Genomic DNA, 57,671 nt, shown 5'->3' on the forward strand with positions numbered 1-57,671 from the left:
TCCTCTCGTACTAGGAGCAGCCCCCTTCAATCTTCCAACGCCCACGGCAGATAGGGACCGAACTGTCTCACGACGTTCTAAACCCAGCTCGCGTACCACTTTAAATGGCGAACAGCCATACCCTTGGGACCGACTTCAGCCCCAGGATGTGATGAGCCGACATCGAGGTGCCAAACACCGCCGTCGATATGAACTCTTGGGCGGTATCAGCCTGTTATCCCCGGAGTACCTTTTATCCGTTGAGCGATGGCCCTTCCATACAGAACCACCGGATCACTATGACCTGCTTTCGCACCTGCTCGAATTGTCATTCTCGCAGTCAAGCGGGCTTATGCCATTGCACTAACCACACGATGTCCAACCGTGTTTAGCCCACCTTCGTGCTCCTCCGTTACTCTTTGGGAGGAGACCGCCCCAGTCAAACTACCCACCAGGCACTGTCCACAACCCCGATTCAGGGGTCAATGTTAGAACATCAACACTACAAGGGTGGTATTTCAAGGACGGCTCCAACGATACTGGCGTACCGTCTTCAAAGCCTCCCACCTATCCTACACATGTAGGGTCAATGTTCAGTGCCAAGCTGTAGTAAAGGTTCACGGGGTCTTTCCGTCTAGCCGCGGGTACACTGCATCTTCACAGCGATTTCAATTTCACTGAGTCTCGGGTGGAGACAGCGTGGCCATCATTACGCCATTCGTGCAGGTCGGAACTTACCCGACAAGGAATTTCGCTACCTTAGGACCGTTATAGTTACGGCCGCCGTTTACCGGGGCTTCGATCAAGAGCTTCGACCGAAGTCTAACCCCATCAATTAACCTTCCGGCACCGGGCAGGCGTCACACCGTATACGTCATCTTACGATTTTGCACAGTGCTGTGTTTTTAATAAACAGTTGCAGCCACCTGGTATCTGCGACTCTCGTTAGCTCCATCCGCAAGGGACTTCACCGACAAGAGCGTACCTTCTCCCGAAGTTACGGTACCATTTTGCCTAGTTCCTTCACCCGAGTTCTCTCAAGCGCCTTGGTATTCTCTACCCGACCACCTGTGTCGGTTTGGGGTACGATTCCTTATAATCTGAAGCTTAGAGGCTTTTCCTGGAAGCATGGCATCAATGACTTCACACCCGTAGGTGCTCGACGTCGTGTCTCAGCCTTAGAAAGAGCCGGATTTACCTAACTCTTAAGCCTACGCACTTGAACCTGGACAACCGTCGCCAGGCCCACCTAGCCTTCTCCGTCCCCCCATCGCAATTATAAGAAGTACGGGAATATTAACCCGTTTCCCATCGACTACGCCTTTCGGCCTCGCCTTAGGGGTCGACTTACCCTGCCCCGATTAACGTTGGACAGGAACCCTTGGTCTTCCGGCGAGGGGGTTTTTCACCCCCTTTATCGTTACTCATGTCAGCATTCGCACTTCTGATACCTCCAGCATGCTTTACAACTCACCTTCAACGGCTTACAGAACGCTCCCCTACCCAATGTAGTAAACTACATTGCCGCAGCTTCGGTTTATTACTTAGCCCCGTTACATCTTCCGCGCAGGCCGACTCGACTAGTGAGCTATTACGCTTTCTTTAAATGATGGCTGCTTCTAAGCCAACATCCTAGCTGTCTAAGCCTTCCCACATCGTTTCCCACTTAGTAATAATTTGGGACCTTAGCTGGCGGTCTGGGTTGTTTCCCTCTCCACGACGGACGTTAGCACCCGCCGTGTGTCTCCCGGATAGTACTTACTGGTATTCGGAGTTTGCAAAGGGTTGGTAAGTCGGGATGACCCCCTAGCCTTAACAGTGCTCTACCCCCAGTAGTATTCGTCCGAGGCTCTACCTAAATAGATTTCGGGGAGAACCAGCTATCTCCAGGTTTGATTGGCCTTTCACCCCTAGCCACAAGTCATCCGCTAATTTTTCAACATTAGTCGGTTCGGTCCTCCAGTTGATGTTACTCAACCTTCAACCTGCCCATGGCTAGATCACCTGGTTTCGGGTCTATATCCAGCAACTCGACGCCCAGTTAAGACTCGATTTCTCTACGGCTCCCCTAGATGGTTAACCTTGCTACTGAATATAAGTCGCTGACCCATTATACAAAAGGTACGCAGTCACACCACGAAGGTGCTCCTACTGCTTGTACGTACACGGTTTCAGGTTCTATTTCACTCCCCTCACAGGGGTTCTTTTCGCCTTTCCCTCACGGTACTGGTTCACTATCGGTCAGTCAGTAGTATTTAGCCTTGGAGGATGGTCCCCCCATATTCAGACAGGATATCACGTGTCCCGCCCTACTCGATTTCACTGAATGTGCGTTGTCGACTACGGGGCTATCACCCTGTATCGCCGGACTTTCCAGACCGTTCGTCTAACGCATATAAAGCTTAAGGGCTAGTCCAATTTCGCTCGCCGCTACTTTCGGAATCTCGGTTGATTTCTTTTCCTCGGGGTACTTAGATGTTTCAGTTCCCCCGGTTCGCCTCATTAACCTATGTATTCAGTTAATGATACATGCTTATGCACGTGGGTTTCCCCATTCGGAAATCCCAGACTCAAGTGGTTTTTACTACCTAATCTGGGCTTATCGCAAGTTAATACGTCCTTCATCGCCTCTGACTGCCAAGGCATCCACCGTGTACGCTTAGTCACTTAACCATACAACCCCAAAGAGTTTCGCGAAGCGAATCTTGAGGATGTTGTTAAACAACCAAAGTTGTCTGCATTTTTATACATGTGCAGACTCGATTTTGCCGGACTCAATTTTGAATAGTCACTAAAAGTGACATTCCCAAGAACACTTGAATGTGTTGTATTGGTGTTTGTCTTAAAGACAAACATTGAGAACTTTACAATCAACAAATAAATTGTTGATTTGTCAGCTTTCCAAATTGTTAAAGAGCTAGATTTCTAATGAAACCATTTTTAAAGATTCTTTTTCAAGAACACTTAAAGATGGTGGAGCTATGCGGGATCGAACCGCAGACCTCCTGCGTGCAAGGCAGGCGCTCTCCCAGCTGAGCTATAGCCCCATCAGGTGTTGATACTGTGTGCCAATCTCACAAGGGAAATTGGTGGGTCTGAGTGGACTTGAACCACCGACCTCTCGCTTATCAGGCGAACGCTCTAACCACCTGAGCTACAGACCCAGTATCGTCTCTTAAACTACATAAACCATCAATCTGTGTGGACACTCATCGTGAGTAATCATCGTATAAGGAGGTGATCCAGCCCCAGGTTCCCCTAGGGCTACCTTGTTACGACTTCACCCCAGTCATGAACCACAAAGTGGTAAGCGTTCTCCCGAAGGTTAAACTACCTACTTCTTTTGCAGCCCACTCCCATGGTGTGACGGGCGGTGTGTACAAGGCCCGGGAACGTATTCACCGTGGCATTCTGATCCACGATTACTAGCGATTCCGACTTCATGGAGTCGAGTTGCAGACTCCAATCCGGACTACGACGCACTTTTTGGGATTCGCTCACTCTCGCAAGTTGGCTGCCCTCTGTATGCGCCATTGTAGCACGTGTGTAGCCCTACTCGTAAGGGCCATGATGACTTGACGTCGTCCCCACCTTCCTCCGGTTTATCACCGGCAGTCTCCCTGGAGTTCCCGACATTACTCGCTGGCAAACAAGGATAAGGGTTGCGCTCGTTGCGGGACTTAACCCAACATTTCACAACACGAGCTGACGACAGCCATGCAGCACCTGTCTCAGAGTTCCCGAAGGCACACCAGAATCTCTTCCGGCTTCTCTGGATGTCAAGAGTAGGTAAGGTTCTTCGCGTTGCATCGAATTAAACCACATGCTCCACCGCTTGTGCGGGCCCCCGTCAATTCATTTGAGTTTTAATCTTGCGACCGTACTCCCCAGGCGGTCTACTTAACGCGTTAGCTCCGAAAGCCACGGCTCAAGGCCACAACCTCCAAGTAGACATCGTTTACGGCGTGGACTACCAGGGTATCTAATCCTGTTTGCTCCCCACGCTTTCGCATCTGAGTGTCAGTATCTGTCCAGGGGGCCGCCTTCGCCACCGGTATTCCTTCAGATCTCTACGCATTTCACCGCTACACCTGAAATTCTACCCCCCTCTACAGTACTCTAGTCCACCAGTTTCAAATGCAATTCCGAGGTTGAGCCCCGGGCTTTCACATCTGACTTAATGAACCACCTGCATGCGCTTTACGCCCAGTAATTCCGATTAACGCTCGCACCCTCCGTATTACCGCGGCTGCTGGCACGGAGTTAGCCGGTGCTTCTTCTGCAGCTAACGTCAAGTGAGGCCGCTATTAACGACTCCACCTTCCTCACTGCTGAAAGTACTTTACAACCCGAAGGCCTTCTTCATACACGCGGCATGGCTGCATCAGGCTTGCGCCCATTGTGCAATATTCCCCACTGCTGCCTCCCGTAGGAGTCTGGACCGTGTCTCAGTTCCAGTGTGGCTGATCATCCTCTCAGACCAGCTAGGGATCGTCGCCTTGGTGAGCCCTTACCTCACCAACTAGCTAATCCCACCTGGGCATATCCTGACGCGAGAGGCCCGAAGGTCCCCCTCTTTGGCCCGAAGGCATTATGCGGTATTAGCCATCGTTTCCAATGGTTATCCCCCACATCAGGGCAATTTCCCAGGCATTACTCACCCGTCCGCCGCTCGACGCCCTTAACGTTCCCCGAAGGTTCAGTTAAGTCGTTTCCGCTCGACTTGCATGTGTTAGGCCTGCCGCCAGCGTTCAATCTGAGCCATGATCAAACTCTTCAATTTAAGATTTTGTTCGGCTCAATGAATACTGACTTCAAAACTACTAATGTAATTTTAAAGCTATTATCGTTCCAACAGAACGATAATGAATTGACTGTGCCAAGTCCGAAGACTCGTTTGGTCACTTCGTTTCATTGAAACCTAATTTGATACCGAGGTATCTAATTGGATTATCATCAACGAGTGCCCACACAGATTGATAGGTTTATATTGTTAAAGAGCTTTTCTTTAAGAAGTCAGCGTTAGCGCTTTCTCTCAAAGTGGACGTGCATTTTAGCGATTCAGACTTCAGTGTCAAACACTTTTTTGAAGTTTTTCTTAAAATCTTTTTTGAAGAAGTTAAGTAGCTAAATTGTCTTATTCATCCTACCGACTTGTCGCTGAAGCCTTGTGGCGTCTGCCGTGTCAGTGGATGCGCATTATAGGGAGTTCAGACTTTATCGCAACCCCTTTTTCAAAAAAAAATGAAAAAAATGAGCGTTCGTTGAATTTATATTCAAAACCAAACAAAAAGGGAGCAAAACGCTCCCTTTTTCACCAGATTCATTAGGTTTTAAATAAACGCGTACGCATCTGCAAACATTCTTTCTGCTTGCGCCTGCTTATTTAAAGTGAACTGTTCTCTTGCCGCACCCGCCATTTCAAAACGACCCGCTATATAGATATCAAATTCAGCCAGTGAGTCAAAATCTTGCTCGACAGCTTGAAGTACGTTGCCTGTTTTACCAGCCCACTCACTTGGTGCTTCTTCTACTACAGGCACAAAGTGCACATTGTTATGCTTTGCGGCAATTTCTTCTAATTCAGATTTCGCATACAGCTGGCATTCATCACGACCACCCCAATATAGGTGAATGTCGTTTTTTAGCTCTTGTGCCACACAGTGGTCCAAAATTGAACGTACGTAACTAAAGCCAGTGCCACCAGCAATTAGTAATAGAGGACGCTCACTCTCTTCTTGCACCCAAGCATCACCATGAGGAGCATCAATGGTGATCTCTCCATCTTGTTCAAGAGCCGCTTTCATTGCTTCAACGACTTCTAGTGCGTAAGCATTTTGCTCTGCTGCACCGATATGTAGCTCCAGTTCACCCTCATGGCGACATGGGCTGCTCGCGATAGAGAAAGGTCTTTTATCCTTCTCCCCCATTACAACCATTAAGTACTGGCCCGCTTTAAAGTCTACTGGGCTTTCCGGATGTAATAAGATTTGGTAAGTATTGCAAGCCAACGGCTGAATTGACTTTACTTTGCATTGAATAGTCATTTTGTTCCTCTTACTTACTCTTCAAAAGTAAGCACTAATTTACTTTCTGCGAAGGCTTGGCAAGCAAATATCCATCCTTGTTGTTGCTCTTTATCAGTGAGCATTGGTTCAAGGTGATAAGAGACTGTTCCTTCTAGTTTACGACACAAACAGGCTGCACATGCACCAACCTGGCAACGGTGTGGAAAATTAATATTATTGTTGAGCGCGGCTTCCAACACCGTTTGTCCATCCTGCACTTCAAATTCTAGGTTATCGGGCTGCAAGATGACGGTATGCTTCATAGGATACCCAACTTATCCCAGAACGCATCGATTTTTGCTACAAGTTGGCGATCTTTCTTGATAGGTGTGCCCCATTCTCGAACAACTTCTTCACCTTCAACCTTGTTCGTCGCGTCTAGTACTAAACGTGAACTGTTTTTTTCGAAAGCCAATATTTGTTTCGTATCTCGAGAGGGATCCATTCGAGTGGTAATCGCCCAGATAATGTCATTCCAGTCTGTGGCATTAACGTCATCATCACACACAACAATAAACTTGGGCGCTCCTCGCTCTTGAAGAAACAGCTCAATTTTTTCGGCTAGTTGTTGTGATTGCCCTGCGCACTCTTTCTTCATCGTCACAATAGCAAAGCTGTTATTCACTGCAGTCGATGGAATATAAATATCAACGACTTCTTGGTTCTGGTCGATAAAGACATCAAGCTCGGTTCGTGTTAACTGAAAGCTTTGTTCCTCAACCTGCTTTGAACCCACCAACTCTGCTTCCCACTTAATCGTTGCATCTAAGCCCATCTTAGATCCAAGCCCAACCACTGGTGAGGCAAAATCAAGAGAATCAATCGGTGTATTTTCAATGAACAATGTGTCTCGCACCGGGTCCATGTGCTCTGTCATCGCTTTAACGACATCATCCCAGTTACGAGCATCGACTTTTTCATCACAGACAATGACAAATTTGGTATACATAAATTGGCGTAGGAAAGACCATACCCCCATCATCACGCGCTTAGCATGACCTGGGTATTGTTTTTTCATCGTCACAACGGCCATTCGATACGAACAACCTTCCGGAGGAAGATAGAAATCTTCAATCTCTGGGAATTGCTTTTGCAGGATAGGTACAAACACTTCGTTAAGCGCAACCCCCAATACCGCTGGTTCATCTGGCGGACGGCCCGTGTAGGTGCTGTGGTAGATAGGGTCTTTACGCATGGTGATGTGAGTAATGGTAAACACATGGTGCTTTTCTTTCTCATTGTAATAGCCAGTATGGTCACCATACGGGCCTTCATCAGCGAACTCATTGGGATCGATATAGCCTTCCATTACAATCTCAGCACTTGCTGGGACTTCGAGATCATTACTAACAGATTTAACTACTTCTGTTTTGCTCCCACGCAGTAAACCCGCAAAGGCATATTCTGAAAGCGTATCTGGTACTGGCGTTACAGCGCCGAGAATGGTTGCGGGGTCGGCACCAAATGCGACCGAAACAGGGAAAGGTTCACCCGGATTGGTTTCCATCCAATCACGCAGATCCAGCGCACCTCCTCGGTGAGCTAACCAACGCATGATAATCTTGTTCTTGCCGATTTTCTGCTGACGGTAGATACCCAGATTTTGGCGTTTTTTATTTGGACCTTTTGTCACGGTTAGGCCCCAAGTAAGAAGTGGTGCAACATCTCCTGACCAGCAACTCATTACCGGGACTTTATCAAGATCGACTTCATCACCTTGCCATACGATCTCTTGACAAGGTGCTTTGCGCAGTCGCTTAGCTGGCATATTCAATACCTGCTTAAACACCGGCAGTTTATCCAGCGCATCTTTAAAGCCTTTTGGTGGCTCCGGCTCTTTTAAGTAAGCCAGTAGTTTTCCCACCTCTCGCAATTGCTTAACGTCTTGACGCCCCATTCCGATCGCAACACGTTCTGGTGTGCCAAACAGGTTGGTCAACACAGGCATGTCATAACCAATCGGGTTTTCAAATAGGAGCGCGGGCCCTCCGGCACGAAGCGTACGATCACTGATTTCTGTCATTTCGTAATCAGGGTCAACAGGGTGAGAGATGCGTTTAAGCTTCCCTTGTTTTTCTAGATGAGCGATAAAATCGCGTAAGTCCTTAAAACTCATAGGCCTATCAGTGAACTGGTTAATCTGCAGGCAGTATAACAAAAAAGAGGAATCGACCGATCCCTCTTTTTATTGTGGTTATATCTCAAAATACTACTGACTGAGTACACTCAAAATAGCGCGGCTATTAACCCGCTGATTGCTATTGGCAAGCTCCTCCAACCAAGAGGAGTAGCCTTGGCTAGCGAGTTCTCCAGCAATAAATTTTGCATCATCAGAGGTGGTCATTCTAGCAACTAAGAAGTTCTGAACTTCAGGAGACATCGGGCGCACTTTAGTTAATTCGGTAATTGCCCGTTCTTTAAGGCTTGGGTTACTTGCCGCTTGCATGACTTGGTTAAGAGAGAACTCATTACCCACGCGCGCTAAACGCACTAACTCACGCTCACTATTAAAGTCGGCTTTCATTAACCACAGTAGTTTATATACCTCGGCACTCTCACTCACTTGTGCCAACCTAACCATCACTTCCGATGAAGGTAACCAACTGGTGACAGCCTCTTGGGTTAACTGATCAGTTAAGCCTTTGACAGCCTCTAGCGATAAACTGTCTAGTTCACGTATCAACAGCGCTTCACGAGCCTGAACCTGATATTCGCTGCCCTTGAGCCAATCCTTAAGAACCAATTCCCCTCGTTCAGCTTCAAGGACAAAAGCGAGAGTGGATTGATCTTGCTGCCACTGTTTCAGTAAACGATGAGCGATAACTGGATAATTAAAGGCTGGAACGGAAAACTCATAGCCATCGCCTCTTTCCAATACTTGATAAGTAGGAACCATAGATTTTTGCTGCTCGACAAACAGCGCCATCTTAGGCGTTAAGATGAGATTCTGATCTTCAATCTTTTTGAGTAGTAAGTAGCGGGAAACTTCTTGGACAGGCAAAGCAAGCCTTTGCAGAGCAAAGTTGAGTCCATCAATATCATCTTCGACCACAAACTGAAGCAGTTCTGCGATCTTGTCATGAACTTGTGGTTCTTGAAGCCATTGCTCAACTCGCTGGGGCTGCATTTCCGTTGCAGTAGCGACTGGTACACCAATGAGAAGCGTTGCTGATAGGAGTACCGACGACAACATTCCTTGTTGCATGTTAACCTCCTTGTAACATTTATCTCATTGTGCTCGTTCTACTGAGATAATGCAAACAAAAACGCCACCGATAACGGTGGCGTTCTATAAAATAGCTTTTTCAGAAATTACTGACGACGCATTGCATCGAAGAACTCATCATTGGTCTTCGTCATTGCTAGCTTATCAATCAGGAATTCCATTGCATCGATCTCGCCCATTGGGTGAACAATCTTACGTAGAATCCACATCTTCTGCAGTTCTTCGTTCTTAGTTAGTAGCTCTTCACGACGAGTACCACTACGGTTGAAGTCAATTGCTGGGAATACACGCTTCTCTGCAATCTTACGGTTCAGGTGAATTTCCATGTTACCTGTACCTTTAAACTCTTCGTAAATAACTTCATCCATCTTAGAACCAGTATCTACTAGTGCTGTTGCCAGAATAGTTAAGCTGCCGCCTTCTTCTACGTTACGAGCCGCACCGAAGAAACGCTTAGGACGGTGAAGTGCATTTGCATCTACACCACCAGTAAGAACTTTACCTGATGAAGGAACTACCGTGTTGTAGGCACGAGCTAGACGAGTAATAGAGTCAAGCAGGATAACCACGTCTTTCTTGTGTTCAACAAGGCGCTTCGCTTTCTCGATTACCATTTCTGCCACTTGAACGTGACGAGATGCTGGTTCATCGAACGTTGATGCAATAACTTCACCCTTAACAAGGCGCTGCATCTCAGTTACTTCTTCTGGACGTTCATCGATAAGAAGAACCATTAACTCACACTCTGGGTGATTGTAAGCAATACTTTGAGCAATGTTCTGTAGCAACATTGTCTTACCCGCTTTTGGCGGCGCTACAATCAGACCACGCTGACCTTTACCAATTGGTGAAGCTAAATCTAGAACACGAGCAGTAATATCTTCTGTCGAACCATTACCACGCTCCATCACCATACGCTCGTTTGCGTGTAGCGGCGTCAAGTTTTCAAATAGGATCTTGTTACGCGCGTTATCTGGCTTGTCAGCGTTGACAGTATTCACTTTAAGTAGAGCAAAGTAACGCTCACCATCTTTTGGTGGGCGAATCTTACCGGCAATGGAATCGCCTGTACGCAAGTTAAAGCGACGAATCTGACTTGGTGAAACGTAAATATCGTCTGGACCAGCAAGGTATGAGCTGTCCGCACTACGTAAGAAACCAAAACCATCTTGAAGTATTTCTAGAACACCATCACCAAAGATATCTTCGCCGCTCTTAGCGTGAGCTTTTAGGATAGCAAAGATAATGTCTTGCTTTCTTAGACGAGCTAGGTTTTCTAAACCTAAGCTTTCGCCAAGTTTAACAAGGTCAGACACAGGTCTGTTTTTAAGTTCGGTGAGGTTCATGGTGGTTGATGCTTGTTTAGTCAAAATAAGGATCTATTTTCTAGTTAAGAAGGATTTGGTCTCAGGATCGACCAAGAAGAGAACTTGTTTAATTAACGTGCGATAAATTAGCACTAAATAGTAGACTAGTCTAGATTTTGTTGGTATTCAAAAAACAAAACCGTGCACTATTCGATGCACGGTCTTATCTAACTATTATAGGTTAGCGTCTAGGAACTCTTTAAGTTGAGTTTTAGACAGCGCGCCTACTTTAGTTGCTGCTACGCTACCATCTTTGAATAGAAGTAACGTTGGAATACCACGAATACCAAACTTAGGTGGAGTACCTGCGTTTTGGTCGATATTTAGTTTACCGATAGTGAGTTTGCCTTCGTACTCGTCTGCGATTTCGTCCAAAATAGGCGCAATCATCTTACAAGGACCACACCATTCTGCCCAAAAATCAACAAGAACTGGGCCTGCAGCGTTAATTACGTCGGCGTCAAAACCGTCATCAGTTAGCTGCAAAATCTTATCACTCATCTTCCACTCCAATGTGTTTTTTCGGAACTGGTTGGATGATAACCAGTATTTAGATGCCCTATTGGAATGTATTTACTTTCGTATTGCAAGCTTAAGCTGATATTCTATAGCAATGAAAAAGACGCATATCACAGAGCAAAAGTTCGCCGATTTGGGCTTACACCCTCAAATTACTGAAGGTCTGGAGAAAAAAGGGTTCGAATTTTGTACCCCTATCCAAGCCTTGGCGTTGCCGGTACTGCTCACCGGCCAAGACATCGCAGGTCAAGCCCAAACGGGTACAGGTAAGACATTAGCCTTCCTGACTGCTACTTTTAACCACTTACTGACCACTTCTGAACATGAAGGTCGTAAGCCAAACCAGCCACGTGCAATTATTATGGCACCGACGCGTGAGTTGGCGATTCAAATCTATAATGATGCTGAATCGCTGATCGCAAGCACTGGTATCAAAGCGGCACTTGCTTACGGCGGCGAAAGCTATGATAAGCAATTGTCTAAACTAGAAGACGGTGTTGATGTACTGATTGGTACAACAGGTCGTATTATCGACTTCTACAAGCAAAAGGTATTTAACCTTAACCATATTCAAGCAGTCGTGCTTGATGAAGCCGACCGTATGTTCGATCTTGGCTTTATTAAAGACATCCGCTTCTTATTCCGTCGTATGCCTGAACCAAAAGAGCGTTTGAACATGCTGTTCTCAGCAACGCTTTCTTACCGCGTACAAGAATTGGCATTCGAACACATGCACAACCCTGAGCATGTTGTGGTTGAGCCAGAAGTGAAAACGGGTCACCGCATTCAAGAAGAACTGTTCTACCCTTCAAATGAACATAAAATGGCTTTACTTCAGACGCTTATCGAAGAAGAGTGGCCAGATCGCGCAATCATTTTTGCCAACACTAAGCATAAATGTGAATCTGTTTGGGGATACCTAGCAGCAGATGGCCATCGTGTTGGTCTATTGACTGGTGATGTTCCACAGAAAAAACGTGAGCGTATCCTTGAGCAATTCACTAAAGGTGACGTCGATCTATTAGTTGCAACCGACGTTGCTGCGCGTGGTCTACACATTCCTCAAGTAACACACGTATTTAACTTTGATCTACCGGATGACTGTGAAGATTATGTACACCGCATTGGTCGTACTGGTCGCGCAGGCGCAAGTGGTCATTCAATCAGCTTTGCTTGTGAAGATTACGCAATCAACCTTCCGCCGATTGAAGAGTACATTGAGCACACTATCCCAGTCTCTGACTACGACCCAAGTGCCTTGATAGAAGATCTACCTGCACCGATCCGCATGCGTTCTAATCGTCCGCAGCAACGTCGTACCAATACTGGCGGTTCACGTTCAGGCAATCGTCGTTCGAACCATCGCTCTCGTCCACGTCAACAAAAGGATTCTTAAGTCGTCTATGAGCCAAGCAGTTTCATCTCCGCTTTATGCAGCCATCGACCTCGGGTCGAACAGTTTTCATATGCTCGTTGTGCGTCACATTGATGGCAGCATTCAAACAATGGCTAAAATTAAACGCAAAGTTCGCCTTGCCGCAGGTTTAGACGACAGTAACGCGCTAAGCCAAGAAGCCATGCAACGCGGATGGGACTGCTTGAGTCTATTTGCAGAACGACTGCAAGATATTCCAACCGAAAACATCCGCATTGTTGGTACCGCGACATTACGTACCGCGACCAATGTGGATGTCTTTCTGGACAAAGCCAATCAGATCCTCGGTCATAAAATTGAAGTGATTGATGGTGAAGAGGAAGCTGCGACTATTTATAAAGGTGTCGCACACACTTCTGGTGGTAGTGGGCGTCGCTTGGTGGTTGATATTGGTGGGGCCAGTACAGAACTGATCATCGGTGAAGGTTTCGAAGCTAAAGCACTAACGAGTCTAAAGATGGGTTGTGTGACTTGGTTAGAGCGCCACTTTAAAGATCGCCAACTGACAGCAACCAACTTCAACAACGCGATTCAAGCGGCAAAAGAGACACTTCAACCAATTCTAGAGCAGTACACAGAAATTGGCTGGGATGTGTGTGTTGGCGCTTCTGGCACCGTGCAAGCACTGCAAGAGATCATGTTGGCACAAGGTATGGATGAGGTCATCACTCACGCCAAACTAAAACGCCTCCAAAAACAGGCGATGCGTGCCGATCATCTTGAAGAGCTTGAAATTGAAGGTCTGACACTGGAGCGTGCTTTAGTGTTCCCAAGTGGTTTGTCGATTCTGATTGCTATCTTTGAACTGCTAGAGATTGACTCGATGACCTTAGCAGGCGGAGCACTGCGTGAAGGCTTGGTTTATGAGATGGTTGATGAGCTAAAGCAAGACGATATCCGTGCTCGTACTATCGCCAGCGTGCAGAGTCGTTATCAGATTGATGCGATTTACGCTAAGCAAGTGGCAAAGATGGCCGCTAAATTGTTGTCTGAGTGTCAAGACGATTGGATTGCCGAATCTCAAGGTGACGTACTACTTGAAACTGCCGCCAAACTGCACGAGATTGGCTTGACCATCGACTTTAAGCAAGGTGGTGCGCACAGTGCTTACCTGCTGCAGCATCTCGATCTACCAGGCTATACTCGCGCACAAAAACATCTACTCGGTGAACTGGCTCGTCGTTATAGAGAGCAACTCACATCACTTCCAGAGCAACACGCCCTTTCGAGTACCAGTGCCAAACGTGTGCTACGTCTGTTGCGTTTAGCGGTATTACTGACTCACCGTCGTAACCCTGATCTCGAACCTAATATCAGTTTGAGTTCTGCGGATGACAAGCTCACCCTGACCATTAAGTCACAGTGGTTGCAAGCTAATCCACTAACCGCGGCTGAGCTTGAAACCGAAGCCAATCGACAAAGTGATATCGGCTGGCCGCTTTCCGTCGTAGAGTACTAATTAATACGTACACCGCAAATACAAAAAAAGCCCGAGAGACTCAGTCCTCGGGCTTTTTCTTGCTAGTCACTTCAATTAAGACTTAGCGCCAACCATTTTAAAATCTGGGTTAACCGCCGTCATCTTACGCACTAGGTAGTTAAGTAATACACCGTACATTGGCACAAACAAGCCTAAGCTAATCACCAATTTGAAGCCGTAATCGACCAAAGCGATTTCGGTCCAGTGTTCAGCCATAAACGGATCTGGGCTTTGGTAGAAAGCAATCGCGAAGAAAGCGATGGTATCCAAAGCATTACCAAATAGCGTCGAACAGGTTGGTGCTACCCACCACTGCTTTAGCTGACGCAGACGGTTAAACACATGCACATCAAGAATCTGACCTAATAGATAAGCCATAAAACTCGCAATCGCAATACGTGCAACAAACAGGTTGAACTCACCTAGCTGACCAAAACCTTGGAATGCACCTTCGTAGAACAAGACAGATAGACCATAAGAGACCGCTAACGCAGGCAGCATCACTAAAAAGATAATGCGACGCGCCAACTGAGCACCAAAGATACGTACGGTCAAGTCAGTAGCCAAAAAGATAAAAGGGAACGTAAATGCGCCCCACGTAGTGTGGAAACCAAACACGGTAAAAGGAAGCTGAACCAAGTAATTGCTCGAGGCAATAATGATCAGGTGGAACAGAACTAATAGAAAAAGGGCTTTGCGCTGCTGCGCAGGGGTAAAGTTACTCATGCGATACCTTTTTAGTTTGGTTTGGGGGTGAGGGAACCCAAATCGACTCTTTCCAAGCCAAGGAAAAAGCCTTACCAACAATGTTAAATGAATTTAGCCGCAATATTTTATGACAAATATCGCGGCGGGCGATTATACATTAACCAATTTCACCTGCAATAGGTGAAATTGAAGCAATCGTTAGCGTCAATGTTCTCTTTAGAAACCACGCTGAAAAAGAGAAGCGAGGAAATCGAGCTCTTCTTTTGAATCATCAATAGCCAACGCTTCAAACCAAACGCTTTCACTATAATGTTCGGATTTAAGAAACAGTTGGTAGCCTTCAAAATCAATTAGCCATGAGTGAATATCAGCATCCCATTGCTTTTCAATTACTGAAGCGGATAACAACTGAACCAACTTTTCTGCCAGTTGTGGAAAACTATCAAAATCAAAACGAGGCGTTCGAATAATAATACGTCCCTCTTGTGCCTGATAATCAACAAGCCCAAATTCCGTTTGTTGCATTGAATCACCCATGATTAGTTAAATGCTCCTGAATCAAATCTAAGAAAGGATCGGCGTACTTCTCTAGCTTACGTTGCCCCACGCCACTCACTGCTAACATTTCCCCATAAGAGGTTGGCAGGATTTCAGCCATATCAATCAAGGTGGCATCACTGAACACCACGTATGGTGGTAAACCATCTTCATCGGCAATCGATTTACGCAGCTTGCGTAGTTTAGCAAACAGCTTTTTATCGTAGTTTTTGCTCGATAGCTTGTCTGACTTGGCGGCACGTGCAGCGGTATCTAAACGCGGCACAGCAAGTTCTAAGCTCATCTCGCCACGCAAAAGTGGACGCGCTTCCTCGGTCAGCTGCAATGTCGAGTTGCGGGTGATATTTTGAAACAACAAGCCTTTATGAATCAGTTGGCGAAACACACTCACCCAATAGTCGTGACTGTTTTCTCGGCCGATACCATAGGTCGATAACTTATCGTGGCCGTTTTCACGCACACGGATATTTTGCATGCCACGCAACACCTCAACCACGTAACCCATACCAAAGCTTTGGTTAACTCGATAGACACAAGACAGAGCTTTTTGCGCTTGCTCAGTGGCATCAAAATGCTTAGGTGGATCTAGACAAATATCGCAGTTACCACACGGCTTTTCTCGATATTCACCAAAGTAGTTCAGTAGCACCTGACGTCGACAGGTTTGTGCTTCAGCAAACGCGCTCATCGCATTGAGCTTATGTGCTTCGACTTGCTTCTGCGGGCCGTCGTCTTTCTCATCGAGCATACGTCGTAGCCAGCTAATATCCGCAGGGTCGTAAAGCATCATTGCCTCTGCGGGTAAGCCATCTCGCCCTGCTCGACCCGTTTCCTGATAGTAAGACTCAATGTTGCGTGGAATATCAAAGTGAACCACAAAGCGCACATTAGGCTTGTTAATCCCCATGCCAAACGCGACTGTCGCAACAACAATCTGAATATCATCCCGTTGAAACGCTTCTTGAACGTAAGCACGCTCATCCGCTTCAAGTCCTGCATGATAACTGGCCGCGCGAAGACCGTTGTTACACAGCTTCTCGGTCACCATTTCGACTTTCTTACGACTACCGCAATAGATGATGCCGCAGCTACCGCGCTGGTTTTCAAGGAAACGCACTACCTGAGAAACCGGCTTATGCTTTTCAACCAAGGTATAGCGGATATTCGGCCGATCGAAACTACCGAGATAGGTATGCGGCTCATTAAGTTGCAGGCGCTGCATAATATCTTTGCGGGTTGCATCATCAGCGGTAGCAGTTAGCGCCATGACAGGCACATGAGGAAAGTACTGCTTTAGCTGACCCAGTGACGCATATTCTGGTCTAAAATCATGCCCCCACTGCGAAATACAGTGCGCTTCATCAACGGCAATCATTGATAAAGGCAAACTTTCCAAGCGCTCGATAAAGTCACGCATCAACACTCGTTCCGGTGACACATAGACTAGCTTAAGCGCCCCTGAATGCATGCGATTGTAGACAGAGATAAGCTCTTCACGTGACATGGTTGAGTTGATGCACTCAGCCGCAACCCCATTCGCTTTGAGCTGATCTACTTGGTCTTTCATTAAAGAGATAAGCGGAGAGATCACCAAGGTTAAACCGCTACGCACCAAGGCGGGAATCTGATAGCAAAGCGATTTGCCACCACCCGTCGGCATGATGACTAAACTGTCTTGCCCAGCGACCGCTGACTCTATTACTTCTTGCTGACCATCACGGAAGATCTGGTAGCCAAAAACATTTTCGAGAATGCTTTGTGGCGTCGGCAATTCTTCCATAGGTTGTGGTGCTAAAAGTGTCGAGGTCATGAATTATCTCAGTAGGATTGCAGGTCGAGTGCGTGACAAACGCAAGGGGCACATTGTAGAGGGGTTTAGAGGTGAATAAAACCGCAAATTGTTAGGTGATTCTACCTGTCGTTCGTATACTGCATGTTTCAATTTGTTAATTTATTTCAACCTGAGCGCACAACTATGACTCCAGACGAACAACAGCGAGCCAAGCAAGGTGTCTTCCTCGCGATTGGTGCCTATACCATGTGGGGCATTGCGCCAATCTACTTTAAAGCGCTCGGTGATGTCTCCCCGCTAGAAATTCTAAGTCACCGCGTCGTCTGGTCGTTCTTCCTACTGGCCGCTCTACTTCACTTCGGTCGTCGCTGGCGCAATGTACGAGACGTGATCAAGTCAAAACAGAAGCTGATGTACCTAGTTACGACTGCGGTATTGGTTGGGGCAAACTGGTTGATCTTCATTTGGGCGGTCAATTCTGATCACATGCTCGATGCCAGCTTGGGCTACTACATCAACCCTCTGATAAATGTACTACTCGGGATGCTCTTTTTGGGCGAACGGCTACGTAAACTGCAGTGGTTTGCTGTCGCTCTTGCCACTTGTGGCGTGCTGGTGCAGTTATTTGTGTTTGGTTCTATTCCGACTGTCGCTATCGCTTTAGCCTTTAGTTTTGGCTTTTATGGCCTTCTGCGTAAAAAAGTCAGCCTTGAAGCGCAAACAGGCTTATTCGTTGAGACCTTAGTACTGCTGCCTGCGGCTGCAATTTACTTAATGTGGATTGCCGATACTCCGACGTCAAATTTCACGGAGAATCCGCTGAATCTAAACTTGCTACTGATTTCCGCGGGTATCATCACTACCTTACCGCTACTTTGCTTTACCGGCGCAGCGACGCGACTCAAGCTATCTACACTGGGCTTCTTCCAATATATTGGCCCAAGTTTAATGTTCCTGCTTGCTGTACTGATTTACGGCGAAGCCTTCACCATGGATAAGACGATCACCTTTGCCTTTATTTGGGGAGCGTTGGTGGTATTTAGCTTTGATGGGCTGCGAGCCAATAAAAAGTCAAAGAAGGCGTCTCAAACACACTGATCGTTTTTTACAAGACATTCAAGATAACTAACGCTAAGCTTGGTGAAATATTCACCAAGCTTTTTTTGTTTTTATGGATAAGGTTCAATACCAAACAGTGCCCAATCAAGAGATAGGTTTGATCGACGCAAACTACCAGACGTTTGCCTTTCAACGTCACTATCATCTTGATTTTCACATTGGCCTTATCACCCAAGGGGAACAAAAATTCCATTATCAGGGTGAATCTCATCATGCCGGTCAAGGGCAAATAGTGTTGATGCCACCGGATGAAATGCACGATGGCCAATCCAAACTCGACTCTGGCTACAAGGTAAAAGTGTTTTCTCTTGATCCTCAATGGCTAAGCGATCTTTCCGATCTAAAACGATCTTCTGACATCATAGGTTTTAACCAACTTGTGATTGATGACTCTTATGTTTTCAATACCTTATCTCAACTACACCACAACCTAACCAACACTCACCAAAGTCAGCTTGCTCAAGACTGCCTACCTTATGAAGGGTTTAGCCAGCTATTCGAGCGCTACGGTGCAAAAGAGCAAAGAAGTATCGTGCCGCTTGGTAATCAGTCCGTTGCGACACTAAAAGAGTATTTGATGGCGAACCTCGATCAACCAGTCAAACTCGAACAACTCTCGGCATTGTGTCAGCTGAGTCCAACTCAGTTTCAGCGCCACTTCAAAGCCAAAATCGGCTTAACTCCCTACGCATGGCTAAGTCGGTTGCGTATGGAGCAAGGGATGAAATTATTGAAAGCGGGTGTGAAAGGTACTGAGGTCGCCCATCAAGTCGGCTTTTACGACCAAGCGCACTTCAGTAAAGCGTTTAAAGCCGTGTATGGCGTCAGCCCATCTCAAATCAACTAGTGTCGATTATTTACAATCTTTTGCTTAGCGCTGCTGGCACAATTGCGTGATACATCATTAATCACTATTGCTATGAACGAATTAACCATCCTAACCACTCTTGCCGTTGTCCACTTTGTTGCATTGATGAGCCCAGGGCCTGATTTTGCTCTGGTGGTGCAAAATGCCACTCGTTACGGACGCCAAACTGGCCTTTATATTGCGCTAGGTTTGTCTTGCGGCATCTTGCTTCATTCATTATTAAGCCTTACTGGTGTCAGCTACTTAGTCCACCAGCAGCCGACCTTATTTGCCTTGTTGCAGTTGGCCGGCGGAAGCTACCTGTTCTATTTAGGTTACGGTGCCTTAAAAAGCACCTGGGCCAAAGTAAAACACTCAGCAGAGAGCGAGCAAGCAAGCGAGCAAACCAGTTTGCTATTGAGCAATAAACGCCAAGCCTTTTCCCGTGGCTTTGCCACCAATATCCTCAACCCGAAAGCCCTCGTGTTTTTTGTCAGCTTAATGTCGAGTTTAGTCCCAGCAGGCATGTCCTTAGCTGGTAAAGGAGGAGCGTTAATCATCTTGTGGGGCATTTCTCTGGCTTGGTTTTCATTCTTAGCATGGGCATTGTCTACTTCACGTATGCAGAAAAAAATAACTTCTTTAGCCATATATGTTGACGGCCTGTGTGGGGTACTGTTCAGCGTTATTGGAGCGGGCATTTTGTGGCAATCAACCACTGCTCTGGCGGCTCAGTTCTGAGTCGTAAAAATTATTAAGTTTGATTCAAGGTTAAATTTTGAACAAAAACTTTTAGACCTACGCCCTTTCCACTGCCACTCTACTCTTCGCATAACAACAAGGAGAATAAGATGCAGTGGAAAATGAAATGCCTCACCGCCTATTTATTGCTGACGTCAGCCAGTACCTTCGCTAATCAAGCCGCCGACTCCGTCGCTCCAGAGCGCAGCAGTGGTTTAGAACAAAAACAGCTGGTGACCGCCAAAGATTGGATGGTTACCGCAGCCAACCCACTTGCCACTCAAGCAGGAGCCGACATTCTTGCCCAAGGTGGCAATGCCATTGATGCCATGGTTACCACTCAATTGATGCTCGGCTTGGTTGAGCCACAATCTTCCGGTATCGGTGGCGGTGCATTCCTTGTTTACTGGGATGCAAAAAGCCAACAGTTGACCACTTATGATGGCCGAGAAACTGCGCCACTCGATGCGACACCACGGTTGTTTCAAGATGAAAATGGCGAGCCACTCAAGTTCTATGATGCCGTTGTCGGCGGGCGATCTGTCGGCACACCGGGTACGGTTAAGTTGATGTGGGATACCCATCAAAAATATGGTCAACTTGAATGGCAGAAGTTGATTGAACCTGTCATTGAGGTTGCAACTAAAGGATTTAAGGTCAGCCCACGCCTTGCTACCTTAATTGAAAACGATGCCGAGCGCTTAAGTCGCTTTGCCACAACCAAAGCTTACTTCTTCAATCCAGATGGCTCACCAAAACCAGCCGGAACGCTACTTAAGAACCCTGAATACGCTGAAACCTTAACTGCCATTGCTAAACAAGGGGCAAAAGCCTTCTACCAAGGCCCTATTGCTGACAGCATTATTGAAACGGTACAAAACGCATCAGGTAACCCTGGGGTATTAGCGCAAAAAGATTTCGACGCATATTCAATCAAACAGCGCCAACCTGTCTGCTCAGCCTATCAAAGTTATGACATCTGCGGCATGGGGCCACCGAGCTCAGGTGCGCTGACCGTCGGTCAAATACTGGCAATAACCGAGCAATTTGATTTAAAAGTCTGGGGAGCCAATGACGCCAGATCTTGGCAAGTGATTGCAGACGCATCACGACTGGCGTTTGCCGATCGCGGTATGTATATGGCAGATGAGGACTTTGTGCCGATGCCGACTCAAGGCTTACTTGATAAAGAGTACCTCAAACAGCGCGCACAACTGATCAAGCCGGGTAAAGCTTTAGCGACGGTGAGTGCGGGCTCTCCTCCATGGAGCTACGCACAGCGTCAAAGCAGCGATGAATCAATTGAACTGCCTTCCACAAGCCATTTTAATGTCGTGGATAAGCAAGGAAATATCGTCTCTATCACCACCACGATTGAAAATGCGTTTGGCTCTCGTCTAATGACCAATGGCTTCCTCCTCAATAATGAGCTCACCGACTTCTCGTTCAGAACTCACCAAGAAGGCAAACCGATCGCTAACCGCTTGGAACCAGGTAAACGCCCGCGTTCATCAATGGCGCCAACCATTATCATGCAAGATGATAAACCATATATGGCCATTGGCTCTCCCGGTGGTAGCCGCATCATAGGTTATGTCGCTCAAGCCATCATTGCCCATACCCAATGGGGAATGGATATCCAGCAAGCGGTCAATCAACCACACCTACTTAACCGCTTTGGCACATTAGATATCGAGCAAGGAACACAAGCCGAAACACTTAAGCCTGAGCTAGAAAAAATGGGCTTTAAGGTCAACGTACGTGACTTGAACTCGGGTCTGCACGCTATCTTAGTCCAAGACGGTCAACTACAAGGCGCTGCTGACCCAAGACGAGAAGGAGCCGCGATAGGAAAATAACGCCGATCGCCTCACTTGCTTGTGCGAGATCTCTCACAAGCAAGTGAGTAAATATAGCTTTTTCGCTGAGAGAAATGTAAACAATAAATCATAAATTACTGAAAAATAAGAATACGTACATTTTTGGAGCGAATTTTTATGTAGAAATACGTTTGCGTCATATTGCTGAAAATCGTCAAAAGCGTAATATTAATCCTGTCGGAAGGATACTGACACGGAACAGGAAATTACCACGGATTAGGTAATCTTCAGGAAGAAGATACGGTTATTCAGGATGAATAGTCGGCATGGAAAGCGAATAGGACATTGAACGGACGCAATAGTAACTAGGATGGTTGCTACTAAGGATGGGAAATGGACACCTCTGGACGAGGAAAGGACTTATCATCAGGATGATGAAAAGGACACCGCTCAAGGAACAAGCGACGTGAGCTAACGAGGATTGTTAGCAGACCAGGATAGGGTCACCAACGGACACCGCTAGGATGGCGAGTAAAGGATTGAGCTGAAGGACATCAGCATACTATCAAGGATTAGATGCATGGAGCACCTATAGTAGCCGGATTGCTGCGAGTAAGACTATAACCCCGATGGGCTCGCGCCCTCGGGGTTTTTCTTTATCTTTTTATCTGCATAATTGAACTCGCTGCTACGTTAACTTCGCTTGTTCACCCCATCACATAGGTTCCCTATGCTCAGGGGCTTCACTCACTTGTTGCCTTGCAGCAAGCCCAATTCTTTTGATAAAAACACCCCCAATAGAGACTGAAAATTTATAACGTTTCTAACTTAGCGTAAGCAGTCACCAACCACTTAATTCCTTCACCGTTAAAAGCAACTTGAACACGACTTTGTGGGCCGCTGCCTTCAAAGTTGATGATGGTGCCCTCTCCGAATTTAGGGTGCATAACGCGTGAACCTAGACTAAAGCCAGTTTCGTTAAAACTCTCTTTCACGACAGTTTGGCTAAAGCGGCCAGAGCTTGCTGGGCGGCTAACTTGTGCTTTCATACGTACTTCATCAAGACACTTTTCTGGCAGTTCGCGAATAAAGCGTGATGGTTTATGGTACTTATCTTGACCATACAAACGACGCATCTCTGCGTAGGTAATGTAGAGTTTCTCCATCGCACGAGTCATGCCCACGTAGCAAAGTCGGCGCTCTTCTTCCAAACGGCCTGCTTCTTCCGCAGACATTTGGCTTGGGAACATGCCCTCTTCGACACCGACCATAAATACCAGTGGGAATTCCAAACCTTTCGCACTGTGCAGGGTCATGAGCTGAACCGCATCATCAAATTCGTCCGCTTGGCCTTCCCCTGCCTCTAGCGCAGCGTGAGTCAAAAACGCCGTCAGCAGCGTCATATCTTCGGCTTCTTCTGGCTTTTCAAACTGACGTGTTGCCGTAACAAGCTCTTCCAAGTTCTCAATACGTGCTTTCGACTTCTCGCCTTTCTCTTGTTCATACATCGCGAACAGGCCAGAATATTTGATCACATGGTCGGTTTGCTCATGCAGCGACAATTCACAGGTGTCATCTTCAAGTGCATTAACCAATTCAATAAAGCGGCTGAGTGCACCAGCTGCTCGCCCTGCTAATACTTGGTTTTCAAGCAAATGCAGACTCGCTTGCCACATGGTGCTGCCTTGGTCGCGCGCGGCAAAGCGAATTGTCTCAAGGGTTTTATCGCCTAAACCACGAGTTGGCGTATTCACCACACGTTCAAACGCCGCATCATCATTTCGGTTCGACATCAGACGCAAATAGCTTAAGGCATCTTTGATCTCTTGGCGTTCGAAGAATCGCATACCACCATAAATACGATATGGCAGACCTGCTTGGATCAAGGCCTCTTCAAGCACACGTGATTGGGCGTTATTGCGGTACAGCATCGCGGCATCATTGAGTACGCCGCCTTTATCCTGCCACTCTTTAATTTTGTTGACCGCGAAACGCGCTTCATCAAGCTCGTTATAGGCCGAGTAAACGGAAATCGGCTCACCTTCCGCGCCATCAGTCCAAAGCTCTTTGCCCATACGCTCAGTATTATTAGCAATCAGAGTGTTGGACGCTTCTAGAATGGTCTTGGTTGAGCGATAGTTCTGCTCAAGGCGAATGGTGTTCACGCTTGGGAACTCTTGAGTAAACTTCTCAATGTTCTCAATCTTAGCGCCGCGCCAACCGTAGATAGACTGGTCATCATCACCAACAATCATCACATGTGAGTCAGGGCCTGCCATCATGCGTAGCCAAGCATATTGGATATTGTTGGTGTCTTGGAATTCGTCGACAAGAATATGTTTAAAGCGAGCTTGGTAATGTTCACGGATATGTTTCTTATCACGCAGGAGCTCATGGGCACGGAGTAAGATTTCCGCAAAGTCGACTAATCCTGCACGGTCACAAGCTTCTTGGTAAGCACTGTATAGCTGAAGATATGTCTTAGTGATCGGATCGCCGTAGGCATCAATGTGATTCGGGCGCAGACCTTCATCTTTTTTGCCATTGATCCACCACGCAACTTGTTTTGCTGGCCACTGCTTTTCATCTAAGTTCTGCGCTTTAATCAAGCGACGCAATAGACGCACCTGATCATCGGTATCAATGATCTGGAAATCTTCAGGCAGCGTAGCATCAAGGTAGTGAGCACGGAGAATTCGGTGACAGATACCATGGAAAGTACCATTCCACATTCCCGAAGCACTGCCCATCATTATCTCTTCAATACGGCCACGCATTTCCGCTGCCGCTTTGTTGGTGAAGGTCACTGACATAATTGAAAATGGTGAGGCTTGCTCAACCGACATCAACCACGCAATACGATGCACCAGCACGCGCGTTTTACCACTGCCTGCTCCAGCTAAGACAAGTGCATTTTCTAGTGGGGCGGCAACAGCTTCACGCTGCTTGTCATTCAGGCCATCGAGAAGTAATGAAGGATCCATTCGGGGCTCAGCTACTGTTTATCTATACATGAAAAGGCATTATACCCGAGTGACCCTAAGATGCTAGGTGAGAAACACTTCCGTTGCTGGGTAAGACTCTAAAGCCATTGCATCCACGGTGAAAAAACAAAAAAAATCGCATATTTATTCTTTCTATAAAACAACACCTTAGATAAATAAGACAAATAAAACCCAATGGAAAGATAATTTTTTTGAAAGTTTTCCGCTCCCTTCTCTATCCTTTTAACTAAGCAAGTTGATGAATTCACACATGATTCACTTGCCTACATAAGTAAAGGAATTAAGTCTGAGGAAATGAATATGAAAAAGTCTAATCTTGCTGTTACTGCTGCTGTTACAAGTCTCATTGCGTTTGGTGGTACCGTCCTTACTGCAGCGCCAGCAGTCGCGGCTGAAAAAGAAAAATGCTACGGCGTAGCTAAAGCCGGCAAAAATGACTGTGCAACAAAAACCAGCTCTTGTGCAGGTACAGCAAAAGAAGATAACCAAACTGACGCATTTGTTGTCGTACCTAAAGGCCTATGTGGCAAATTGGCAGGCGGTAGCACTCAATCATCATAATTTCTACCGATGACTACAGGCGGTCTAGGCTCAACTGACCGCCTTGTCTCATCCCATAAGTTTTCAAGGATGGCGTTTGTGAAATCAACCACTTTTCATCCCCAAGTTGGCGTAGGGCTACGCTCTCCACATCTAGACTACTTTGTCGAACAAAAACCACCGCTGTCTTGGCTAGAGATCCATAGCGAAAACTATTTCCAACCCTACTCTAAGGCAAGGCAACAACTGCACCTTCTTGCTAACCACTACCAAATCAGTTGCCACGGTATCGGTCTTTCACTGGGTAGTGTTGAGCGAATAAACCAACAGCACCTGACGCAACTTCGCAGTCTAATTAACGATGTTGAACCATTTTTGGTTTCCGATCATCTCAGCTGGAGTCAAACTGGCGGCCATTATTTTAATGACTTGCTACCACTGCCTTATACCGAAGAAGCACTCAAGGTCTTTTGTCGTAATGTTGAGGAGGTTCAAGATGCCATTCAGCGACCTCTTCTGATTGAAAACCCTTCCAGCTATCTCAAATTTAATCACTCGACCATTAAAGAGTGGGAGTTCTTGGCGGAAGTGCAAAAGCGTACCGAGTGTCGACTACTGCTCGATTTAAACAATATTCATGTCTCCGCCTTTAACCATGGTTTTGACAGTGTTGAGTACATCAATGCCATCCCCGAGCACGCGGTGGATGAGATTCACTTAGCTGGCTTTACCGTCAAACACCTCGACCAAGGTGAAATCTGGATTGATACCCACAGCCGCCCAGTCAGTGATGAAGTGTGGCAGCTCTATCAATATTGGCTTGAGTCGTATGGTGAGCGCCATACTCTGATTGAATGGGATTTAGATATCCCCGAGCCTGAAGTTTTATTAAACGAAGCAACCAAGGCCTCCCACCAACTGCAACGTTGGCAAGATAAACAAAGGAAGGTCTCATGAGCGCTCTCTCTCTTGCCGAACTCCAGCAGACGTTTGCCGCTGCCTTGCACTATCAAGCGAGCGGTGAAGCCTGCAATATTGCTAGTGATACCTTCACGGCTGATGAGCGAATGCAGATTTATCGCAATAACTTTGTTGTTAGCCTCAGCGAAGTGCTCGCTGCAACCTACCCGATGGTATCAGCTTTAGTTGGTGAGGAGTGCTTTAATCAAATGGCTCGCCAGCATGTACTCAACAACCCATTGGGTTCAGGTGATGTCAGCCACTATGGAGAGCATTTCAATGATTCTATTAGTCACTTCCCTGCCGTAGTCGAAGCGGCCCCCTATGCCGAAGAGGTGGCACGATTTGAATGGTGTATTGATTTAGCTCAGCAGCAACAGGGACAAATATCACTCTCTGGAGAACTGTTGCCGCTCGCCAAACTGGCTGAGATTGAGCCAGCGCAACAAGCTGCTATTCACCTGCATCTATTACCGGGGGTAGTGCTTTTTCGTTCATCTTATGCGGTTTATTCGTTGCAGAGAGCCATTGCTGACAACCAATTTGACGACTTGCAATTACACCAAGCAGAACAAGGTTTCATTTGTTGTTCAGCTCAAGGAGAGGTTTGGACACAAAAGTTAGCAAATAGCGCATTTGACTTGCTGCAGTACCTGCACTCTGGATGCACGCTTGGTGAGATACCACCAGAACAACTACAACATATCAATCTAATTTTTGACAGCAATGTGATTGCTGGATTTACACTTGCGGATTAAGGGGATAGGCATGTCCGATTCAATCAAAAATATGCTCAACACTTACGACAATATTATTAACGCGACTCAGAACGCTTTTGTTCCTTTGCTACTGCTATTTTGTCGACTTTGGGTTGCCTGGGTATTCTTTAATTCAGGACTAACTAAAATTGCCACTTGGGATAGCACCCTCTATCTGTTTGAGTACGAATACCAAGTTCCTGTTTTGCCTTGGCAATTAGCTGCGTATATGGGAACCGCAGCTGAACTAATACTGCCGGTGTTTATCGCTCTAGGCTTGTTGAGCAGACCAATGGCCGCAATCTTATTTGTCTTCAATATTATCGCGGTGGTTTCTTACCCAGTGCTGTGGGCACAAGGTTTCTTTGACCACCAACTGTGGGGGTTAATGATATTAATTGTCATTGTTTGGGGACCAGGGCCATTGTCCGTCGATAAGCTAATTAGAAATAAACTACTCCGCTAATCTTCTGAACTAAGGTCATCCTTCACTGAGTTGACCGCATCACGAGAGGCGTGTCCAATTGCTTTGGTCGTATCACGTGTTGCATGACCAATGGTTCTGCCTGCATCTTTAAGTTCAGCGCACCCAGATGTGCCAAGAACCATCAATGAAGCGAGGGTAAGGGTTGTAAACAGTTTCAGCATATGACCTCCTTGCATGCTAAGCTGATTATCATATCAATAAAAAACGCCCCTGGCTCATAAAGTCAGGGGCGTTTTGTTCATTTCAGCGATAAGAATTTAGGCACTGATTCCAGAGTGACGCAGCAGAGCATCGATTTGTGGCTCACGGCCACGGAAGCGTTTGAACAACTCCATCGGCTCTTCACTGCCACCCATCTCAAGGATGTTGTTTAGGAAGCTCTTACCCGTTTCGGTATTAAAGATGCCCTCTTCTTCAAAGCGAGAGAACGCATCTGATGACAACACTTCAGCCCATAAGTAGCTGTAGTAACCAGCACTGTAACCACCAGCAAAGATATGGCTAAAGCTGTGTGAGAAGCGGTTCCACTCTAGGCTTGGCAATACGGCAACTTTGGATTTCACGTCTGCCAGCGTTTCAAGTACACGAGGGCCCACTTCTGGATCAAACTCAGTGTGTAGTGTGAAGTCAAACAAACCAAATTCTAGCTGACGTAAGATAAACATCGCTGACTGGAAGTTTTTCGCCGCCAGCATTTTCTCTAGCATCTCTTTTGGCAGTGCTTCACCCGTTTCAAAGTGACCAGAAATAAATGCTAGCGCTTGTTCTTCCCAACACCAGTTCTCTAGGAACTGACTTGGTAGCTCAACCGCATCCCATGGCACACCGTTGATGCCCGATACCGCACCCGACTCGACTTGAGTCAACATGTGGTGAATACCATGACCAAATTCGTGGAACAGCGTCACCACTTCATCGTGAGTAAATAGCGCAGGCTTGTCACCCACTGGGCGGTTAAAGTTACAGGTTAGATACGCTACTGGCGATTGCAGCTCACCCGATTCATTAATACGGCGAACTCGACACTCATCCATCCAAGCGCCGCCACGTTTATGTTCACGCGCGTACAAGTCTAGGTAGAAGCTGCCGCGAAGTTTGTCATCCGCATCGAAGATATCAAAGAAGCGTACTGACTCGTGCCAAGTATCGACACCTTCACGCTCTTGAACTGTCATGCCGAAGACACGCTTCAACACTTCAAACAGACCACTTACCGCTTTCGCTTCTGGGAAATAAGGACGTAGCTCTTCGTCTGAAATTTGGAATAGGTGCTGTTTCTGTTTTTCGCTGTAGTAAGCAATATCCCACAGGTTAAGCTCTTCAACGCCAAACTCTGCTTTAGCAAACTGGCGCAGCTCTTCAACTTCACGTTCGCCTTGAGGTTTTGCTTTGCTTGCTAAATCATTCAAGAAACCTAATACCTGAGAAGGGTTCTCGGCCATTTTGGTTGCGAGTGACTTTTCACTGTAAGTGTTGAATCCAAGCATACGAGAGATTTCATAACGCAGTTTTAGCTGCTCGTTGATGATCTCAGTGTTGTCCCACTCACCTGCTTTCGGGCCACGATCGGATGCGCGAGTGACGTACGCTTCATACAACTCTTTACGCAGATCTTGGTTATCACAGTAAGTCATCACTGGCAGGTAAGATGGAATATCCAGCGTTAGCAAGTAGCCGTCGAGCTCTTTAGATTCTGCCGCCGCTTTCGCTGCAGCTAATGCCGACTCAGGCATACCTGCTAAGTCCGCTTCATCTGTCACGTGCTTGTTCCAACCCATGGTGGCATCAAGTACGTTGTTAGAGAATTTAGAGCCTAGCTCTGACATACGCTTACTGATCTCACCATAACGGTGTTGCTCATCCGCAGGTAGACCAATACCAGACAATTCAAAGTCACGCAGCGAATCAGTGATGGATTTCTTTTGCGCTTGAGTGAGTGATGCAAAGCTTTCGTCAGCCTTTAGCGCTTTATACGCTTCAAACAGGCCTTTATGTTGACCAACCCAAGTGCCGTATTCAGACAATAGCGGCAGACAGCTTTCATAAGCGTCACGCAGTTCATCACTATTGACCACAGAGTTCATGTGACTCACTGGCGACCAAATACGACTTAAGCGGTCATCCACCTCTTCGATTGGCGCCACGACACTTTCCCAGCTCGGTGTGATATCACCGGCGAGTACCTGTTCGATTTTAGCTCGACAGTCAGCAATCGCCTGCTCTACCGCTGGTTTAACATGTTCTGGTTTAATCTGAGAAAACGGGGGCAAATCGGTAAAACTAAGAAGTGGATTCGACATAAATCATTCCTTTTGTTAGCCAAAGCGAACTACGGGTTCGTCTATTGAGTATATTCAACGTCTTAAAGATTAAATATAGGTGCGATAAGCATTTTTCAATAGCGGGATGCAGCTAAGTTGTTGCTAAATACGAGCATCACAAAGCCACTGAGTATATAATCAGCGAATCGTTCGTATTAACTTCAGTATGGTTGCAAGACCATTTCGAGAGAGTCATTTTGTTAAGTTATCGCCACAGTTTTCACGCTGGTAACCACGCCGACGTGGTTAAGCATATCGTTCAAAGCCTTATTCTGGATGCGCTCAAGCAGAAAGATAAGCCATTTGTTTACCACGATACCCACTCAGGTGTTGGTCGTTACGACCTGACTCACGAGTGGTCAGAAAAAACTGGCGAGTACAAACAAGGTATCGCTCGTATTTGGGAGCAAACTGATATCCCACAAGATATCCAAAGCTACCTTGAGTCGATTAAAACGCTTAACAACGGGGATGCACTGCGCTACTACCCAGGCTCACCTCGTGTTGCTCGTGCTCAACTTCGCCCGCAAGATCGCATGGTACTGACTGAGCTTCACCCAGCTGATCACCCGCTGCTAGAACAAGAGTTCCACCGCGATCGCCAAGTCAGCATCTACAAAGAAGATGGCTTTAAGCGCCTTAAGGCAAGTCTGCCACCACAAGAACGCCGTGGTTTGGTACTGATTGACCCACCTTACGAATTGGCAAAAGAGTACCGTGACGTAGTGGCAGCCATTGCTCAAAGCCATAAGCGCTGGGCAACCGGCATCTACGCAATTTGGTACCCAGTAGTTAACCGCTGTGACATCGAAGATATGATTGAAGGCCTAGAAGGTCTCGGCATTCGCAAGATTTTGCAAATCGAGTTAGGTGTATCTCCGGACACCAATGAGCGTGGTATGACTGCATCAGGCATGATCGTGATTAACCCGCCGTGGAAGCTAGAAAGCCAGATGAAAGAAATTTTGCCATTCCTGCAAGAAGCAATTGCGCCTGCAACCGGTCACTTTAAAGTGGAATGGATAGTACCGGAGTAATCCATATCAAATAAAGCAGAGTCAAAATACTCTGCTTTATCGCTATTTGTCATAACCAACCTCACTTTTTCCCATTGGGAAATCAGTCAGAGTCGATTTATGATAAGCAACAAGGACAGCTCTGAGTAGCGGATTGAGTTTGCTCAAATTCATCCCTATATACTCAGTAGCAATCAAATAAATTAATAAGCTCGGAGAAAGTAATGGCGACTCATTTTGATTACATCTGTATCGGCGGCGGCTCAGGCGGCATCGCATCGGCTAACCGTGCAGCGATGTACGGCGCAAAAGTCGCGCTGATTGAAGCTCAAGACCTAGGCGGTACGTGTGTCAACGTTGGCTGTGTACCGAAGAAGGTTATGTGGCACGGTGCGCAAATTGCGGATGCAATGAATCTATACGCTGAAGACTACGGCTTCGATGTAGATGTAAAAGGCTTTGACTGGAGCAAGCTAGTTGAAAGTCGCCAAGCTTACATTGGTCGTATCCACCAGTCTTACGATCGTGTTCTGGGTAACAACAAAGTAAACGTCATCAAAGGCTTCGCTAAGTTTGTTGATGAGAAAACGGTTGAAGTAAATGGCGAACACTACACAGCGGATCACATCCTAATCGCTGTGGGTGGCCGCCCAACGATTCCAAACATTCCAGGTGCAGAGTACGGCATCGACTCTAACGGTTTCTTCGAACTAAACGAGCAACCTAAGCGCGTTGCGGTTATCGGCGCAGGTTACATCGCGGTTGAAATTGCAGGCGTACTGAATGCACTCGGCACTGAGACTCACCTATTTGTGCGCAAAGAATCGCCACTACGTAGCTTTGACCCAATGATCATTGAAACGCTAGTAGAGGTAATGGACGCAGAAGGTCCTAAGCTGCACACGCAATCTATTCCAAAAGAGATCGTGAAAGAAGCGGATGGCAGCCTGACTCTTCACCTAGAAAACGGCAACACGCAAAACGTTGACCAACTTATCTGGGCAATCGGCCGTCACCCAGCAACTGACGCAATCAACCTTGCATCAACGGGCGTTGAAACTAACGACCGTGGCTACATCAAAGTAGACGAGTACCAAGAAACTAACGTGAAAGGCATCTACTGTGTAGGTGACATCATGGAAGGCGGTATCGAGCTAACTCCAGTTGCGGTTAAAGCAGGTCGCCAGCTTTCTGAGCGTCTGTTCAACGGCAAAACCAATGCAAAAATGGACTACAACCTAGTCCCTACTGTTGTATTTAGCCACCCACCAATCGGCACTATTGGCCTAACGACACAAGAAGCTGAAGAGACGTACGGCAAAGACAACGTTAAGGTATACACCTCTGGCTTTACGGCAATGTACACAGCGGTCACGAAGCACCGTCAGCCATGTAAGATGAAGCTAGTTTGTGCTGGCGAAGAAGAGACTGTCGTTGGTCTGCACGGCATCGGCTTTACGGTAGATGAGATGATTCAAGGCTTCGGCGTAGCAATGAAGATGGGCGCGACCAAAGCAGACTTCGACTCTGTTGTGGCTATCCACCCAACTGGCTCGGAAGAGTTTGTTACTATGCGTTAATCGCTCACTGTCACTTCTTGGCAGATAAGCGTTCTAACTATAACGGGCCGTGCATTCTATGCACGGCCCGTTTTTATTTAGTGATTTCGGTTAACCATGTCTTGGTTGATGCTCTAGTAGCGCGATAAATGCCTCCAAATAGTGCTCAATGGTGAAATCTGCCGAAACTGGAGGAAGCTCCAAAGTAATACAGGGTAAATTCCTTTCAACGCACCAAGTGCCAAATGAACCCGGCGTTTCATAATCAACATCTTCAACCACGGATAAATCGAACTGCTTAGCCAACCAAGCAGCCAGTTCAGAACCATTCGGATCATCCACACAGGCCAGCGGTTCATGAAACGACACCACAAACTTAGGCTGTCGCTGCTCAATCAATTCAATCAATGCCTTAATTTCGGGCTCTAATTGCTCCTTTTTCCCGGTACTGACTTTGACATCCCGTACTGATGTGTTTGAGCTCCAACGATAGACCGTCCCCTCTTTGACCCAATTTTGAGTAGGAAAAGCGCGGTTAAGATCGACCTGATTGGCATTAGCTCGGGTGCCTAATTGATTACCATCAGGATTAATCGACAAGATGACATCATGATGCAGCCTTTCAGCAGGTAAAGTACGTAGAGCGCAAGACAGACCTGTAATGGAAGCCGTTTCATCACCATGGGTTCCAGCCAAAATCAGACCACGAGACTCACTCTCTACTTGAGCGGGAAAATAAAGTAGCTTCGCCCCGAGTACTGAGTTTCCATATGACAGCGGCGTAACTGAGAATGCCGCTCTTTCCGTTCTTGGAATTAAACTCACCATAATCTCCTGATTTGTCGGGTAGTATTTACATTCATCGAACAGTTAAACACCGTTAACAGTTGTATGGTTATTGTGCTGCTTTGAATAAAAAGACGTGTTAGGAGAACGAAAAAATATGGATTTTAAAAAACATTCCACAGCGTTACTGGTTTCCACTTTGTTGACCCCTTTTCTATCAGTTTCTGCTTGGGCTGACTCACTGCCAGACGGCGTACAACTTGCTTCCGACCAACACTTAGTCCGTGCCAACGACGCAGAGGCTGCAACACTTGACCCTGCCAAAGCCGAAGGGCTACCTGAAATGCACATTTTGCGCGATCTGTTCGAAGGTCTAGTCATCCAAGATCGCGACGGTAATATCGTTCCTGGCGTAGCGCAGTCTTGGGAAACCGATGATAACCAGACATTTGTCTTTCACCTGCGTAAAGACGCCAAGTGGTCGAATGGCCAACCTGTGACTGCCGATGACTTTGTCTACGCAATAAGACGAGCGGTTGACCCTAAACTCGCCTCACCGAATGTTTGGTACCTCAAGCTGACCAAGATTAACAACATTGCCGATGTCGCCGATGGTAAAAAGCCACTCGAAGAGCTCGGTGTTAGCGCTATCGACAAACACACGCTGCGCTTTGAACTCGATAGTAAAGTGCCTTACTTTGTTGCGATGACAGGGCATACCTCAATGATGCCAGTGCATCAAGCAACGCTAGAAAGCAGTGATAAACCATGGAGTGATCCTAACCAATTTGTCGGTAATGGTGCCTTTACCCTCGATAAGTGGGTGGTCAATGAACGCATTGAGCTAAAGAAAAATCCTAACTACTGGAATAGCGCTGAAACTCACCTCAATCAAGTGACCTATATTCCATTCGAGAACCAAAACGCTTCAATCAATCGCTATGCCGTTGGTGAAGTCGACATTACCTCAGATGTGCCAACTCATATAGCGCCACAGCTGAAGAAAAAGTATCAACAAGCTTACACCGCTGTGCCGTTACTCTGTACCTACTACTATGCGTTTAATACCACTCGCCCGCCATTTGATGACATTCGAGTGCGACAAGCGGTCTCTTATTCGATCATGCGCGATGTGATCACCAATGGTGTCACTCAAGTGGGTAATCTGCCTGCCTATACCTTTGCCCATCAGTACACCGCAGGATTTGATGCCTCTCAGCCTGAGTATAGTCAATGGACACAAAAGCAACGTGATGAGAAGGCGCGTCAATTGCTAAAAGAGGCAGGATATGGGGAAGATAAGCCACTCGACTTCAAATTACTGTACAACACCAGTGAGTCTAATAAGTCGATTGCTGTCGCCATTGCTTCAATGCTTAAAAACAATCTTAATGCCAAGGTCGAGTTGGAGAATCAAGAGTGGAAGTCTTACCTTGTCTCTCGCAGACAAGGGGACTTTGATGTGATGCGCGCTTCTTGGTGTGGTGACTACAATGAAGCGTCGACGTTCTTAAGCTTACTACGCTCAGACTCTTCTGGTAACTTTGCCCGTTATAGTAGTGAGCAATACGATCAGGCCATGGATAGCGCACTGGCGACCACCAGTGACACTAAGCGCCAAGCCTTCTATGACCAAGCAGAACAGTCGTTAGCGATGGATATGCCGATTGCTCCTATCTATTACTACATGCAGGCTCGGTTAGTACGACCGAGTGTTGGCGGCTTTGCTAAGAACAATGTCGAAGGACGTATCTACTCGAAAGATCTCTACATCAAACAGCAGTAGCTAGGATGAGTTAATCTCGCTGATACAAAAAAAGCAGACCAATTGGCCTGCTTTTTTCATTTATTGGTCACTACTTCACGCACATTACATTGAGCAATGACGTGCCTTTGAGCTGATTGGTCTTGCCACTGGTAAATAAGCCAACTTTGTTGCTGCCCCAGTAAGGTAGATGCATTGGCCACTGCCCCTTCTCCATTTCACCGGATTTAAGCAGTGCTTGCCATTGCTCAACTGTAGCCATTCCCATTCCAAGGCGATAACAGGTCTTATACGCTTCCTCATAATCCATCCGGTTCCATGGCAACGAGTGCTCCATATAGAACTGATCATCGCTAAACATCACGTATGGTACTTTGTACTCAACGCCATTGAGGGTAGTCGCTAAACGAATCGCAATTTCTTGTTGGGCCTTTTTCGGCTCTGGCGTGGCAACAACGGCAGGCTTGGCAGGTTGTTTTATCGGTGCCGGTATCACTGTTGTTGACTGCGCCGCTGGCTTGGATGATTTTTTGGTTTTTACTGGCAGCGGAGCGGCTTTAACCGGTGCCCCCCTTACGACTTCACGAATGAAGGCTTCTTTATAGCCCTTTTCCGTTTTTACCTTAGCAAGATCCTGCTTCACCTCAGCAAAATTGGTATAAGGCCCGATTAGGCAGCGCCAGCCTTTAGCTTCAGGCTTTATCCATACATCGGTGCCGATGTGCTTATACAGAGCCTTAGCTTTCTCCAATGACAGCGGCTTACCAAACACACCACACTGAATCCAAAAGGTCGATTCACTGCCACGCGGCTTAGAATTGCCCCATAGCCCTTTGCCGATCGGACAGGCTTTATCAAGTACCGGCAGTTCATTCGCATAAGCTTGTGTTGCATCACAGAGGAATTCTTGGGCCAGTGCGGGCGTAGGCATAACTGGCAAGGCCAATAGAGCAATAAGGCTCCATCGCTTAGAAAAAAATTGCTTTGGCTTTGCTGCCATATCGATATCCATAAACTTCATTCTTTTATCCACTATGCAGACAAATAGTGTGACATTATTACTTGTTCACTGTTGAGAAAAAGTGAATGCAAAAAAAGAGCCGTAATCAATTACGGCCCTTAGTGTAGTGAGAATCTACCCGCTAAATCCAAGGCTCAGATCACTGTTTAAGCAATTGATATCCTCACAAGTTAACCCGACACGCAGAAAAGATATCTTTCTCCGCCTGATAGGTTTCCGTTTCGACATCCATAATCCCCAACAAGGAATGAAACAAGTTATCTTGCGAATAGTGTCCGCGTATCTTGGCTCCTTGCTTAAGACAATCGTAGTTGATGTTTTTCGCCTGCTGGAAACCTTGCGACATCCAAACAATAAGTGGCACTGTGGTTTGGTAGTCTGGCGCAAACGCATAAGGCGCTCCGTGCAAATACATGCCCCCTTCCCCAAGCGATTCACCATGGTCAGACAGATAGATCACCGCGGTATTGTATTTCGTCTCCAGTGCACGTAACTGCTCAATCACCTTACTCAGTACGTAGTCGGTGTAGCGAATGCTGTTATCGTAGCTATTTACAATCTGTTGCTGAGTGCAATTCTCAATATCGGCTCTCGGGCAATCAGGTTGGAACACCGCCATATCCTTTGGATAACGCTTATAGTAGGTCGGTCCGTGACTGCCGATCAGATGTAAGGCAATCATCTCATTACCTGAGAGACGCTCAATATTCGGCAAGAGATTTTCTAGTAGCACCATGTCATAGCAGGTATTGCCATCACACTCGCTATCTTTACGTGAACGCGGCATCATCTGAACTTCGATATGTCGAGCCACATTTTTGTCCCCACCATCGTCGTCTTCCCAGATCATCGAGACCCCAGCCCGATTGAGAATATCGAGCACATTATCTTGATTATCCGCCCGATCATGGTCGTAGCTATCATGGGTAAAGATCGAGAACATACACGGCAGTGACACCGCAGTAGCCGTGCCACAAGAGCGAACATCCCGAAACGACACCACATCTAAATCACTGGTGTATGGATTAGTCTCACGCGGATAGCCATTAAGTTGATAGTTTTGCGAGCGTGCGGTCTCACCGACCACCAATACGACAAGGTTAGGCTTCTGTTTCGCTTGCTCTAGTGCCTGCTTAGATTGGTGGGCATCAAGCCCCAACTCGATATAAGGCTGAGGTGTGGTGAAATAGGTCTGCTTGATATAGCTGCTGGTCGCATAGACAAACTGAGTTGGCACGATCATTTTCTTTAAATAGCTGTGATTACGACCAAATGAGGCGTAATCCTGATAATAAAGCCCAGCAATAGCTGCCAACATCAAGACCGAGAGCAGTATAGAAAGCAATTTTTTACCAACCAGTTTGAGCCACGATTCGCGCTTAACTGGCAACATAATCAGCAGCGCTGCTGGCACAACACCAAAGCCAATCACCCACAATATCGAGTACAGGCTGAGATAAGAACTCGCTTCACTACCGTCGGTCTGCATAATATTGACGATCATATTGGTGTCAAAGATGGTGCCGTAGTTATAACCGGCATAGCTGACTAGCGCAGAAAAGAGCAGTAAGAGAGTAAAAAAAGGCTTAGTCACAATCGGCCAACTCAACAGGTTGAACAACAAGTTGAGTACAGCAAAAAAGAACAGCGGAATAGAGATGATAAAGCCAAGCTTTACCGAATCCATAGCGGAGAACAGTTGATGTAATTCCTTGTAAATCGGTAGGTTTAACGCCAATGAGAAATAGATCGCCAATAAGGCACTCAGCATCACATAACTGACCTTTATCGAGTGTCGCTTCATCCAAGCTCTCATAAAATCCCCCCGATAATCACTCCCCAAGTTAGCAATGCCAAAGTCAGTGCCATGAATACCGCTGCTGAGGCGATATCTTTTGCTCGACCGCTCAGTTCATGAAATTCACTGCCAATGCGATCAACCACGGCTTCTATTGCCGAGTTAAGCAACTCAACAATCACGACAATAAACAAGCTGCCGATCAACAACACCTTTTCGACCGCGGTCACTGGTAACCACATCGCCAGTAGCAGCATAGCTAAACCGATGATGCTCTCTTGCCTAAATGCCGCTTCATACTGCCATGCCGCCTTTAGCCCTCTCATTGAATACCGCGTTGCATGTAGCACACGAACGATTCCCGTTTTTCCTGGCTTCACTCACTTACCTTCTTCATGACTTAATTATTATGTTTATTTTCAGACCAGCTCAATTGTAAGAAATGGCCGACTAGTTATTTTCATAATCAGACACGAAATCGCCACAAAACGCTCCGTCCAATGCAGTAAACATTGATTACCGAATTGAAATACGCCACAAACAAAAAAGCCGCGAATAATCGCGGCTTTATCGATAAGGATAGAATTACCCTTTGTAAATCTTCGGGTTAAACACATCTCGTAACCAGTCACCCAGTAGGTTGATAACCAACACCAGCGTGACTAGAACGATGCCAGGGAATGCAGTGATCCACCATGCACCAGAGAAGATGTAGTTAAAGCCGATACTGATTAGCGCACCTAGCGATGGCTGATCGACTGGTAGGCCTAAACCAAGGAAAGAGAGTGCCGCTTCCGACATGATCGCGTTTGCCACCTGAACCGTCGAGATAACCAAGATTGGCGACAGACAGTTTGGAAGAATATGGCGGAACATGATACGTGGCGCTTTAAAGCCCATTACACGCGCCGCTTCAACGTACTCTTTCTTCTTCTCGGCCAGCACTGAAGCACGGATAGTACGTGCATACTGAGGCCATTCAGCCACACCGATGATCACCACCAGCATCACCACGGCATACTGACTGTAAAAATCACTGCCAAAGCTGGCTTTGAAGATAGCCGAGACAATAATCGCCACCATCATGGTTGAGAAGGAAAGCTGTACATCAGCAAAGCGCATTAGGAAGCTATCGATACGGCCACCGAAGTAACCCGAAGACAAACCAATCACGATACCTAGGAATAACTGTAGACCAACCGCCAAGAAACCAATCGTTAGTGACAAGCGTGACCCGTAAAGAATGGTCGACAAAATGTCACGGCCTTGTTCATCAGTACCCAGTAGGAATCGCTCATCACCATCTTCCATCCATGATGGCGGAAGCTCTGAATCCATAATATCAATCGATGATAAATCGTATGGATCAGTTGGTGATAAAATCGGAGCTGCTAAGGCCATAAGTAGGAATAGCATGAACACTGTAAAACTTGCCATCGCGACTTTATCGCGCTTGAAGTAATACAAGAAATCCGACTGTTTAAAACGCTCCCAGCGAGAAGGAGCTGCTGCTGTTTGACTCATGATTATGCTCCTTTTCCAGTAATATTGACGGTCGGGTTGATGATGCCGTATAGCAAGTCAACGATCGTATTGGTTACCACGAAAATCAGACCAACGAAGATAACGTAGGCCGTGATAAGCGGTGTATCAACACGGTTGATTGCTTCTAGGAAAAGGAAACCTGTACCAGGCCACTGGAATACCGTTTCAGTCAGAATGGTATAAGCCACCATAGTACCAATCTGTACACCACCGACCGTTAGTACTGGCAGCATGGTGTTTTTCAATGCGTGTTGGTAGTAAATCTTGTTCAGCGCTAAGCCTTTCGCCTTACCAAACTTAATGTACTCAGAGCTAAGAACTTCAAGCATTTCAGAACGTACGAGGCGAATAAAGAGCGGTAGCATGATAGACGCCAGTGCAATACATGGCAGAACAAGGTGAGCTAGACCATCAAGGGTAAAGTAACCAGACTCCCAGCCAAATATATTGGCGGTTTCACCACGGCCATAAGAGGGTAACCAACCTAACTCAATCGAGAACACATACATCAGCATGATGGCGGTTAAGAAAACAGGAATCGAGATACCGATACTACTGCCGGCCATCACTAGCTTAGTAAAAAAGCTTTTGGGATGAATTGCTGAGTAGACACCAAGAGGAATCGAACAGAAAACAATGATAAGCGTGGCACCAAACACCAACTCGAGCGTGGCTACTAACTTATCAAGAATCACTTCAACCGCAGGGCGCTTGAAGAAGTAAGATGTACCTAAGTCACCTTGTAGCGCATTGCCAACAAAGCGAGTGTATTTTGTAATGAAGGGATCATTCAGACCTAGATCATCACGTAGCGCTTGGCGCTCGGCTTCTGAAACCGACTGACCAACCAACTCACGTAACGGGTCGCCTAAGTTATCCTGAATGGCAAACGCCACTAGACTGATCACAAACATCACTATCAGTGCCTGAAACAGGCGCTTGACCAGAAACGAAAACATTCCTTGCCCCTTAAACTTTCCATAGATTTCAGTCTTAAAAATGGTACTTAACCCGACTGAAACAAAGCTAAGCACCAAAAATCGACCAAGTACTCACAACGTTATGAGCACTTGGTCTGGTTCACTCGTGATTATTTAACCACTAGGTCACCGAAGTATGGGAAGTTCATACCGTTGATGATTGGACCAATCTCAACGTTACCTTTCGCTGCCCATGATGGATCTTGCCAGTGTAGAGGTACGAATGCCGCTTCGTTATATAGAATCTCTTCTACTTTCTTAAGCGATGCACTACGTTTCTCAAGATCCGTCATTGTGTTCGTTTCTACAATTAGCTTATCAACTTCAGCATTTGAGTAGTGGCCACAGTTGTACTGACCTTTACCTGTTTCTGCGTCACGCGTCATCGCTAGGAACTCAGTAAAGTTACCTGAATCCTCTGTATCTGGGTGCCAGCCGATCATTAGCATATCTGCCGCACACTTATCGAATTCAGGCCAGTATTGCGCTTTTGGCATTGTTTTCAGGTCAACCTTGATACCGATCTTAGACAGCATTGCTGCAGAAGCTTGAGCAATCTTGTCATCGTTCACGTAACGGTTGTTTGGCGCCATCATAGTTAGCGTGAAGCCTTTCTCGTAACCCGCTTCTTTCATCAGCTGTTTCGCTTTCTTAAGATCGTAGCGAGGTTTAAGATCTGCATTGTGACCAACGAAACCAACTGGGCTCTGTTGACCTGCAGCCGTTGCCGCACCCTTCATTACTTTCTTAGTGATACCTTCGTTGTTGATTGCGTAGGTAATCGCTTGACGAACGCGCACGTCTTTCAGTGCCGGGTTGCTGTTTTGGTTCATTTGGAACGTGATTACACGCGTACCTGGCATAGTGTAAAGGTCAACACTGTCTGCTTTCTTAATACGCTTGTAGTCGTTTGGTGCAACAGGAGCAATCATGTCAACGTCACCAGAAAGAAGGGCTGCAACACGTGTTGCGTCTTCTTTGATTGGTACTAGCGTTAGCTTATCTACGTTACCGTCAGACTCTTTGTCCCAGTAATCGTTGAAACGTTCAAACGTTACTTTTACGCCTTGCTCACGCTGAGTGATAATGAAAGGGCCAGTACCAGAAACATTAGTCGATGCGTAAGAGTTACCGTGCTTAACTAGCTCAGCTTTGTCTTTACCTTCTTCTGTCTTACCTGAGTAGAACTTGCTGTCCATTGGGAACAGGTAAGTCATTACGTTTTCTACTAGCGGGTAAACACCTTCAGTTTTCACTTCAACGGTGTAATCTCCAGTTTTAGTGATTGAAACGATTGGGCCAAAGATACCCTTGAAGTCAGGAGAGCTTTTCAGACGGTCAAATGTCCACACTACGTCGTCTGCAGTTAATGCATTACCAGAGTGGAATTTAACGCCTTGGCGGATATTAAACTGCATCGTTTCGCCATCAAGACGTTCCCAAGATTCAGCTAATCGTGGTTCAAATTCCATCTTCTGGTTAAAACGGATTAGCGGGTCAAATACCATGTGAGACATTTGCAGTGTACCGCCAGACAGTTGCTCATGCGGGTCAAGTGACACTGGGTCTGCATCATAAGCGACGGTAATATCTGCTGCCGCTGCGCCAAAGCTAAGGCCAGCTGCCATTAAAGCCACTGCTAGTTTGCTTTTCATGGTTTTCATTGCATAACTCCTTATGCGGGATTTCTATCCCTAGTTGTTGTATTTGCGTCTGTTTAATACCTGATGCTGCTTGTATCAGGAAAGGTCTACGACTTACGCCGTTTTTATTTCTTCTCTTAAGCCCGTAAATTCAGGCATTAGGGAAATGAGCTGCTTACTGTAGTCATGCTGCGGCGCGGTAAATAGCTGCTCTGTTGGGGCAACTTCTAACAGCGTACCCATCTGCATCACACCCACTCGGTCACACATCTGGCGAATAACCGGTAAGTCGTGGCTGATAAATAGCATGGTGAGGTTTAACTCATCTTGGAGATCTTTCAGTAAGTTAAGAATCTGAGCCTGTACCGATACATCCAGTGCTGAAGTCGGTTCGTCACAGATAAGTAGACGTGGGCGAGTTGCCAATGCACGAGCAATCGAAATACGCTGACGCTGACCACCCGAGAATTCGTGTGGGTACTTCACGCCCGCCATTTGGCCCAAACCAACGTGATCAAGTAGATCGTTAACGATCGTGCGAGTTTCTGCTTCACTATTGGTTAATTTATGGAAACGAATTGGCTCGGCGATGATGTCAAAGATCTTCATACGCGGGTTCATCGAGGTATATGGATTTTGGAATACCATCTGCATTTGACGACGAAGAGGACGACGCTCTTTCTCTGACTTTAATGACGTCAAGTCAATGCCTTCAAACGTCACCTTGCCTGAGTTTGGTTCATACAGACCAGCAATAACACGCGCGATAGTCGACTTACCTGAACCAGATTCACCCACAAGACCAAACGTCTCACCTTCAAACACATCAAAGCTGACGTTGTTCGATGCTTGAACATATTCGCGACGACTTTCAAACAAAGAGTCTTTCGTCACAAAGCGTAAGTTGACGTTTTCAACACTCAGCAGAGAACCCGTATAGTCACGGTGATCTTGGCTCTGACCTAACCAGTGGTTCTTAACATCTAGAGGCTCCATCTCGTGCGCTTCTTCGATGTAGCTAACCAATGGGAAGCGATCGAGCTTCATATCTGAACGCGGAACGGCAGAAATTAGACTGCGAGTGTAGGAATGGTCAGGGTCGCCAAGTACTTTGGCCGTTGGACCAAACTCAACCAAGTCACCACGGAACATAACCGCGACGCGATCAGTCACGTTAGATACCACACCCATATCGTGGGTAACCAACATACAACCGACATTATTCTTAATACACAACTCGCGGATTAAGCTAAGAATTTGGTCTTGGATGGATACATCTAATGCGGTGGTTGGTTCATCGGCGATAATTAGGTCAGGTTCACCTGCCAGTGCAATTGCAATAACTACACGCTGTCGCATGCCGCCAGAGAACTGGTGAGGGTACTGTTTTAAACGGTTTTCTGGCTGTGGGATGCCCACTTGTTCCATCAATGACAGAGCACGTTTGTATGCTTCTTCGTCAGTGACTTTCATATTGGCGTGGATGGTTTCTTTTAACTGCTGCTCAACAGTGAACAGTGGGTTGAGCGATGTCATTGGGTCTTGGAAGATAAAACCAATCTTAGAGCCACGCACACTACGCATTTGCTCTGGAGTCAGACCAGAAATTTGCTCACCATCTAAATAAACGTCGCCACTGGCGATGCGACCTGGAGGGCTAAGTAGATCGATGACGGCATTACCGACGGTTGATTTACCTGCACCTGACTCGCCTACTACGCCGACGATCTCGCCACGCTCAATATTAAAAGAAAGCGATTTAACCGCGGCATGCACACCATGACGCGAAGGGTACTCTATTCGAAGATTTTTAACTTCTAAAAGTGACATTACCAGACCTCTACTGCTTCGGCAGCTTTCTGCCCTGTCTGAAAAGTGAATCCATTCTTACCAGAATATCGTTCTAGTAATTTACAAGCTCATCAATTTGGCAAAAATTTCACAGAAAAGCAACAAACATAGGGGAAAAAGTTGAATTAGTACAAAAACCAAGCAGCTTATGAAAATAAATATGCATTATAGCTAGATCATCGTTTGGTCCAACCTGATGGCAACTAGCAACAAAACACCATAAATACTAAACTTTTAGCTATTTCATAAACTTCTGGCAATAAGAGCGAATGAATAGAAATTCAAACAAATACCACACCAACCAGTTAACAACTTCAAAACAATTAATCGATTGTTAATTATTATTTAGTGAATTAATTTAAATTTAGACCAATAAGTGGAATTTAACCAATACTAGAAATAGATAATGCAGTTCAATTACCTGTGAAAATTATCAATAAATCATTCCACCTGATTGGACATAATGCTTAAGTATGAGGATATAAAGGGCAGCAAAGCCGGAAAGGTTAGATCAAGAAGCGAAGGGGTTGTCTATGAATGAGGAACTAATGATCTGGAGAGTATTTGTACTCGATGGTAAAGGGTAAGAGATTCCCTACTCCCTCATTCTTCGGTCTATGGAATGACGGCGTATTGAGTATGAAGTTAAGAATTATCTAACGCTGGAAAGTAAAAAGCCCCGTCATTTCTGACGAGGCTTTCTAATAGTGGTCGGTGAAGAGGGATTCGAACCCCCGACCCTCTGGTCCCAAACCAGATGCGCTACCAAGCTGCGCTATTCACCGACTTATGTTTTATCTCGCTTTCACAAGAAAGGAAGCAAAGCTACCTGAATAATGGGGTGGCTAACGGGACTTGAACCCGCGACAACTGGAATCACAATCCAGGGCTCTACCAACTGAGCTATAGCCACCGCTAATTTTTGTTGTTTACCGCCATCAGCGTTAAACGAAAGAGTGGTCGGTGAAGAGGGATTCGAACCCCCGACCCTCTGGTCCCAAACCAGATGCGCTACCAAGCTGCGCTATTCACCGACAAGTTATTTTTTTACTTGGTTTACGTTATAGAGGATCACCCTCTGGTCCCGCTTATTCCAAGAGCCGAGATACGCTACAAGAGCGCTATTCACCGACTTATATTTTGTTTCGAATCGAAACTGGAAACCGAAGTTACCGCATTCTACTTTCGAAAGAAGAGAATGGGGTGGCTAACGGGACTTGAACCCGCGACAACTGGAATCACAATCCAGGGCTCTACCAACTGAGCTATAGCCACCACTGATATTTTTTACCGATAAACCTTAAGGCGATTGGCACGCCCGAAAGGATTCGAACCTTCGACCTTTGGCTCCGGAGGCCAACGCTCTATCCAACTGAGCTACGGGCGCATGCCCCATCGGCGGAGTGGAATAATACGTATATCACACTATGTCGTCTAGTACTTTTTCAACTTTTTTTATCGTTTGGCGCCTTTTTCAACAATTAAAGTGTGATAAACCCCTATTTCCGATTAGATAACTGATTACAAGGAGGTAACTTGCTGTTTATTGCAACAAGTTAACAGGATATAATCACCCATTATTTACATTGATTTAACAGCAATTCGCCCTTTCTGTACGAAGTGTGTACTGCCGTTGATCATAATCACACTCTAATAAATGGGTAAGCACGAACTTACCTTCAGGAATGTAAAGTGAGTTTAATGGATATGTCTCGAAAATTATTAACCGCTTTGGTCGCTGCAATCACTTTTTCTAGCGCCTCTTTTGCAGCAAGCGTAAGCCAAGAAGAATATGATGCAATTGCAGAACGTATTAAACCTGTCGGTGATGTTTACCTAGCAGGTGCTGAGCCAGTTAAAGCGGAGCCAACTGGCCCACGCGATGGCGCAGCAGTTTACGGTATGTTCTGTACAGCATGTCACAGCACTGGTATAAGCGGCGCACCTAAGACTGGTGATGCTGGCGACTGGGCACCTCGAATCGCCCAAGGCAAAGACGTCCTAAAAGACCACGCAATTAACGGCTTCAATGCGATGCCTGCGAAAGGTTCTTGTATGGACTGTTCAGACGACGAGATCGTTGCAGCAATTGATCACATGATCAAAGGCCTATAAGCCGGAAAGACGGTAATAGATAAAAGAAAGGCTTGAGTATGTCACTCAAGCCTTTTTTGTTGCTTATATATAGAGGGAGACCTTTATTTCTTAAACATGGCGCGTAAGTTAGCAATGTGCGCCTGACCTTTTTCCATTCGCTCTTCGGCAGAAACAGGCTTTTTCGTCTGTTCCCATTCGACATCATCAAACGGCAGTTCGTCTAAGAAGCGGCTTTGAGTAGGTTTAATCAACTCGCCAAACTGACGACGTTCCTTACACATGGTGAAGGTCAGTTCACGTTGCGCTCGAGTAATACCAACGTACATCAAGCGACGCTCTTCTTCGACATTGTCTTCATCGATACTGGTTTGGTGCGGCAGGATACCTTCTTCACTACCAATTAGGTAAACGTACGGGAACTCGAGGCCTTTAGAAGCATGCAACGTCATAAGCTGTACGGCATCACTATCTTCATCTTCTTCTCCGCGTTCCATCATGTCACGCAAGGTTAAGCGCTGAACCACCTCTTTAATAGTCTTCTCTTCTTGGTCATAGTTGTCACCTTCAAGGTCAGCCACAATCCAAGAGTAGAGATCGGAGACGTTTTTCATCCGCATTTCTGCTGCTTTTGGGCTCGCAGAAGTTTCGTACAGCCAATCTTCGTAGTTGATATCACGCACAAGGGAGCGCACCGCTTCTACCGTATCACCACGTTCAGCTTGGTCGGCAATTTTCACTAGCCAAGCAGTAAAGCGGCGCAGGTTTTCCAGGCCACGGCCAGACAGAGTTTGTTCTAAACCCATTTCAAAGCTGGCTTCAAACAGACTCTTACCACGCATATTGGCATAGCTGCCAAGCTTCTCTAACGTCACAGGACCAATTTCACGACGTGGTGTATTCACAATACGCAGGAAAGCATTGTCATCATCTGGGTTCACCAGTACGCGTAGGTAAGCCATGATGTCTTTAATTTCAGCGCGAGCAAAGAACGATGTACCACCTGACAGCTTGTAAGGCACGCGGTTTTGCATCAGCGACTTTTCAATCAAGCGTGATTGATGGTTACCACGATAGAGCACCGCATAATCTTTATATTCAGTGCGATTAAGGAACTTATGCGCGATAAGCTCACCGGTCACTCGCTCCGCTTCATGTTCTTCATTTTTCGCCAGCAACACCTTAAGCTTTTCACCATCAGGAATTTCCGAAAACAGTGACTTGTCATAGACATGCGGGTTGTTGGCAATCAAGATGTTGGCCGCGCGCAGAATTCGGCTAGTTGAACGGTAGTTCTGCTCTAGCTTAATTAGGCGCAAATTTGGGTAATCTTCACCCAATAGCACTAAGTTTTGCGGTTTAGCACCACGCCATGAGTAGATAGATTGGTCGTCGTCCCCTACTACGGTCAAACGGCCACGCTCACCAACAATCAGCTTCACTAAATCATATTGGCTGGTGTTGGTATCTTGGTACTCATCAACCAATAGGTAGCGAATGCGATTCTGCCAACGCTGACGAACTTCTTCATTAGTACGAAGCAGTAGAACCGGCAGTGAAATCAGGTCATCAAAATCGAGTGCGTTATAGGCTTTCATCTGCTTTTGATACATTTCAAAGCAGAAAGCGAAAAGCTGTTGCTGCTCACCCTTAGCCTGCGCTTTGGCTTGATCGGGTGTCAGCATGTCATTTTTCCAATTGGAAATGGTACTTAACAACTGACGCAGTAGATCCTTGTCACCATCAAGCTGCTTTTCAGTTAACTCTTTCAGCAGCGCCATCTGGTCTTGATCATCAAACAGCGAGAAACCAGACTTAAGTCCAAGTGCTTTGTATTCGCGCTTAATGATATTCAGGCCTAACGTATGAAAGGTCGATACCATTAGGCCCTTCGATTCATTTTTGCCTAATGTCTGGCCAACACGCTCTTTCATTTCACGTGCGGCTTTGTTAGTGAACGTCACGGCAGCAATATTGCGTGCCTTGTAACCACACTGCTGAACCAGGTAAGCGATTTTATTGGTAATAACACGTGTTTTACCCGAGCCAGCTCCAGCAAGCACCAAACATGGGCCTGATACGTACTTGACGGCCGCGTCTTGATTAGGGTTCAGCTTCATAGTTATCTCTGAAGAACAAAAGGTGGCGCATATAATAATAGTGCAACAGTCAGATTGCTATGTTTACTCTTCAAGCTCAACGCTCAACGGCAATTCTAATTAATGAAAATTTTACTGAATTCATGCAATAGTTTGTTGCATATGTGGTGACACTTTAGGCTATAATGAATGAACGTTCATTCACTAACCCACTATGTTAACTGTCTGGTTCTGTTTATATGAAAGATAAAAGACAAAAAATCATAGATGCCGCAGAAGCTCTGATTGCAGAATCAGGCTTTCAAGGCCTCTCGATGCATAAGTTGGCCAAAGAAGCTGGGGTCGCAGCAGGAACGATTTATCGCTACTTCTCTGATAAAGAAGATTTACTGCAACAGGTTCGTTTAGAGGTTGCTCAACGTAACGCTGAAGCAATTCAACGTGACGTCGATGAGTCTATGCCACTAAAAGAACGCTTTCGCAAAATGTGGTTAAACATTTTTGATCTTTCGGTGTCGAACATCGACAACTTAAAGAATCGTGCTCAGTACGATTCTTTACCATGTGTTCGTAGCCACGAGACCAAAGAAATTGAGCGAAAGATGTTCAGTAAAGTCGATCAACTTTTCACTGAAGGGCGTGAGACGGGGGTATTCAAACCCTTAGGTAACCCAGTGTTGGCTGCTCTTAGTTTAGAAGTCAGTGTCACCCTGGCTCGTAAACAATCGCTTGGATATTACCAACTGGATCAAGATGCTATTGAAGCAGCAATTGAAGCCAGTTGGGATGCAATCATTACACATTAACTTGGAGTTCTAATTAGAATGAAAAAGTGGACTTTCTTTATGTTACTTATCGCGGTACTGCTGTTTGGCAGCGTGATAGGTTTCAATCTCTTTAAGCAACAGAAGATCGCTGAATACATGGCGAATCGACCTGAACCTGAGTTCCCGGTAACGGTAACCGAAGTTCAAGCGGTTGATTGGGTACCTGTGATTGATGCGATCGGTTTTATCGAGCCTAACCAAGGTGTTACGGTTGCAAACGAAACTAGCGGTGTGATCGACAAAATTTCATTTGAGTCTGGTACTCAAGTGGAAGAAGGTCAGCCTTTAGTCTTGCTTGACTCAGCAGTTGAGAAAGCAAACCTAAAGAGTGCTCAAGCTAAGCTGCCAGCGGCTCAAGCGAAGTACAAGCGCTACCAAGGTCTATACAAAAAAGGGTCTATTTCTAAAGAAGCTTACGATGAAGCAGAAGCAAACTACTTCTCTCTTCAAGCTGACATTGAGAGCCTAAAAGCATCGATTGACCGCCGCGAAATCAAAGCGCCATTTGCTGGTGTTGTGGGTATTCGTAACGTTTACCTAGGTCAGTACCTACAAGCCGGTACAGACATTGTTCGCTTAGAAGATACTAGCGTAATGCGTCTACGCTTTACGGTACCTCAAACAGACATCTCTCGTATTTCACTAGCTCAAGAAGTCGATATCTTCGTTGACGCATACCCTGAGAAACCATTCAAAGGTTCTATCTCAGCTATTGAGCCTGCGGTAAATATTCAAAGTGGTCTGATTCAAGTTCAGGCAGATATCCCGAACAGCGATGGTCAGCTACGTAGCGGCATGTTTGCACGTGCAAACATCATCCTACCTAAGCTTGAAAACCAAGTAACTCTGCCACAAACCGCGATCACCTTTACTCTATATGGCGACAACGTATACATCATCTCTGATAAAGATGGTGAAAAGCGCGTAACACAGCAAGTAGTTAAAGTGGGTGAACGTACACAAGATATCGCGCACATCCTTGAAGGTGTAAAACCTGGTGACGTTATCGTAACGTCTGGTCAGGTGCGTCTAAGTAACCATGCGAAAGTTCGTGTAGTAGAAAGCGATGCAACTACTCCACCAGCTGAAACACCGATGCTGTAACTGGAGGCTTCATGCGCTTTACTGATGTTTTTATTAAACGTCCAGTTTTAGCGGTATCGATCAGCTTTTTGATTGCTCTGCTTGGTTTACAAGCAATCTTCAAAATGCAGGTCCGTGAATACCCTGAAATGACGAATACTGTTGTGACGGTTTCGACCAGTTACTACGGTGCCAGTGCAGACTTAATCCAAGGCTTTATTACTCAGCCACTGGAACAAGCAGTCGCGCAGGCAGACAATATCGATTACATGACTTCTCAATCGGTTTTGGGTAAATCTACCATTACCGTCAACATGAAGTTAAACACCGACCCGAATGCGGCACTGTCTGACGTTCTGGCTAAGACTAACTCGGTTCGCTCTCAGCTTCCTAAAGAAGCCGAGGACCCAACCGTAACTATGTCTACCGGTTCAACAACCGCGGTACTTTACATCGGCTTTACCAGTGACGAGCTTTCTTCAAGCCAAATCACTGACTACCTTGAGCGTGTAATCAATCCGCAGCTGTTCACCGTTAACGGTGTCTCGAAGGTCGACCTCTACGGTGGTATGAAGTACGCACTGCGTATTTGGTTAGATCCGTCGAAAATGGCGGCGCTAGGTCTGACAGCAACGGATGTTATGGGTGTACTCAACGCCAACAACTACCAGTCAGCGACTGGTCAGGCTGTGGGTGAATTCGTCCTTTACAACGGTAGTGCTGATACGCAGGTATCGAACGTAGCAGAACTAGAAAACTTAGTCGTAAGTTCTGACGAAGGTGATATTACTCGTCTAAGCGATATTGCTAAGGTTTCACTAGAGAAAAGCCACGACATTTACCGTGCAAGTGCTAATGGTCAAGAAGCGGTGGTTGCTGCGATTAACGCCGCACCAAGTGCTAACCCAATCAACATTGCTGCAGATGTACTAGAGCTGCTACCTCAACTAGAGCGTAACCTGCCAAGTACTATCAAGATGAACGTAATGTATGACTCAACGATTGCGATCAACGAGTCTATCAACGAAGTAATCAAGACGATTGTTGAAGCAGCGGTTATTGTACTTATCGTGATTACCCTATTCTTAGGTTCGTTCCGTGCGGTAATCATCCCTATCGTTACTATCCCGCTTTCACTGATTGGTGTTGCGATGGTAATGCAAGGTATGGGCTTCTCGTGGAACCTAATGACACTACTGGCAATGGTACTGGCTATCGGTCTGGTAGTAGATGATGCGATCGTTGTTCTTGAAAACGTCGACCGTCATATCAAGTTGGGTGAATCACCATTCCGTGCCGCGATTATCGGTACTCGTGAAATCGCAATACCTGTTATTGCAATGACACTAACGCTAGGTGCGGTATATGCGCCGATCGCGCTGATGGGTGGTATTACTGGCTCGCTATTTAAAGAGTTCGCCTTAACCCTAGCGGGTTCGGTATTCGTATCGGGTATCGTGGCACTGACGCTATCGCCAATGATGTGTTCAAAAATGCTTAAGGCCAATGAAGAGCCAAGCAAGTTTGAGCAGAAAGTTCACCATGTACTTGATGGCATGACTAACCGCTACGCGAAAATGCTTAAGGCAGTCATGCAGCATCGTCCGGTGGTGATTGGCTTTGCAATCATCGTATTCGCCAGTCTACCTATGCTGTTTAAGTTCATCCCGAGTGAACTTGCACCGTCTGAAGATAAAGGCGTTGTGATGCTAATGGGTACTGCACCGTCTAACGCTAACTTAGACTTTATGCAGAACACCATGAACGACGTAAACAAAATTCTGTCTGATCAGCCAGAAGTGGCATTTGCACAGGTGTTTACTGGTGTGCCTAACTCAAACCAAGCATTTGGTATTGCGTCTATGGTGCCTTGGAGTGAGCGTGAAGCGAGTCAGTCTGAAGTAGCAAACCGCGTGGGTGGTTTAGTGGGCAATGTTCCGGGTATGGCTGTAACAGCATTCCAGATGCCAGAACTACCTGGTGCAGGTTCAGGCCTACCGATTCAGTTCGTTGTTACTACACCAAATGCGTTTGAGAGCCTATTCTCTATCGCAACCGACGTATTGACCGAAGTGAAATCGAGCCCAATGTTCGTGTACTCAGATTTGGATCTGAACTACGACTCGGCAACGATGAAAATCAACATCGATAAAGATAAAGCCGGCGCTTATGGCGTTACCATGCAAGACATCGGTATCACGCTAAGCACAATGATGGCCGACGGTTACGTAAACCGTATCGACCTGAATGGCCGCTCTTATGAGGTTATTCCTCAAGTTGAGCGTAAGTGGCGTCTAAACCCTGAGTCGATGAACAACTACTACGTACGCTCCGCGAACGGCAAAGCAGTACCACTAGGCAGCTTAATCACGATTGATGTTGTGGCAGAGCCTCGTTCTCTACCTCACTTCAACCAGCTCAACTCAGCAACAGTGGGGGCAGTTCCAGCACCGGGCACAGCGATGGGTGATGCAATCAACTGGTTCGAAGGTATTGCAGCAGAGAAGCTACCAAGTGGTTACAACCACGACTACATGGGTGAAGCACGTCAGTACGTGACTGAAGGCAGCGCACTTTACGCAACCTTTGGTCTAGCACTAGCGATCATCTTCTTGGTTCTAGCGATTCAGTTTGAATCACTGAAAGATCCACTGGTTATCATGGTGTCAGTACCACTAGCGATTTGTGGTGCCTTAATTGCCCTTGCTTGGGGCGCGGCAACCATGAATATCTACTCTCAGGTAGGTTTGATTACTCTGGTTGGTCTGATTACTAAGCACGGTATCTTGATCTGTGAAGTAGCCAAAGAAGAGCAGTTGCACAACAAACTGAGTAAAACTGAAGCGGTTATGGAAGCGGCGAAAGTACGTCTACGCCCTATCCTAATGACGACAGCAGCGATGATTGCAGGTCTTATCCCGCTGATGTACGCAAGTGGTGCAGGTGCAGCGCAGCGCTTTAGTATCGGTATCGTAATCGTGGCTGGTCTAGCGATTGGTACTATCTTTACGCTATTCGTACTACCTGTGATTTACAGCTACCTAGCTGAAAAACACAAGCCACTACCAGTGTTTGTTGAAGACAAAGATTTGGAAAAGCTGGCACGCGTTGATGAAGCGAAAGCCGCTCATCGTGAGCTAGCAGACAACAAGTAATCTGCTAAAAATTGAAAGGCCACTTCGGTGGCCTTTTTTATTTGCCTCATTTCGCTGATATGAGCTTCGAATTTTTGCTATCGAGGTAGCGACTTTCCCGTATCAATTACATAGAATGAGAGCAAATCGAAAGGAGTTTTAGTCACATGTTTGACCCAAAGAAACTAGAGCAAATTGCTAAACAAATTCATGACTCTATGCCTGCGCCAGTAAAAGAGCTTGGCTCAGATGTCGACCAAAAGGTTCGCCAAGTGATCCAAGGTCAGCTAAATAAGCTAGACGTGGTTAGCCGCGAAGAGTTCGATGTGCAGACGCAAGTCCTACTACGCACTCGTCAAAAGCTGACTGAGATGGAAAAGAAACTAGCCGATTTAGAACAAAAGCTAGCGGATAAGTAATAAAAAAACGCTTCCAGATTGGAAGCGTTTTTTTATTACTGCTGTTTCGCTTTGAGAGCTTGTAGAGAGGCTTGCTGAAAGCCCTGTGCAGAAACGGTATAGGTATAATCTTCCATCACCGTTTGCTCAGCCTGATTAATACTGCCAATCTTCACTTCTTCCTTACCAATGAAATGACCATTTAAGAAGTTGTTCCCCGCAATGGTGGCTGGGGAGTATTGGGCAAAGCCATCGTGGCAAACCCCGTTCATCTCAATAAACTGACCATCAACGGCAATCTCTCGATTAGGTAAAGGGCGATCATCGGAACCTTGTTCATCCTCACCATTGCAGCGATGCCCGCGGTCAACAAAATGCAAAGTAAAACCACCATCAAAGCGCACCGTCAGGTAGCCGTCGTTGTGTTCATCGGCAGCGATCGTATCAGCGGCCACTTGAGCACCTGAGTCTCCAACAAACCGCCACTGCTGAATATCAAACTGACTCTTATCTAGCTCTGGTAATGGGCGCCCCATCGCGAAGCTCGATACAGATGTAAGACCAAGAACCATCCCGACGATATACTTATTCATTGTTTACTTTACCTTGCTGTTATTACGCTCCTTATCTAAACATACTCACAGATTCATTTGTGCTCGACTTGTAGGACGCCTACAAAATCTTGACCAAGTTTTCACCAACTTTACTTCGCACAAACAAAAAGGCTTGGTCAACGGAGACCAAGCCTTTTAATTAGATGTTGTGTTTTATTTTGTATTTATTGACCCCAGTCTATCTGGAGTTCTTTGCTAACCTACAGTCTAGATTAGCGAATTACGCAGATTAGATATTCAAAGCTAAGAGCTTAAGTTCGCGGAGGTAACACGGAGTTTGCGCTAGCAAATGAGTATTACCGACAAAGAAATTAAGCTCCTTAGCGAAGAAGATTAGCCACCTACCGCGATATTTTTCATATCTGTCATGTAACCACGTAGCTCTTCACCGATGTACTCTACTGGGTGGTTACGAATCGTATCGTTTACTGCGATTAGCGTAGCGTTATCTACTTGGTTAGACGTTTCGCCTAGGCCTTTACCAATCACGTCTGTTGATACTGAAGGCATGAACTTCTCACGTAGTAGCGGCGTTGCTACGTTAGCGAATAGGTAGTTACCGTATTCTGCTGTGTCTGAGATTACTACGTTCATTTCGTATAGACGCTTACGTGCTACTGTGTTTGCGATTAGTGGTAGCTCGTGTAGTGACTCGTAGTACGCAGACTCATCGATGATGCCTGATGCCGTCATTGCTTCGAATGCTAGCTCAACACCGGCACGAACCATTGCGACTAGTAGAATGCCGTTGTCGAAGTACTCTTGCTCAGAGATTTCAACATCACTTGCTGGGTAGTTTTCAAAGGCCGTTTCGCCTGTCTCTTCACGCCAGCCTAGTAGGTTTGCGTCATCGTTAGCCCAGTCAGCCATCATAGTGCGAGAGAACTCACCAGTGATGATGTCATCCATGTGCTTGTTGTAAAGCGGACGCATTAGCTCTTTAAGCTCTTCAGACAGCTCGAATGCTTTGATTTTCGCTGGGTTTGATAGACGGTCCATCATGTGCGTGATGCCACCGAATTTCAGTGCTTCTGTGATAGTTTCCCAACCGTACTGTAGTAACTTACCTGCGTAGCTTGGGTCGATGCCGTCAGCAATCATCTTCTCGTAAGATACGATAGAACCCGCTTGTAGCATGCCACATAGGATAGTTTGCTCACCCATTAGGTCAGATTTAACTTCTGCAACGAATGAAGACTCTAGACAACCTGCGCGGTGGCCACCTGTACCTGCTGCCCATGCTTTCGCGATATCCCAGCCTTCACCTTTAGGGTCATTTTCTGGGTGAACAGCGATCAGTGTAGGAACGCCGAAACCACGCTTGTACTCTTCACGTACTTCTGTACCTGGACACTTAGGTGCAACCATTACAACCGTTAGGTCTTTACGGATTTGCATGCCTTCTTCAACTACGTTGAAACCGTGCGAGTAACCTAGTGCAGCGCCTTGCTTCATTAGCGGCATTACCGTTTCTACAACGTTCGTGTGCTGCTTGTCTGGAGTAAGGTTGATGACTAGGTCTGCTTCAGGGATTAGCGTTTCGTAGCTTGCTACTTCAAAACCGTTTTCTTTTGCGTTCTTGTATGACTGACGCTGCTCGTCAATCGCTGCCTGACGCAGTGCGTACGCTACGTTTAGGCCAGAGTCACGCATGTTTAGACCTTGGTTTAGGCCCTGAGCACCACAACCAACGATAACGACTTTCTTACCTTTCAGGTAATCCGCTTCTGTTGCGAATTCGCTGCGGTCCATGAAACGACAACGACCTAATTGGTCTAGCTGCTCGCGTAGGTTTAAAGTATTGAAATAGTTAGCCATCTGGGCGCTCCTTTAAAGAATTTTTCCGTTGAGGTCGGTCGTTTTGTTACCGAATGAGTTCATACTAAAACAGACATTCTGTTGCTTAAAGTGATATATTCACAATTAGTAATTGCAATTAATGCAACAAGGATGTGACCCTTTCATGAACATTAAATGCCTGCAGTTGTTCATTCACCTGTGTGATAGTAAGAGCTTTGCCAAGACCGCTTCGGCAATGCATATCAGCCCTTCCGCATTGAGCCGTCAGATCCAAAAATTGGAAAGCGATACTGGGCAAGCACTGTTCCTACGTGACAATCGCAGTGTCGAGCTGACCCCTGCGGCGAAGAAGCTTCTGCCGGTGGCGCTGAATATCTTAGGAGAATGGCAAAACTACAATGCGCAGTTAAAAGGCCATGAAGAAGAGTTAAAAGGTGAGATTCGCTTGTTCTGCTCAGTGACTGCCAGCTACAGTCATCTGCCTGAACTGCTCTCTGAATTTCGCCTCCAGCACCCTTTTATTGAATTCAAACTCTCGACTGGCGACCCGGCTCAAGCGATTGGCAAAGTCTTAGCTGATGAAGCGGATATTGCTATCTCAGCCCTGCCAGAGCAGTTACCAGCACGTATCGAGTTTGAAACCATCAGTGAGATCCCACTGTCGGTGATTGCCCCAGTTGGGGTGAGCAACTTTGCTGAAGAGCTGAGAAAAGATAAACCTGATTGGTCTGCGATTCCATTTATTGTCCCAGAGTCAGGTACTGCCCGAGAGCGCGCCAATGCTTGGTTTAAGTCAATGAAGATTAAGCCGAACATCTATGCTCAAGTGTCAGGGCATGAAGCGATTGTCAGTATGGTCGCGCTAGGGTGTGGTGTCGGAATTGCACCTGATGTGGTGATCAACAACAGCCCAGTCAAAGAGAAGATTGAACGGCTTAAAGTCGCCGCCTCAGTAAAACCGTTTAAGCTTGGGGTATGCTGTAAGCGCTCACAGTTAGACAACCCATTAGTCAAAGCTCTGTGGCAAATGGCGCACGATACTTATATCGCTCCATAATTTCCCCTAGCACCAGATACAACAAAGCCACCGTTTTTCAGAATAAACAAACACGGTGGCTTTTGATACTTGCAATTTTTCCAAGACTAAATCGTTATGCCCGAGAAGGAGAAACGACTAAGTTGGAAATCTCTAATCGCTTGATGAGATTCCCGATTACGCGACTTCGTCACTATCGGGAATGACACACTCAATTAAATCACTCTTGAGAACTGCTGCTGACGCGCCTTAGCTCTTAAATACTTATCGAAACACATACAGATGTTACGAATCAGTAGGCGGCCACGTAGGGTTACGCGGATTTCTTCGTCATCTACTTCTACAAGCTCATCATTGATAAAGGTCTGCAGTAAACCTAAGTCTTCTTTGAAGTAGTGATTAAATTGCACCTTAAACTCAGACTCAATCATGGTCTTATCCAGTTTAAAGTTACAAATTAGCTGTTTGATCACTTCACGACGAAGTAAGTCATCACTATCAAGTGCAACACCTTTCCATAACGCATGACGCTGGTCGGTCACTTGAGCATAGTATTTCTTCAACTCTTTCTGGTTTTGCGCATACGCATCACCAATCATTGAAATCGCCGAAACACCAAAGCCCACTAAGTCTGCTTCACCTTGTGTGGTGTAGCCTTGGAAGTTTCGGTGCAACACGCCATTGCGCTGAGCCACGGCCAGTTCATCATCTGGCTGGGCAAAGTGGTCCATACCGATAAACTGATAATCAGCCCCAGTTAGCGTTGCAATTGTGTCTTGCAAAATCGCCATCTTCTCTTCAGCGATCGGCAGATCTTCATCTTTAATCTTACGCTGCGCGGCAAACAGCTGTGGCATATGCGCGTAGTTAAACACCGATAAGCGACCCGGTT

43 protein-coding genes, 7 tRNA genes and 2 rRNA genes (2 of these 52 cut by a window edge) are annotated in these 57,671 nt (G+C 46.3%); 19 read left to right on the plus strand and 33 right to left on the minus strand.

The window, feature by feature from the left end:
• From VIA_RS00305 to trxA, 10 genes are all read right to left on the minus strand, one after another.
• A 23S ribosomal RNA gene (locus VIA_RS00305) occupies positions 1–2,652 on the minus strand; it reaches 239 nt to the left of the window's first position.
• Between the two features lie 298 nt (positions 2,653–2,950).
• Positions 2,951–3,026 (minus strand) — tRNA-Ala (locus VIA_RS00310).
• Positions 3,027–3,066: 40 nt separating this feature from the next.
• Positions 3,067–3,143: transfer RNA gene (locus VIA_RS00315), tRNA-Ile, on the minus strand.
• Positions 3,144–3,209: 66 nt separating this feature from the next.
• Positions 3,210–4,762 (minus strand): 16S ribosomal RNA (locus VIA_RS00320).
• Together the 16S and 23S rRNA genes with 2 tRNA genes alongside form the textbook arrangement of a ribosomal RNA operon.
• A gap of 550 nt (positions 4,763–5,312) precedes the next feature.
• On the minus strand, positions 5,313–6,026 hold the full coding sequence (gene fre / locus VIA_RS00325) for an NAD(P)H-flavin reductase (RefSeq protein WP_004409625.1): 714 nt from the start codon (positions 6,024–6,026) through the stop codon (positions 5,313–5,315).
• 14 nt (positions 6,027–6,040) lie between these two features.
• Positions 6,041–6,310, minus strand: coding sequence for a 2Fe-2S iron-sulfur cluster-binding protein (locus tag VIA_RS00330; protein WP_004409626.1), 270 nt, complete (start codon positions 6,308–6,310; stop codon positions 6,041–6,043).
• On the minus strand, positions 6,307–8,163 hold the full coding sequence (gene ubiD, locus VIA_RS00335) for a 4-hydroxy-3-polyprenylbenzoate decarboxylase (protein WP_004409627.1): 1,857 nt from the start codon (positions 8,161–8,163) through the stop codon (positions 6,307–6,309). Before ubiD ends, VIA_RS00330 begins: the two co-directional genes overlap by 4 nt.
• A 93-nt stretch (positions 8,164–8,256) precedes the next feature.
• On the minus strand, positions 8,257–9,252 hold the full coding sequence (locus VIA_RS00340) for a hypothetical protein (RefSeq protein ID WP_004409628.1): 996 nt from the start codon (positions 9,250–9,252) through the stop codon (positions 8,257–8,259).
• A 107-nt stretch (positions 9,253–9,359) separates the two neighbouring features.
• Positions 9,360–10,619: a transcription termination factor Rho gene (rho, locus tag VIA_RS00345; protein WP_004417675.1), complete on the minus strand. Its 1,260-nt coding sequence runs from the start codon at positions 10,617–10,619 to the stop codon at positions 9,360–9,362.
• 195 nt (positions 10,620–10,814) lie between these two features.
• A complete protein-coding gene (gene trxA / locus VIA_RS00350; RefSeq protein ID WP_004409639.1) occupies positions 10,815–11,141 on the minus strand; it encodes a thioredoxin TrxA in 327 nt (108 codons plus the stop codon).
• 112 nt (positions 11,142–11,253) lie between these two features.
• On the opposite strand from trxA, the gene rhlB reads away from it, so the two are divergent.
• The gene (rhlB, locus tag VIA_RS00355; RefSeq protein WP_004409641.1) at positions 11,254–12,555 is read left to right on the plus strand and encodes an ATP-dependent RNA helicase RhlB; all 1,302 of its coding nucleotides are present in this window, start codon (positions 11,254–11,256) and stop codon (positions 12,553–12,555) included.
• A 7-nt stretch (positions 12,556–12,562) separates the two neighbouring features.
• Entirely contained in the window at positions 12,563–14,053 is a 1,491-nt protein-coding gene (gppA, locus tag VIA_RS00360) for a guanosine-5'-triphosphate,3'-diphosphate diphosphatase (RefSeq protein ID WP_004409643.1), read from the plus strand.
• Positions 14,054–14,128: 75 nt separating this feature from the next.
• On the opposite strand, the gene VIA_RS00365 is transcribed toward gppA, so the two are convergent.
• The 3 genes from VIA_RS00365 to recQ form a co-directional block, all read right to left on the minus strand.
• Positions 14,129–14,800 (minus strand): 7-cyano-7-deazaguanine/7-aminomethyl-7-deazaguanine transporter, encoded by a 672-nt coding sequence (locus tag VIA_RS00365; RefSeq protein ID WP_004409644.1) that lies wholly within the window; start codon positions 14,798–14,800, stop codon positions 14,129–14,131.
• Positions 14,801–14,998: 198 nt separating this feature from the next.
• The gene (locus VIA_RS00370; protein WP_004409646.1) at positions 14,999–15,319 is read right to left on the minus strand and encodes a DUF3630 family protein; all 321 of its coding nucleotides are present in this window, start codon (positions 15,317–15,319) and stop codon (positions 14,999–15,001) included.
• Positions 15,312–17,150, minus strand: coding sequence for an ATP-dependent DNA helicase RecQ (gene recQ, locus VIA_RS00375; protein ID WP_004417679.1), 1,839 nt, complete (start codon positions 17,148–17,150; stop codon positions 15,312–15,314). The genes VIA_RS00370 and recQ overlap by 8 nt, the downstream gene beginning before the upstream one ends.
• Positions 17,151–17,315: 165 nt before the next feature.
• Here recQ and rarD point away from each other — a divergent pair, with 165 nt between their 5' ends.
• The 4 genes from rarD (at position 17,316) to ggt (ending at position 21,698) form a co-directional block, all read left to right on the plus strand.
• A complete protein-coding gene (rarD, locus tag VIA_RS00380; protein ID WP_004409648.1) occupies positions 17,316–18,230 on the plus strand; it encodes an EamA family transporter RarD in 915 nt (304 codons plus the stop codon).
• Positions 18,231–18,303: 73 nt separating this feature from the next.
• Positions 18,304–19,098 carry an AraC family transcriptional regulator gene (locus tag VIA_RS00385; RefSeq protein ID WP_004409649.1) on the plus strand — a complete coding sequence of 265 codons (795 nt, stop codon included), beginning with the start codon at positions 18,304–18,306 and terminating at the stop codon, positions 19,096–19,098.
• 72 nt (positions 19,099–19,170) lie between these two features.
• On the plus strand, positions 19,171–19,839 hold the full coding sequence (locus VIA_RS00390) for a LysE family translocator (RefSeq protein ID WP_004409650.1): 669 nt from the start codon (positions 19,171–19,173) through the stop codon (positions 19,837–19,839).
• A gap of 110 nt (positions 19,840–19,949) precedes the next feature.
• Complete coding sequence (ggt, locus tag VIA_RS00395; protein ID WP_004409651.1) at positions 19,950–21,698, plus strand: gamma-glutamyltransferase; 1,749 nt, start codon at positions 19,950–19,952, stop codon at positions 21,696–21,698.
• Between the two features lie 773 nt (positions 21,699–22,471).
• On the opposite strand, the gene uvrD is transcribed toward ggt, so the two are convergent.
• Entirely contained in the window at positions 22,472–24,643 is a 2,172-nt protein-coding gene (gene uvrD, locus VIA_RS00400; RefSeq protein WP_004409652.1) for a DNA helicase II, read from the minus strand.
• 321 nt (positions 24,644–24,964) lie between these two features.
• Here uvrD and VIA_RS00405 point away from each other — a divergent pair, with 321 nt between their 5' ends.
• The 4 genes from VIA_RS00405 (at position 24,965) to VIA_RS00420 (ending at position 27,388) form a co-directional block, all read left to right on the plus strand.
• Positions 24,965–25,225 (plus strand): BufA1 family periplasmic bufferin-type metallophore, encoded by a 261-nt coding sequence (locus VIA_RS00405; RefSeq protein WP_004409653.1) that lies wholly within the window; start codon positions 24,965–24,967, stop codon positions 25,223–25,225.
• A 78-nt stretch (positions 25,226–25,303) separates the two neighbouring features.
• The gene (gene bufB / locus VIA_RS00410; RefSeq protein ID WP_004409654.1) at positions 25,304–26,161 is read left to right on the plus strand and encodes an MNIO family bufferin maturase; all 858 of its coding nucleotides are present in this window, start codon (positions 25,304–25,306) and stop codon (positions 26,159–26,161) included.
• Positions 26,158–26,922, plus strand: coding sequence for an HvfC/BufC N-terminal domain-containing protein (locus VIA_RS00415; RefSeq protein ID WP_004409655.1), 765 nt, complete (start codon positions 26,158–26,160; stop codon positions 26,920–26,922). Before bufB ends, VIA_RS00415 begins: the two co-directional genes overlap by 4 nt.
• Positions 26,923–26,932: 10 nt before the next feature.
• The gene (locus VIA_RS00420) at positions 26,933–27,388 is read left to right on the plus strand and encodes a DoxX family protein (RefSeq protein WP_004409656.1); all 456 of its coding nucleotides are present in this window, start codon (positions 26,933–26,935) and stop codon (positions 27,386–27,388) included.
• On the opposite strand, the gene VIA_RS00425 is transcribed toward VIA_RS00420, so the two are convergent.
• Both VIA_RS00425 and prlC read right to left on the minus strand, forming a co-directional pair.
• Positions 27,385–27,570, minus strand: a complete 186-nt coding sequence (locus VIA_RS00425) for a hypothetical protein (protein WP_004409657.1) — start codon at positions 27,568–27,570, stop codon at positions 27,385–27,387. The two genes, VIA_RS00420 and VIA_RS00425, sit on opposite strands and share 4 nt — an antisense overlap.
• 96 nt (positions 27,571–27,666) lie before the next feature.
• Positions 27,667–29,709: an oligopeptidase A gene (gene prlC, locus VIA_RS00430; protein WP_004409658.1), complete on the minus strand. Its 2,043-nt coding sequence runs from the start codon at positions 29,707–29,709 to the stop codon at positions 27,667–27,669.
• A 218-nt stretch (positions 29,710–29,927) separates the two neighbouring features.
• On the opposite strand from prlC, the gene VIA_RS00435 reads away from it, so the two are divergent.
• Both VIA_RS00435 and gorA read left to right on the plus strand, forming a co-directional pair.
• Positions 29,928–30,767 (plus strand): 23S rRNA (adenine(2030)-N(6))-methyltransferase RlmJ, encoded by an 840-nt coding sequence (locus tag VIA_RS00435; RefSeq protein ID WP_004409659.1) that lies wholly within the window; start codon positions 29,928–29,930, stop codon positions 30,765–30,767.
• Between the two features lie 203 nt (positions 30,768–30,970).
• Positions 30,971–32,326: a glutathione-disulfide reductase gene (gene gorA / locus VIA_RS00440; RefSeq protein ID WP_004409661.1), complete on the plus strand. Its 1,356-nt coding sequence runs from the start codon at positions 30,971–30,973 to the stop codon at positions 32,324–32,326.
• A 90-nt stretch (positions 32,327–32,416) separates the two neighbouring features.
• Here gorA and mpaA read toward each other — a convergent pair whose 3' ends face one another.
• On the minus strand, positions 32,417–33,130 hold the full coding sequence (gene mpaA, locus VIA_RS00445) for a murein tripeptide amidase MpaA (protein WP_174269832.1): 714 nt from the start codon (positions 33,128–33,130) through the stop codon (positions 32,417–32,419).
• A gap of 118 nt (positions 33,131–33,248) precedes the next feature.
• Here mpaA and VIA_RS00450 point away from each other — a divergent pair, with 118 nt between their 5' ends.
• The gene (locus VIA_RS00450; protein ID WP_004409663.1) at positions 33,249–34,877 is read left to right on the plus strand and encodes an ABC transporter substrate-binding protein; all 1,629 of its coding nucleotides are present in this window, start codon (positions 33,249–33,251) and stop codon (positions 34,875–34,877) included.
• A gap of 70 nt (positions 34,878–34,947) precedes the next feature.
• On the opposite strand, the gene VIA_RS00455 is transcribed toward VIA_RS00450, so the two are convergent.
• From VIA_RS00455 to VIA_RS00510, 12 genes are all read right to left on the minus strand, one after another.
• Entirely contained in the window at positions 34,948–35,868 is a 921-nt protein-coding gene (locus VIA_RS00455; RefSeq protein WP_004417682.1) for an SPOR domain-containing protein, read from the minus strand.
• A 172-nt stretch (positions 35,869–36,040) separates the two neighbouring features.
• Positions 36,041–37,693 carry a phosphoethanolamine transferase gene (locus tag VIA_RS00460; RefSeq protein ID WP_235801298.1) on the minus strand — a complete coding sequence of 551 codons (1,653 nt, stop codon included), beginning with the start codon at positions 37,691–37,693 and terminating at the stop codon, positions 36,041–36,043.
• On the minus strand, positions 37,690–38,055 hold the full coding sequence (locus VIA_RS00465; protein ID WP_038211303.1) for a diacylglycerol kinase: 366 nt from the start codon (positions 38,053–38,055) through the stop codon (positions 37,690–37,692). Before VIA_RS00465 ends, VIA_RS00460 begins: the two co-directional genes overlap by 4 nt.
• A 205-nt stretch (positions 38,056–38,260) precedes the next feature.
• Entirely contained in the window at positions 38,261–39,199 is a 939-nt protein-coding gene (locus VIA_RS00470) for an ABC transporter permease (RefSeq protein WP_004409668.1), read from the minus strand.
• A 2-nt stretch (positions 39,200–39,201) separates the two neighbouring features.
• Positions 39,202–40,179: an ABC transporter permease gene (locus VIA_RS00475; protein ID WP_004417687.1), complete on the minus strand. Its 978-nt coding sequence runs from the start codon at positions 40,177–40,179 to the stop codon at positions 39,202–39,204.
• A 131-nt stretch (positions 40,180–40,310) separates the two neighbouring features.
• Positions 40,311–41,864 (minus strand): ABC transporter substrate-binding protein, encoded by a 1,554-nt coding sequence (locus tag VIA_RS00480; protein ID WP_004409670.1) that lies wholly within the window; start codon positions 41,862–41,864, stop codon positions 40,311–40,313.
• Positions 41,865–41,957: 93 nt separating this feature from the next.
• On the minus strand, positions 41,958–43,673 hold the full coding sequence (locus VIA_RS00485) for a dipeptide ABC transporter ATP-binding protein (RefSeq protein ID WP_004417689.1): 1,716 nt from the start codon (positions 43,671–43,673) through the stop codon (positions 41,958–41,960).
• 729 nt (positions 43,674–44,402) lie between these two features.
• Positions 44,403–44,479: transfer RNA gene (locus tag VIA_RS00490), tRNA-Pro, on the minus strand.
• 52 nt (positions 44,480–44,531) lie between these two features.
• Positions 44,532–44,607: transfer RNA gene (locus tag VIA_RS00495), tRNA-His, on the minus strand.
• Between the two features lie 44 nt (positions 44,608–44,651).
• Positions 44,652–44,728, minus strand: a tRNA-Pro gene (locus VIA_RS00500).
• Between the two features lie 165 nt (positions 44,729–44,893).
• Positions 44,894–44,969, minus strand: a tRNA-His gene (locus tag VIA_RS00505).
• Positions 44,970–45,004: 35 nt separating this feature from the next.
• Positions 45,005–45,081: transfer RNA gene (locus VIA_RS00510), tRNA-Arg, on the minus strand.
• Positions 45,082–45,395: 314 nt separating this feature from the next.
• Here VIA_RS00510 and VIA_RS00515 point away from each other — a divergent pair.
• Entirely contained in the window at positions 45,396–45,809 is a 414-nt protein-coding gene (locus VIA_RS00515) for a c-type cytochrome (RefSeq protein ID WP_004409673.1), read from the plus strand.
• 83 nt (positions 45,810–45,892) lie between these two features.
• On the opposite strand, the gene rep is transcribed toward VIA_RS00515, so the two are convergent.
• Positions 45,893–47,908 (minus strand): DNA helicase Rep, encoded by a 2,016-nt coding sequence (gene rep / locus VIA_RS00520; RefSeq protein WP_004409674.1) that lies wholly within the window; start codon positions 47,906–47,908, stop codon positions 45,893–45,895.
• Positions 47,909–48,126: 218 nt separating this feature from the next.
• On the opposite strand from rep, the gene VIA_RS00525 reads away from it, so the two are divergent.
• The 4 genes from VIA_RS00525 (at position 48,127) to ubiK (ending at position 53,350) form a co-directional block, all read left to right on the plus strand.
• Complete coding sequence (locus VIA_RS00525; protein WP_004409675.1) at positions 48,127–48,693, plus strand: TetR/AcrR family transcriptional regulator; 567 nt, start codon at positions 48,127–48,129, stop codon at positions 48,691–48,693.
• Positions 48,694–48,711: 18 nt separating this feature from the next.
• On the plus strand, positions 48,712–49,818 hold the full coding sequence (locus VIA_RS00530; protein ID WP_004409676.1) for an efflux RND transporter periplasmic adaptor subunit: 1,107 nt from the start codon (positions 48,712–48,714) through the stop codon (positions 49,816–49,818).
• 11 nt (positions 49,819–49,829) lie between these two features.
• Positions 49,830–52,952, plus strand: a complete 3,123-nt coding sequence (locus VIA_RS00535) for a multidrug efflux RND transporter permease subunit (protein WP_004409677.1) — start codon at positions 49,830–49,832, stop codon at positions 52,950–52,952.
• A 146-nt stretch (positions 52,953–53,098) separates the two neighbouring features.
• The gene (gene ubiK / locus VIA_RS00540) at positions 53,099–53,350 is read left to right on the plus strand and encodes a ubiquinone biosynthesis accessory factor UbiK (protein ID WP_004409681.1); all 252 of its coding nucleotides are present in this window, start codon (positions 53,099–53,101) and stop codon (positions 53,348–53,350) included.
• Between the two features lie 35 nt (positions 53,351–53,385).
• On the opposite strand, the gene VIA_RS00545 is transcribed toward ubiK, so the two are convergent.
• A complete protein-coding gene (locus VIA_RS00545; RefSeq protein WP_004409682.1) occupies positions 53,386–53,922 on the minus strand; it encodes a hypothetical protein in 537 nt (178 codons plus the stop codon).
• Positions 53,923–54,276: 354 nt separating this feature from the next.
• A complete protein-coding gene (gene ilvC, locus VIA_RS00550; protein WP_004409683.1) occupies positions 54,277–55,761 on the minus strand; it encodes a ketol-acid reductoisomerase in 1,485 nt (494 codons plus the stop codon).
• Between the two features lie 145 nt (positions 55,762–55,906).
• Between ilvC and ilvY the strand changes: the two genes are divergently transcribed.
• Entirely contained in the window at positions 55,907–56,800 is an 894-nt protein-coding gene (ilvY, locus tag VIA_RS00555; RefSeq protein WP_004409684.1) for an HTH-type transcriptional activator IlvY, read from the plus strand.
• A 194-nt stretch (positions 56,801–56,994) separates the two neighbouring features.
• Here the strand turns inward: ilvY and hemN are convergent, their stop codons facing one another.
• Positions 56,995–57,671, minus strand: the 3' end of a protein-coding gene (gene hemN / locus VIA_RS00560) for an oxygen-independent coproporphyrinogen III oxidase (protein ID WP_004409686.1). Its footprint extends 712 nt past the window's final position; the window shows 677 of its 1,389 coding nt (coding positions 713–1,389); its start codon lies beyond the right edge, outside the window; it ends in the stop codon at positions 56,995–56,997.

The sequence above is a fragment of the Vibrio orientalis CIP 102891 = ATCC 33934 genome (genome assembly GCF_000176235.1).
Taxonomy (GTDB): Bacteria; Pseudomonadota; Gammaproteobacteria; order Enterobacterales; family Vibrionaceae; genus Vibrio; species Vibrio orientalis.

What these genes read in the sequence shown, in the direction of transcription:
- fre (WP_004409625.1), bottom strand. Translation starts at nt 6,026, where the DNA reads ATGACTATTCAATGCAAAGTAAAGTCAATTCAGCCGTTGGCTTGCAAT.
- VIA_RS00330 (WP_004409626.1), bottom strand. Translation starts at nt 6,310, where the DNA reads ATGAAGCATACCGTCATCTTGCAGCCCGATAACCTAGAATTTGAAGTG.
- ubiD (WP_004409627.1), bottom strand. Translation starts at nt 8,163, where the DNA reads ATGAGTTTTAAGGACTTACGCGATTTTATCGCTCATCTAGAAAAACAA.
- VIA_RS00340 (WP_004409628.1), bottom strand. Translation starts at nt 9,252, where the DNA reads ATGCAACAAGGAATGTTGTCGTCGGTACTCCTATCAGCAACGCTTCTC.
- rho (WP_004417675.1), bottom strand. Translation starts at nt 10,619, where the DNA reads ATGAACCTCACCGAACTTAAAAACAGACCTGTGTCTGACCTTGTTAAA.
- trxA (WP_004409639.1), bottom strand. Translation starts at nt 11,141, where the DNA reads ATGAGTGATAAGATTTTGCAGCTAACTGATGACGGTTTTGACGCCGAC.
- rhlB (WP_004409641.1), top strand. Translation starts at nt 11,254, where the DNA reads ATGAAAAAGACGCATATCACAGAGCAAAAGTTCGCCGATTTGGGCTTA.
- gppA (WP_004409643.1), top strand. Translation starts at nt 12,563, where the DNA reads ATGAGCCAAGCAGTTTCATCTCCGCTTTATGCAGCCATCGACCTCGGG.
- VIA_RS00365 (WP_004409644.1), bottom strand. Translation starts at nt 14,800, where the DNA reads ATGAGTAACTTTACCCCTGCGCAGCAGCGCAAAGCCCTTTTTCTATTA.
- VIA_RS00370 (WP_004409646.1), bottom strand. Translation starts at nt 15,319, where the DNA reads ATGGGTGATTCAATGCAACAAACGGAATTTGGGCTTGTTGATTATCAG.
- recQ (WP_004417679.1), bottom strand. Translation starts at nt 17,150, where the DNA reads ATGACCTCGACACTTTTAGCACCACAACCTATGGAAGAATTGCCGACG.
- rarD (WP_004409648.1), top strand. Translation starts at nt 17,316, where the DNA reads ATGACTCCAGACGAACAACAGCGAGCCAAGCAAGGTGTCTTCCTCGCG.
- VIA_RS00385 (WP_004409649.1), top strand. Translation starts at nt 18,304, where the DNA reads ATGGATAAGGTTCAATACCAAACAGTGCCCAATCAAGAGATAGGTTTG.
- VIA_RS00390 (WP_004409650.1), top strand. Translation starts at nt 19,171, where the DNA reads ATGAACGAATTAACCATCCTAACCACTCTTGCCGTTGTCCACTTTGTT.
- ggt (WP_004409651.1), top strand. Translation starts at nt 19,950, where the DNA reads ATGCAGTGGAAAATGAAATGCCTCACCGCCTATTTATTGCTGACGTCA.
- uvrD (WP_004409652.1), bottom strand. Translation starts at nt 24,643, where the DNA reads ATGGATCCTTCATTACTTCTCGATGGCCTGAATGACAAGCAGCGTGAA.
- VIA_RS00405 (WP_004409653.1), top strand. Translation starts at nt 24,965, where the DNA reads ATGAAAAAGTCTAATCTTGCTGTTACTGCTGCTGTTACAAGTCTCATT.
- VIA_RS00415 (WP_004409655.1), top strand. Translation starts at nt 26,158, where the DNA reads ATGAGCGCTCTCTCTCTTGCCGAACTCCAGCAGACGTTTGCCGCTGCC.
- VIA_RS00420 (WP_004409656.1), top strand. Translation starts at nt 26,933, where the DNA reads ATGTCCGATTCAATCAAAAATATGCTCAACACTTACGACAATATTATT.
- VIA_RS00425 (WP_004409657.1), bottom strand. Translation starts at nt 27,570, where the DNA reads ATGCTGAAACTGTTTACAACCCTTACCCTCGCTTCATTGATGGTTCTT.
- prlC (WP_004409658.1), bottom strand. Translation starts at nt 29,709, where the DNA reads ATGTCGAATCCACTTCTTAGTTTTACCGATTTGCCCCCGTTTTCTCAG.
- gorA (WP_004409661.1), top strand. Translation starts at nt 30,971, where the DNA reads ATGGCGACTCATTTTGATTACATCTGTATCGGCGGCGGCTCAGGCGGC.
- VIA_RS00450 (WP_004409663.1), top strand. Translation starts at nt 33,249, where the DNA reads ATGGATTTTAAAAAACATTCCACAGCGTTACTGGTTTCCACTTTGTTG.
- VIA_RS00455 (WP_004417682.1), bottom strand. Translation starts at nt 35,868, where the DNA reads ATGGATATCGATATGGCAGCAAAGCCAAAGCAATTTTTTTCTAAGCGA.
- VIA_RS00460 (WP_235801298.1), bottom strand. Translation starts at nt 37,693, where the DNA reads ATGAGAGCTTGGATGAAGCGACACTCGATAAAGGTCAGTTATGTGATG.
- VIA_RS00470 (WP_004409668.1), bottom strand. Translation starts at nt 39,199, where the DNA reads ATGAGTCAAACAGCAGCAGCTCCTTCTCGCTGGGAGCGTTTTAAACAG.
- VIA_RS00475 (WP_004417687.1), bottom strand. Translation starts at nt 40,179, where the DNA reads ATGTTTTCGTTTCTGGTCAAGCGCCTGTTTCAGGCACTGATAGTGATG.
- VIA_RS00480 (WP_004409670.1), bottom strand. Translation starts at nt 41,864, where the DNA reads ATGAAAACCATGAAAAGCAAACTAGCAGTGGCTTTAATGGCAGCTGGC.
- VIA_RS00485 (WP_004417689.1), bottom strand. Translation starts at nt 43,673, where the DNA reads ATGTCACTTTTAGAAGTTAAAAATCTTCGAATAGAGTACCCTTCGCGT.
- VIA_RS00515 (WP_004409673.1), top strand. Translation starts at nt 45,396, where the DNA reads ATGGATATGTCTCGAAAATTATTAACCGCTTTGGTCGCTGCAATCACT.
- rep (WP_004409674.1), bottom strand. Translation starts at nt 47,908, where the DNA reads ATGAAGCTGAACCCTAATCAAGACGCGGCCGTCAAGTACGTATCAGGC.
- VIA_RS00525 (WP_004409675.1), top strand. Translation starts at nt 48,127, where the DNA reads ATGAAAGATAAAAGACAAAAAATCATAGATGCCGCAGAAGCTCTGATT.
- VIA_RS00530 (WP_004409676.1), top strand. Translation starts at nt 48,712, where the DNA reads ATGAAAAAGTGGACTTTCTTTATGTTACTTATCGCGGTACTGCTGTTT.
- VIA_RS00535 (WP_004409677.1), top strand. Translation starts at nt 49,830, where the DNA reads ATGCGCTTTACTGATGTTTTTATTAAACGTCCAGTTTTAGCGGTATCG.
- ubiK (WP_004409681.1), top strand. Translation starts at nt 53,099, where the DNA reads ATGTTTGACCCAAAGAAACTAGAGCAAATTGCTAAACAAATTCATGAC.
- VIA_RS00545 (WP_004409682.1), bottom strand. Translation starts at nt 53,922, where the DNA reads ATGAATAAGTATATCGTCGGGATGGTTCTTGGTCTTACATCTGTATCG.
- ilvC (WP_004409683.1), bottom strand. Translation starts at nt 55,761, where the DNA reads ATGGCTAACTATTTCAATACTTTAAACCTACGCGAGCAGCTAGACCAA.
- ilvY (WP_004409684.1), top strand. Translation starts at nt 55,907, where the DNA reads ATGAACATTAAATGCCTGCAGTTGTTCATTCACCTGTGTGATAGTAAG.